75 protein-coding genes and 2 pseudogenes (2 of these 77 cut by a window edge) are annotated in these 52286 nt (G+C 56.7%); 52 read left to right on the plus strand and 25 right to left on the minus strand.

All coding sequences use genetic code 11. The annotated features are described in order from the left end of the window. Positions 1–257, plus strand: partial view of a DUF6602 domain-containing protein gene (locus IF199_RS10170; RefSeq protein WP_192560254.1) — the final stretch only. It extends 499 nt beyond the left edge of the window; only the last 257 of its 756 coding nucleotides appear in the window; its start codon lies beyond the left edge, outside the window; its stop codon occupies positions 255–257. Here the strand turns inward: IF199_RS10170 and IF199_RS10175 are convergent. From IF199_RS10175 to IF199_RS10225, 11 genes are all read right to left on the minus strand, one after another. Beyond that, positions 238–624, minus strand: a complete 387-nt coding sequence (locus IF199_RS10175) for a hypothetical protein (RefSeq protein ID WP_244142449.1) — start codon at positions 622–624, stop codon at positions 238–240. The genes IF199_RS10170 and IF199_RS10175 overlap by 20 nt on opposite strands. A gap of 95 nt (positions 625–719) precedes the next feature. Continuing rightward, positions 720–1283, minus strand: a complete 564-nt coding sequence (locus IF199_RS10180; protein WP_192560255.1) for a siphovirus Gp157 family protein — start codon at positions 1281–1283, stop codon at positions 720–722. After that, on the minus strand, positions 1280–2029 hold the full coding sequence (locus tag IF199_RS10185; protein ID WP_192560256.1) for a hypothetical protein: 750 nt from the start codon (positions 2027–2029) through the stop codon (positions 1280–1282). Before IF199_RS10185 ends, IF199_RS10180 begins: the two co-directional genes overlap by 4 nt. 279 nt (positions 2030–2308) lie before the next feature. Further along, positions 2309–2479 carry a hypothetical protein gene (locus IF199_RS10190; RefSeq protein ID WP_192560257.1) on the minus strand — a complete coding sequence of 57 codons (171 nt, stop codon included), beginning with the start codon at positions 2477–2479 and terminating at the stop codon, positions 2309–2311. Beyond that, positions 2476–2667, minus strand: a complete 192-nt coding sequence (locus IF199_RS10195; RefSeq protein WP_102687704.1) for a hypothetical protein — start codon at positions 2665–2667, stop codon at positions 2476–2478. The genes IF199_RS10190 and IF199_RS10195 overlap by 4 nt, the downstream gene beginning before the upstream one ends. Then, complete coding sequence (locus IF199_RS10200) at positions 2664–3068, minus strand: hypothetical protein (RefSeq protein WP_192560258.1); 405 nt, start codon at positions 3066–3068, stop codon at positions 2664–2666. The genes IF199_RS10195 and IF199_RS10200 overlap by 4 nt, the downstream gene beginning before the upstream one ends. 521 nt (positions 3069–3589) lie before the next feature. Next, on the minus strand, positions 3590–3790 hold the full coding sequence (locus IF199_RS10205; protein WP_192560924.1) for a hypothetical protein: 201 nt from the start codon (positions 3788–3790) through the stop codon (positions 3590–3592). Positions 3791–4522: 732 nt separating this feature from the next. Beyond that, positions 4523–4846 carry a DUF2388 domain-containing protein gene (locus IF199_RS10210; RefSeq protein WP_192560259.1) on the minus strand — a complete coding sequence of 108 codons (324 nt, stop codon included), beginning with the start codon at positions 4844–4846 and terminating at the stop codon, positions 4523–4525. Positions 4847–4942: 96 nt separating this feature from the next. Then, positions 4943–5845, minus strand: coding sequence for a hypothetical protein (locus IF199_RS10215; protein WP_192560260.1), 903 nt, complete (start codon positions 5843–5845; stop codon positions 4943–4945). Then, a complete protein-coding gene (locus tag IF199_RS10220; protein WP_244142451.1) occupies positions 5832–6407 on the minus strand; it encodes a DUF6932 family protein in 576 nt (191 codons plus the stop codon). The genes IF199_RS10215 and IF199_RS10220 overlap by 14 nt, the downstream gene beginning before the upstream one ends. A gap of 194 nt (positions 6408–6601) precedes the next feature. Then, complete coding sequence (locus IF199_RS10225; protein ID WP_192560926.1) at positions 6602–7390, minus strand: LexA family transcriptional regulator; 789 nt, start codon at positions 7388–7390, stop codon at positions 6602–6604. 116 nt (positions 7391–7506) lie between these two features. Here IF199_RS10225 and IF199_RS10230 point away from each other — a divergent pair, with 116 nt between their 5' ends. The 15 genes from IF199_RS10230 to IF199_RS10300 all read left to right on the plus strand — a co-directional run bounded on the left by IF199_RS10230 (position 7507) and on the right by IF199_RS10300 (position 15519). Continuing rightward, positions 7507–7710: a Cro/CI family transcriptional regulator gene (locus tag IF199_RS10230; RefSeq protein WP_025110113.1), complete on the plus strand. Its 204-nt coding sequence runs from the start codon at positions 7507–7509 to the stop codon at positions 7708–7710. 81 nt (positions 7711–7791) lie between these two features. Next, entirely contained in the window at positions 7792–8214 is a 423-nt protein-coding gene (locus IF199_RS10235) for a phage regulatory CII family protein (RefSeq protein ID WP_192560927.1), read from the plus strand. Between the two features lie 190 nt (positions 8215–8404). Further along, positions 8405–9202 carry a Rha family transcriptional regulator gene (locus tag IF199_RS10240; RefSeq protein ID WP_192560261.1) on the plus strand — a complete coding sequence of 266 codons (798 nt, stop codon included), beginning with the start codon at positions 8405–8407 and terminating at the stop codon, positions 9200–9202. Continuing rightward, complete coding sequence (locus tag IF199_RS10245) at positions 9202–9945, plus strand: DnaT-like ssDNA-binding domain-containing protein (RefSeq protein WP_192560262.1); 744 nt, start codon at positions 9202–9204, stop codon at positions 9943–9945. Before IF199_RS10240 ends, IF199_RS10245 begins: the two co-directional genes overlap by 1 nt. Continuing rightward, a complete protein-coding gene (locus tag IF199_RS10250; protein ID WP_192560263.1) occupies positions 9942–10655 on the plus strand; it encodes a replication protein P in 714 nt (237 codons plus the stop codon). Before IF199_RS10245 ends, IF199_RS10250 begins: the two co-directional genes overlap by 4 nt. Next, the gene (locus tag IF199_RS10255; protein ID WP_192560264.1) at positions 10652–10882 is read left to right on the plus strand and encodes a hypothetical protein; all 231 of its coding nucleotides are present in this window, start codon (positions 10652–10654) and stop codon (positions 10880–10882) included. The genes IF199_RS10250 and IF199_RS10255 overlap by 4 nt, the downstream gene beginning before the upstream one ends. Further along, a complete protein-coding gene (locus tag IF199_RS10260) occupies positions 10879–11280 on the plus strand; it encodes a recombination protein NinB (protein WP_192560265.1) in 402 nt (133 codons plus the stop codon). The genes IF199_RS10255 and IF199_RS10260 overlap by 4 nt, the downstream gene beginning before the upstream one ends. Next, positions 11280–11894, plus strand: coding sequence for a recombination protein NinG (locus tag IF199_RS10265; protein ID WP_192560266.1), 615 nt, complete (start codon positions 11280–11282; stop codon positions 11892–11894). Before IF199_RS10260 ends, IF199_RS10265 begins: the two co-directional genes overlap by 1 nt. Further along, a complete protein-coding gene (locus tag IF199_RS10270; RefSeq protein WP_192560267.1) occupies positions 11891–12562 on the plus strand; it encodes a hypothetical protein in 672 nt (223 codons plus the stop codon). Before IF199_RS10265 ends, IF199_RS10270 begins: the two co-directional genes overlap by 4 nt. A gap of 316 nt (positions 12563–12878) precedes the next feature. After that, the gene (locus tag IF199_RS10275) at positions 12879–13061 is read left to right on the plus strand and encodes a Com family DNA-binding transcriptional regulator (RefSeq protein ID WP_192560928.1); all 183 of its coding nucleotides are present in this window, start codon (positions 12879–12881) and stop codon (positions 13059–13061) included. Between the two features lie 11 nt (positions 13062–13072). Beyond that, positions 13073–13396: a hypothetical protein gene (locus tag IF199_RS10280; protein ID WP_192560268.1), complete on the plus strand. Its 324-nt coding sequence runs from the start codon at positions 13073–13075 to the stop codon at positions 13394–13396. A gap of 133 nt (positions 13397–13529) precedes the next feature. Then, positions 13530–14387, plus strand: a complete 858-nt coding sequence (locus IF199_RS10285; RefSeq protein WP_025110103.1) for a putidacin L1 family lectin-like bacteriocin — start codon at positions 13530–13532, stop codon at positions 14385–14387. 183 nt (positions 14388–14570) lie between these two features. Continuing rightward, positions 14571–14906: an MFS transporter gene (locus tag IF199_RS10290; protein WP_192560269.1), complete on the plus strand. Its 336-nt coding sequence runs from the start codon at positions 14571–14573 to the stop codon at positions 14904–14906. Continuing rightward, complete coding sequence (locus IF199_RS10295) at positions 14903–15250, plus strand: hypothetical protein (protein WP_192560270.1); 348 nt, start codon at positions 14903–14905, stop codon at positions 15248–15250. The genes IF199_RS10290 and IF199_RS10295 overlap by 4 nt, the downstream gene beginning before the upstream one ends. 53 nt (positions 15251–15303) lie before the next feature. Next, entirely contained in the window at positions 15304–15519 is a 216-nt protein-coding gene (locus IF199_RS10300; RefSeq protein ID WP_192560271.1) for a hypothetical protein, read from the plus strand. Positions 15520–15590: 71 nt separating this feature from the next. Here IF199_RS10300 and IF199_RS10305 read toward each other — a convergent pair whose 3' ends face one another. Then, on the minus strand, positions 15591–16028 hold the full coding sequence (locus IF199_RS10305; protein ID WP_192560272.1) for a hypothetical protein: 438 nt from the start codon (positions 16026–16028) through the stop codon (positions 15591–15593). A 394-nt stretch (positions 16029–16422) separates the two neighbouring features. Between IF199_RS10305 and IF199_RS10310 the strand changes: the two genes are divergently transcribed. Genes IF199_RS10310 through IF199_RS10330 form a run of 5 tightly spaced genes read left to right on the plus strand, consistent with a single transcriptional unit; the run spans position 16423 to position 21334 of the window. Continuing rightward, positions 16423–17031 carry a putative metallopeptidase gene (locus IF199_RS10310; protein ID WP_192560929.1) on the plus strand — a complete coding sequence of 203 codons (609 nt, stop codon included), beginning with the start codon at positions 16423–16425 and terminating at the stop codon, positions 17029–17031. Positions 17032–17061: 30 nt separating this feature from the next. Further along, complete coding sequence (locus IF199_RS10315; RefSeq protein ID WP_192560273.1) at positions 17062–17538, plus strand: DUF2280 domain-containing protein; 477 nt, start codon at positions 17062–17064, stop codon at positions 17536–17538. Then, positions 17510–18811, plus strand: coding sequence for a terminase large subunit domain-containing protein (locus IF199_RS10320; RefSeq protein WP_192560274.1), 1302 nt, complete (start codon positions 17510–17512; stop codon positions 18809–18811). The genes IF199_RS10315 and IF199_RS10320 overlap by 29 nt, the downstream gene beginning before the upstream one ends. Next, a complete protein-coding gene (locus IF199_RS10325) occupies positions 18808–20268 on the plus strand; it encodes a DUF4055 domain-containing protein (RefSeq protein WP_192560275.1) in 1461 nt (486 codons plus the stop codon). Before IF199_RS10320 ends, IF199_RS10325 begins: the two co-directional genes overlap by 4 nt. After that, complete coding sequence (locus IF199_RS10330) at positions 20243–21334, plus strand: minor capsid protein (protein WP_192560276.1); 1092 nt, start codon at positions 20243–20245, stop codon at positions 21332–21334. The genes IF199_RS10325 and IF199_RS10330 overlap by 26 nt, the downstream gene beginning before the upstream one ends. Here IF199_RS10330 and IF199_RS10335 read toward each other — a convergent pair. Beyond that, on the minus strand, positions 21331–21930 hold the full coding sequence (locus tag IF199_RS10335) for a hypothetical protein (RefSeq protein ID WP_192560277.1): 600 nt from the start codon (positions 21928–21930) through the stop codon (positions 21331–21333). The genes IF199_RS10330 and IF199_RS10335 overlap by 4 nt on opposite strands. Positions 21931–22046: 116 nt before the next feature. Between IF199_RS10335 and IF199_RS10340 the strand changes: the two genes are divergently transcribed. The 16 genes from IF199_RS10340 to IF199_RS10415 all read left to right on the plus strand — a co-directional run bounded on the left by IF199_RS10340 (position 22047) and on the right by IF199_RS10415 (position 33614). After that, positions 22047–22763, plus strand: a complete 717-nt coding sequence (locus IF199_RS10340; RefSeq protein WP_192560278.1) for a hypothetical protein — start codon at positions 22047–22049, stop codon at positions 22761–22763. Between the two features lie 11 nt (positions 22764–22774). After that, the gene (locus IF199_RS10345) at positions 22775–23722 is read left to right on the plus strand and encodes a major capsid protein (protein WP_192560279.1); all 948 of its coding nucleotides are present in this window, start codon (positions 22775–22777) and stop codon (positions 23720–23722) included. Positions 23723–23770: 48 nt separating this feature from the next. Continuing rightward, positions 23771–24361, plus strand: a complete 591-nt coding sequence (locus IF199_RS10350; protein ID WP_192560280.1) for a hypothetical protein — start codon at positions 23771–23773, stop codon at positions 24359–24361. 57 nt (positions 24362–24418) lie between these two features. Further along, positions 24419–24922: a DnaT-like ssDNA-binding protein gene (locus IF199_RS10355; RefSeq protein WP_192560281.1), complete on the plus strand. Its 504-nt coding sequence runs from the start codon at positions 24419–24421 to the stop codon at positions 24920–24922. Between the two features lie 34 nt (positions 24923–24956). Beyond that, a complete protein-coding gene (locus IF199_RS10360) occupies positions 24957–25139 on the plus strand; it encodes a hypothetical protein (RefSeq protein WP_192560282.1) in 183 nt (60 codons plus the stop codon). A 29-nt stretch (positions 25140–25168) separates the two neighbouring features. Then, positions 25169–25537 (plus strand): hypothetical protein, encoded by a 369-nt coding sequence (locus tag IF199_RS10365; RefSeq protein WP_192560283.1) that lies wholly within the window; start codon positions 25169–25171, stop codon positions 25535–25537. Beyond that, positions 25534–26190 (plus strand): hypothetical protein, encoded by a 657-nt coding sequence (locus IF199_RS10370; RefSeq protein ID WP_192560284.1) that lies wholly within the window; start codon positions 25534–25536, stop codon positions 26188–26190. Before IF199_RS10365 ends, IF199_RS10370 begins: the two co-directional genes overlap by 4 nt. After that, the gene (locus IF199_RS10375; RefSeq protein WP_192560285.1) at positions 26187–26603 is read left to right on the plus strand and encodes a phage tail terminator-like protein; all 417 of its coding nucleotides are present in this window, start codon (positions 26187–26189) and stop codon (positions 26601–26603) included. The genes IF199_RS10370 and IF199_RS10375 overlap by 4 nt, the downstream gene beginning before the upstream one ends. A gap of 71 nt (positions 26604–26674) precedes the next feature. Beyond that, a complete protein-coding gene (locus tag IF199_RS10380; RefSeq protein WP_192560286.1) occupies positions 26675–27322 on the plus strand; it encodes a phage tail protein in 648 nt (215 codons plus the stop codon). Positions 27323–27331: 9 nt separating this feature from the next. Next, positions 27332–27721 (plus strand): phage tail assembly chaperone, encoded by a 390-nt coding sequence (locus IF199_RS10385; RefSeq protein ID WP_192560287.1) that lies wholly within the window; start codon positions 27332–27334, stop codon positions 27719–27721. A 32-nt stretch (positions 27722–27753) separates the two neighbouring features. Then, positions 27754–28023 (plus strand): DUF1799 domain-containing protein, encoded by a 270-nt coding sequence (locus IF199_RS10390; RefSeq protein ID WP_192560930.1) that lies wholly within the window; start codon positions 27754–27756, stop codon positions 28021–28023. A gap of 10 nt (positions 28024–28033) precedes the next feature. Continuing rightward, a complete protein-coding gene (locus tag IF199_RS10395) occupies positions 28034–31489 on the plus strand; it encodes a phage tail tape measure protein (protein ID WP_192560288.1) in 3456 nt (1151 codons plus the stop codon). Then, entirely contained in the window at positions 31489–31827 is a 339-nt protein-coding gene (locus IF199_RS10400) for a phage tail protein (protein WP_192560289.1), read from the plus strand. Before IF199_RS10395 ends, IF199_RS10400 begins: the two co-directional genes overlap by 1 nt. 9 nt (positions 31828–31836) lie before the next feature. Beyond that, positions 31837–32586 (plus strand): phage minor tail protein L, encoded by a 750-nt coding sequence (locus IF199_RS10405; RefSeq protein ID WP_192560290.1) that lies wholly within the window; start codon positions 31837–31839, stop codon positions 32584–32586. A gap of 1 nt (position 32587) precedes the next feature. Next, positions 32588–33352, plus strand: a complete 765-nt coding sequence (locus IF199_RS10410; protein ID WP_192560291.1) for a C40 family peptidase — start codon at positions 32588–32590, stop codon at positions 33350–33352. 25 nt (positions 33353–33377) lie between these two features. Further along, positions 33378–33614 (plus strand): hypothetical protein, encoded by a 237-nt coding sequence (locus tag IF199_RS10415; RefSeq protein ID WP_192560292.1) that lies wholly within the window; start codon positions 33378–33380, stop codon positions 33612–33614. Positions 33615–33623: 9 nt separating this feature from the next. On the opposite strand, the gene IF199_RS10420 is transcribed toward IF199_RS10415, so the two are convergent. The 4 genes from IF199_RS10420 to IF199_RS10435 all read right to left on the minus strand — a co-directional run bounded on the left by IF199_RS10420 (position 33624) and on the right by IF199_RS10435 (position 36164). Beyond that, positions 33624–33836 (minus strand): hypothetical protein, encoded by a 213-nt coding sequence (locus tag IF199_RS10420; protein ID WP_208491904.1) that lies wholly within the window; start codon positions 33834–33836, stop codon positions 33624–33626. 196 nt (positions 33837–34032) lie between these two features. Then, positions 34033–34965: a hypothetical protein gene (locus tag IF199_RS10425; RefSeq protein ID WP_192560294.1), complete on the minus strand. Its 933-nt coding sequence runs from the start codon at positions 34963–34965 to the stop codon at positions 34033–34035. A 140-nt stretch (positions 34966–35105) separates the two neighbouring features. Beyond that, positions 35106–35810, minus strand: coding sequence for an endonuclease NucS domain-containing protein (locus IF199_RS10430; RefSeq protein ID WP_192560295.1), 705 nt, complete (start codon positions 35808–35810; stop codon positions 35106–35108). Positions 35811–35864: 54 nt separating this feature from the next. Further along, positions 35865–36164 (minus strand): hypothetical protein, encoded by a 300-nt coding sequence (locus IF199_RS10435; protein WP_192560296.1) that lies wholly within the window; start codon positions 36162–36164, stop codon positions 35865–35867. 128 nt (positions 36165–36292) lie between these two features. Between IF199_RS10435 and IF199_RS10440 the strand changes: the two genes are divergently transcribed. From IF199_RS10440 to IF199_RS10495, 12 genes are all read left to right on the plus strand, one after another. Further along, on the plus strand, positions 36293–36574 hold the full coding sequence (locus tag IF199_RS10440) for a hypothetical protein (protein WP_192560297.1): 282 nt from the start codon (positions 36293–36295) through the stop codon (positions 36572–36574). Between the two features lie 74 nt (positions 36575–36648). Further along, a complete protein-coding gene (locus IF199_RS10445) occupies positions 36649–36870 on the plus strand; it encodes a hypothetical protein (protein WP_192560298.1) in 222 nt (73 codons plus the stop codon). A 19-nt stretch (positions 36871–36889) separates the two neighbouring features. Continuing rightward, entirely contained in the window at positions 36890–37288 is a 399-nt protein-coding gene (locus tag IF199_RS10450) for a hypothetical protein (RefSeq protein ID WP_192560299.1), read from the plus strand. A 45-nt stretch (positions 37289–37333) separates the two neighbouring features. After that, entirely contained in the window at positions 37334–37924 is a 591-nt protein-coding gene (locus IF199_RS10455; protein WP_244142452.1) for a tail assembly protein, read from the plus strand. A 420-nt stretch (positions 37925–38344) separates the two neighbouring features. Continuing rightward, a complete protein-coding gene (locus IF199_RS10460; RefSeq protein ID WP_192560300.1) occupies positions 38345–41620 on the plus strand; it encodes a TipJ family phage tail tip protein in 3276 nt (1091 codons plus the stop codon). Then, on the plus strand, positions 41620–41916 hold the full coding sequence (locus tag IF199_RS10465; protein ID WP_192560301.1) for a hypothetical protein: 297 nt from the start codon (positions 41620–41622) through the stop codon (positions 41914–41916). The genes IF199_RS10460 and IF199_RS10465 overlap by 1 nt, the downstream gene beginning before the upstream one ends. 8 nt (positions 41917–41924) lie before the next feature. Next, on the plus strand, positions 41925–42650 hold the full coding sequence (locus IF199_RS10470; protein ID WP_192560302.1) for a hypothetical protein: 726 nt from the start codon (positions 41925–41927) through the stop codon (positions 42648–42650). Positions 42651–42713: 63 nt separating this feature from the next. After that, a complete protein-coding gene (locus tag IF199_RS10475) occupies positions 42714–43328 on the plus strand; it encodes a hypothetical protein (RefSeq protein ID WP_192560303.1) in 615 nt (204 codons plus the stop codon). Continuing rightward, positions 43328–43663 carry a hypothetical protein gene (locus IF199_RS10480; RefSeq protein ID WP_192560304.1) on the plus strand — a complete coding sequence of 112 codons (336 nt, stop codon included), beginning with the start codon at positions 43328–43330 and terminating at the stop codon, positions 43661–43663. Before IF199_RS10475 ends, IF199_RS10480 begins: the two co-directional genes overlap by 1 nt. Continuing rightward, positions 43660–44025, plus strand: a complete 366-nt coding sequence (locus tag IF199_RS10485; RefSeq protein WP_192560305.1) for a phage tail protein — start codon at positions 43660–43662, stop codon at positions 44023–44025. The genes IF199_RS10480 and IF199_RS10485 overlap by 4 nt, the downstream gene beginning before the upstream one ends. A gap of 60 nt (positions 44026–44085) precedes the next feature. Further along, positions 44086–44634 carry a glycoside hydrolase family 19 protein gene (locus IF199_RS10490; RefSeq protein ID WP_192560306.1) on the plus strand — a complete coding sequence of 183 codons (549 nt, stop codon included), beginning with the start codon at positions 44086–44088 and terminating at the stop codon, positions 44632–44634. Next, positions 44634–45143, plus strand: coding sequence for a lysis system i-spanin subunit Rz (locus tag IF199_RS10495; RefSeq protein WP_192560932.1), 510 nt, complete (start codon positions 44634–44636; stop codon positions 45141–45143). The genes IF199_RS10490 and IF199_RS10495 overlap by 1 nt, the downstream gene beginning before the upstream one ends. Positions 45144–45248: 105 nt before the next feature. Here the strand turns inward: IF199_RS10495 and IF199_RS10500 are convergent, their stop codons facing one another. The 7 genes and pseudogenes from IF199_RS10500 to IF199_RS10525 all read right to left on the minus strand — a co-directional run. After that, the gene (locus tag IF199_RS10500) at positions 45249–46181 is read right to left on the minus strand and encodes a hypothetical protein (RefSeq protein ID WP_192560307.1); all 933 of its coding nucleotides are present in this window, start codon (positions 46179–46181) and stop codon (positions 45249–45251) included. Positions 46182–46620: 439 nt separating this feature from the next. Beyond that, positions 46621–46842 carry a hypothetical protein gene (locus tag IF199_RS10505; RefSeq protein WP_244142453.1) on the minus strand — a complete coding sequence of 74 codons (222 nt, stop codon included), beginning with the start codon at positions 46840–46842 and terminating at the stop codon, positions 46621–46623. 16 nt (positions 46843–46858) lie between these two features. Continuing rightward, positions 46859–47191 carry a hypothetical protein gene (locus IF199_RS10510; RefSeq protein WP_192560308.1) on the minus strand — a complete coding sequence of 111 codons (333 nt, stop codon included), beginning with the start codon at positions 47189–47191 and terminating at the stop codon, positions 46859–46861. Between the two features lie 241 nt (positions 47192–47432). Next, on the minus strand, positions 47433–47816 hold the full coding sequence (locus tag IF199_RS10515) for a DUF1214 domain-containing protein (RefSeq protein WP_192560309.1): 384 nt from the start codon (positions 47814–47816) through the stop codon (positions 47433–47435). A 288-nt stretch (positions 47817–48104) separates the two neighbouring features. Further along, positions 48105–49237: pseudogene (locus tag IF199_RS10520) on the minus strand (tyrosine-type recombinase/integrase). Further along, the gene (locus tag IF199_RS30335; protein WP_244142479.1) at positions 49159–49482 is read right to left on the minus strand and encodes a hypothetical protein; all 324 of its coding nucleotides are present in this window, start codon (positions 49480–49482) and stop codon (positions 49159–49161) included. The pseudogene IF199_RS10520 and the gene IF199_RS30335 overlap by 79 nt, the downstream one beginning before the upstream one ends. Before the next feature lie 141 nt (positions 49483–49623). After that, a pseudogene (locus IF199_RS10525) lies at positions 49624–49825 on the minus strand (hypothetical protein); the annotation flags it as partial. Positions 49826–50692: 867 nt separating this feature from the next. Here IF199_RS10525 and IF199_RS10530 point away from each other — a divergent pair. Further along, complete coding sequence (locus IF199_RS10530) at positions 50693–51250, plus strand: hypothetical protein (RefSeq protein WP_192560310.1); 558 nt, start codon at positions 50693–50695, stop codon at positions 51248–51250. Here the strand turns inward: IF199_RS10530 and IF199_RS10535 are convergent. Further along, positions 51205–51537 (minus strand): hypothetical protein, encoded by a 333-nt coding sequence (locus IF199_RS10535; RefSeq protein WP_192560311.1) that lies wholly within the window; start codon positions 51535–51537, stop codon positions 51205–51207. The genes IF199_RS10530 and IF199_RS10535 overlap by 46 nt on opposite strands. Positions 51538–51618: 81 nt before the next feature. On the opposite strand from IF199_RS10535, the gene IF199_RS10540 reads away from it, so the two are divergent. Together IF199_RS10540 and IF199_RS10545 are read left to right on the plus strand one after the other, a co-directional pair. Continuing rightward, positions 51619–51807 (plus strand): hypothetical protein, encoded by a 189-nt coding sequence (locus IF199_RS10540; protein ID WP_192560312.1) that lies wholly within the window; start codon positions 51619–51621, stop codon positions 51805–51807. Between the two features lie 130 nt (positions 51808–51937). Continuing rightward, a protein-coding gene (locus IF199_RS10545; protein WP_192560313.1) for a hypothetical protein crosses the window boundary here: on the plus strand, positions 51938–52286 show its 5' portion. 167 nt of this gene lie beyond the right edge of the window; 349 of the gene's 516 nt are visible here — the first part of the coding sequence; its start codon is at positions 51938–51940; its stop codon lies beyond the right edge, outside the window.

The following is a 52286-nucleotide window of genomic DNA, read 5'->3' on the forward strand; positions in this document are numbered from 1 at the left end:
GTGGTGAAATCCCTCAAGCCAGTGTCATATGTGTTCTTGGCAAGGGCTACTGGTTCTGGAAGGATGGTTGGCATGGGGTTTTGATTAAGCCGGAAATGCCACCCATGTTCGAGTTTGCACTATTCATTACAGGTCTTATTAATACATTGGTGAGTGAAGAAATGTCCCTAAGAGCCTTTAGTCCAGGGGCATATGTAAACGTTGATAAAGTTTTAGAAGAGTTTGAATTAAAAAATTCTATGAAAGAGGATCAATAACCACGTCGTCAAGCTCGTTGGGGTACTTCGCTAAATGTTGCAAACCTGCGGCTCTCAAATGTCGCAACACCTTTTCGCTCGGCTCGTAGGGGGTCGTGACATTCCGTAGCATCCACACCTGAGTTTCGAAGTCGGCCGCGATCAGGTTCCGAAGCAGGTTCTGATACACCTCCTGCTGGTTCTTGAATCCGTGGGCGACCATGACTCGTTTGAGGTCAGGCTTGAATACCCCGGCGACCTCAACCGTAAACTTCTCGACGCCCAATGCAGCGTCCTTTGCTGCTGCCTTCTCGCGCTTCTTGCGTTGCTTGATGGCTTCCGCCGTCGGCTGGGGCTCGTCCTGCGTCAGCACCTGTTCTTCGGCCATGGCCTACCTCTTCAATTCCGCTGGCCGGCAAGTCCAGCCAGGTCTGTCGGCGGCGCGTGGCCGCTCGGTTGATGGTCCGTCTCACGCTGCTTCCTTCACTTGATCCGGATCGAGCTTTCGCCGCGCTCAAGGTGCGCCCAGGCCGGTTCCGGTAGCAGTTCATGCTCCGCGTCTTCGCCGGCTTCAATGCGCTTGCGCACAGCATCGTTGTGATCGCGGATTTCCTTGAGCCGGACGGCGATGATTTTTTTGTCAGGTGTAATCACGCTCTTCAACGAGACAAACTCATCGGGTACAGCCTGTTCGTTGTCGACGATGACCTTCTCGGGCGAAAGGGCGAGAGTGATGGTGAACAGTGGCCGCTTGATCGACTTGATGTCTGCGGCTTCCATGTTTCGGCGGAGGTAGTCACTGAGCTGGCCCACGGTGTTTTTCTTGATGCGCTTGAGCTCGTTCAGACGGTCGACCTCCTTGTCGATTGCGTCGATGTCGCCTTCGATGTTCCGGCGCAGCATGACGACGCTATCGGCCTTCACTTCGAACTCACCCTTGATGCCATCCATGGTGTCTTGGATAGCTTGGCGTAGACCTTCGTCGCCGGTGTCAGCCAGAGCCAAGAGCTCGGCCATCTGCGTATTCAGTTTGTAGAGGTCAGTCATGCTGCACCTTCCATAGCGTCTTCAAGGTCCGCTTTTCGGGCGTCCTTGGCGCGGGTGAATTTGAGTTTGTGGGCTGCGCACTCTGGATCGGTTTTGCGTAAGTCCAGCTTGCGCATCGCCGACTTGTAGAGCTGCTCCAGCTCATTGAGCGACTGCGCGGTGCCAATCAGGTGGAGTGTTTCCGAGAGCCATTCGCGGTACTCAGCAGCCAGACGCTCTTTCGCTTCGATCTTGTCCTCGGCGCGCTCGATTTCGGCTTCACCCAGGCGCTCGTTGACGTAGTGAATGTCGTCGTAAAGACCCAGGCGAACATCGGCGGAAAAGCCCAACTGGCTCAGGCACTTGCCGATCGCATCAGTAAGGGATTTTTTCGGGGCATCGAAGTCAGTGCTGATGCTTCCGAATTTGTTCTGAGTGATGAAAGGTGTGTGCCCATAGTGCGTGATCGTTTTGCGCTCGCCGTCGCCTCCCAAGTACCAAAGCGCGACTTTGAGTGTGTGCACCTGGGCATGAGCCAGAACCGATCCTTCTTTGTTCAAAAGTGGGCCGCCGATATCGAACCGCTCTTCGATAACGTCGTAGCCCCAGCCGGTACCGCACGGGCCGAACTGCTCAGTGGCGCGTTTAGCCAGGTACTGGGCATTCACTGCGGTACCCGTGAAACCGCCGAGGCCGGTGTATTCCTTTGTGAACTTGGGGTCGGTCTTTTCGACCTCTTCCCATAGGGCGAGGTTGGGTGCAGACATGACTATCTCCCGCCACGCAAGTACGCAGCTGTGAAAGAAGTGGGTTACTGAGTGATCCGGTCGGCGAGGGCGCTGAGCAGCATCAGGAAGGTGAAGACGCCGATGGCCGAGAATGAGCCGCGCCAGATCAGCGTGCGACGGGCCCACTGACGGCCAGTCATTGGAATAGCCGGGATGCTTTCACCGGCGGGAGCTGGCACGCATCAGCGTTGTTTCGTGTTGCGGTGTAATCCGCCATTACGATTAAGAGGCCGGTGGCGAGGATCCAGAACATGATCTTCATGGACGAGGCCTCACGGTGATGCGACCGGTCTTGATCGCTGCCACCAACTTTGGCGGAAGTTTTGAAACGGGCAGTTCGCGTGGAATGCCGGCGCCAATCACAGCCAAACTTCGCTCAATTTCAGCGAGCTGTTCATCAATCAGCGATTTAACCGGTGCCGTACTCATGCCGTCTCCTTGCGCTGCTGACAGACGTCGCGCAGCCGCTTGCAGTAGTGATTGAACTCGTCGATGGTGATGGCGCCGTCAGTGAAGAGTCGGGTGATCAGCTCCTGTACGAGCAAGCCTGTCTCTTCATGGGCGAAGGGAGCGGTCACACCATCAAGTGCTTTGTCGATCAGAATGTGCGGGCTCAAAAGCCGCACTCCTGCTCGACGCGATCGCTTTCGCGCTTTGCATCGCGGTAATCGTTGGCGTGCACCGCGACTAAGTCGCTAGCCAGCGCACGAACGAACTGCGGATCACCCCCGACGGCTTCAACGGCCCATGTGTGCAAGATCCCACCGTCGTTACGCTTAATCAGCTCGATCAGGATCTTCTCGATGCACCGATCCGGGTCTGGACTCGCGGCCATGTGGTCAGCCAGCGCTTCAGGCAAGTGGTCAGCATTGACCAGGACCTTGCTTCGGCCCACCGGATTCGGCGCTTCGACATGGCGCCGGCAAAGCAGATCGTCGACCGACTCGGCCAGCCATTCCTGACCAGCCTCCGTATCAAGAAAGTCGTCTTCTGGGATGAGCTTGCGTAGAGCTGACATGGTCGTCTCCAAGGTGGCGGGGTGTTGATCCAACAAAACTCGGATGCACTCATCCACTCCGCTGGTTGCCGTTGGGCGCGGAGGGGAGTGCATTCGGGTGGTGTCGGGGAGCTGAGAGAGAGCGCCGCGTCGAGCTTGAACCTCCTCAGATGGGAAGGATCAAACGGGAACAAGGTCGGGCTTCGCTTGGCCGGAGGTACTCAAATGAAACGTACAACCGTTTGGATCGTTGCGTTGTCAGCAGCATTGCTACTCGGTGGATGCTGGCCTTATTGGCATGACGGTGGTCACGGGCGTGATCATGGGCGTTACTACGGTGGTGACCGCGGAGGCCAGGAGTACCATCGGTATTGATCAGCGAATGGGGCTAGTGCTTCGCTCTTTGCCACATCGGGGTGTGATCTGCGTGACGCTTGCCTGACATTGCTCTCACGCAGCCAGACGGTACTCAGATCACACCCCGATGCGCTCTCATAGAGAGGATCAGGCAGTTAACGACAGGCTGTCGTGGCGCTGGTTGTTCAGACGGCGCGTTCCAGCTCGCAGCACTCTTCGTAATGCGCCATTGCAATCGGCATGTGGAAGCTGTCCAGCGGCCATTTGCTGACATTGCAGCCTTGTCCGGCCGGGCAATGGAAGACGAACAGCTCACCTTCGTCCTTATCCATTTCCATGCTCACCTGTGCACCGCTGGTGAAGGTGTCCTTGATGATCGTGGTCATGCTGAGTTTCTCCGGATGTTTTCCCAATGCACCCGTCACCAGGTGCATCAGTGAAAAATTCCGCGTCCCTTCGGCGCTACCGGCGCGGTACGGGCTCATTCAAATTGTTCCTCCAGCCGCGGGCCTTTCGGCTTGTTCTCCCGCTGGATAACTGCTTTCGACGTTTTACGCTGCACGCCCGGGTCAGTTGCCAACCCTTTGAACCGTTGAGGCCGGTTCATCGCTGCCTTCGAATCTGGGCCGGTGGTGATCCGGCAAGGTGAAGCGGTGGAACTAAAGAGCGGCGCGGCTTTCGCTGCTGGGCCGTTGTTGTCTGGCTTGCGAATAAAAGTAGCAGCGCTGCTATTTAAAGTAAATAGCGCTGCTAATAATAATTTCTATGGCCGTAAAAAAGCCCGCACCTGGCGGGCTTAGGAAAAATGGGGTTCAGTCGAGAATTGGTGGGTATTTCCCGCTTACGGAATCCCGGTAAATGATTTCGATGAAGAGCCTAGGCTCATTCCGCAGAAGCGCTAAGGCTTGTTTGGCTTTGTCTTTTGTTTCAAAAGGGCCGGCGCAAATTGCGACACCAATCATTGGAACAACTGGTAGTCCAAGCGCTTTGATCGCCTCGATGGTGTTTACCTGCTCTGCACCTGTGGCTGTGCGCCACCATTGTCGAGCGGAACGGGTAGTGCGCCCCGGGCTACGGAATCGGATAAGGGAAGAACTGCGCAGTCTTTGAAAACTACCTCAGAACGAGGTCGCGATCGCCTGAGCCAGTTGATTGTCAGTCATGTGTGGAGGAGGGGAGGGCGCATGGTAGTGCCGAACTGCCTGCTCAAATTGAGCACCACGTATCTCGCCATCTGAACCGATGAAGGCAAGCGCATCGGCTTTCGCAGGTTTGAAGTTTTTTGTAGCTAGCTCAGAAAGACCGGTGGTTCCTGAAAGGAGAAAGGTCGGAGCCATCGTGATCATCATCATCGAGTTCTGATACGAGCCCTTGTCCTCCGCAAGAGTTTGAGTGCTGATCGTTCCCAAGCAAATGATGACCAGGGCTTTCCACGAGTCCATTCCCAACTGCTTCCTTACTGGCTGGTTGTGATGGCGCAACGATAGCAGATGAGGGAGAGGACAGAAACAAGAAGCCCGGCGCTAGGCCGGGCTTCGTTACCAGGGAAGCGTGGTAAGAGTGTATCTAGGCCGGCCGTTGCCAACCGTTCTAGCTCTTAATTGAACAGTGAACGACTTGTTTAGATGCATATTGATAACAGCTGGATTTTCCACAGAGGCGGCAATCCTTCCATGAATAATCGAACCTTCTTGAGTTTTGAATTCAAACCGTCTTTCGGCAGGAAATGCACCCAAAAAATCGCCAGTAAACTCAACGTCTTTTTCTACAATATTCTCGATGCTTAGGCGGGATCTGCTAATTCGGACTTGATCCACGCTGGTGAATGTGAACAAGTGATCCCGCGTTGCCATAGAGCAATACGCTTCGTATGCAATCAGCTTATCGAGGTAATCCGAGATCATTGCAAGCGCACGGGTGCCTAGCCTGGACGCGGGCTCAGAAAGCTCTTCATCGCTTTTTGTCGATGCCTCAAGCAGTTCGGCCACTAGCTCAAACGCCTGCGAAACCGAGGTCGTCCCCTCAAGCGGTAATTGGGCCTCGAGGGAGGGGGCCTCTTCGAATTCAAATCCGAATGAGCCAATAGCCGTTCCAGTTATCAGGATTTGATTCTGGGCTTTGTTCGGTATAGGTCCAAAATCATTCAGCACCCCACCTATTGATGCTGCGACCGCGGCAATGGCCTCCGAAAATTTCGCAGTAGCGATTGCTCCGAATTCCGCCACGACACCGTGCACGCCCCATACAGGGGCACCTTTATAAGTTACAACTGCTTTTGCAGGAGAAAAGGCGCCTCGGCCGGGATCCTGAAGGCGAGACTCTACCTGCTCTTTTCTTGAGTTTATTGATAATTGTGCGAGTCTGCTAAGACCCGGCTTGCGCGACATGCGATCCAAGAAATTGATTTCAGCCTGCGCATGGGTGAATTCAGTTCTGTTCATTCTGGACCTCCCGCTTGCGATTCTCCAAAAGGTGCCTAGCATCGGCGTCATGGTCAGGTTCAAGCCTTACGCTTAAAAAGCCCTTCCATTGCTGCGACCTTCTGTGAGACCACATACTGTACCAGTATGCTGACATCTCGACTAAATATTCCGCAGGTTCGGAAAGCGGAAGCAGATAAAAGTCAACCTTGTAAGTCGCTTTGATCCATCGGTTGTCGGTCAATGTCTTGATATCCGCTGGCTGTAATGCTGCCTCGACACCGGGAAGAATATCCGCAAAAGTCACCACGTCCATGTCATTTGGCGCCCTTCCTTCGAGCAGCTCCACATGCTCCATGAAGCTTCCATTCAACCATTGGAAGCCCGAATTCACGCCCATACGGTGAAGCTCAGCCCTATGAGAGAGAAAACCTTCGAGTATGTCGCATCTCTCAATCGTAGTAGAAAATCGCTCAACAACCTGTTCGACAGTGACTGGATAAGGTGCGCGCTCCAAGGCTGTCGGGTCATTCTCATCGATAGGGGGGATTATTCCCTGATGGTTCCATTGCGGGATCAACACTTACCTCCTTGTGTCGCGGTCGAAAAGCCAAAGCTTCGAGCATTGCTATACGCGAGATCGCTCTGCCTTCACTCGAGCCAACAAATTTCCTCAATTATCCAATAACCATTCAACGATCAATTTATAGGTATTGTTCGCAGTGGTTGGCAAGAGGGACGACGTAATGTCAATTTATGACAAATACGTAGCTGGCGTTATCTAGAGTACATCGCCCACCAGAACACATGTCCCAGGATCGAGATCTGCTGCTCCTGGATCTGCTGGAACGTATAGTCCTCGTCTGGATGCTCGTCACGGTTGAAGCTGCGCAGGCGAATCCCGATCGGGATCCGGTAGACCTGTTTCACGCGAAGCTGACCGTTGTGATTGATGGCGTACATCTCGCCGTCGACGATATCGCTCAGTGAGTTTTTCCCCACATTCACGCCAACCGTGGCGCCGTCGCGCAGCACGGGCACCATGCTGTTTCCGCCGACTTTCACGCATTTCGCGTTGCTGAACTGAACGCCATTGTGGCGCAAGTCCTTTTTGTTGAAGCGCAGGCGTGAGTTGGTGCTTTCCTCAATCGCAAACCTGCCGGATCCGGCCGCCAACTCGACTTCGTGAAGAAAGGGGACGTAGACCTCATCGTCATCGAGCGGGGTGTCATCATCCCACGTCTCGATACTGCCTAATTTGACGCTGGGTTGGATGCGTTCTTGCTGCACGTTGGCGACGGTGGAAATCAGCCGGGGGCTGACCTCGCTCGCGTCGAAATTCAAAGCCTTTGCGAGCTTCAGCAGCGCTTCTACGTTCAGCGGCACCTTGCCGGTTGCGTATTGACTGAAAGCACTCTGGCCAGACCAGCCACAAGCCTCGGCAACATCCGCCTGCGTCAGGCTACGCCCGGCAGCTTTTGCAGCGGATTTCCGCTGTTCGTAGATGGCCTTGAGCCTGGTGCTCTCGGCGACTTCTTCGGGGGTGAGGGGGCGGCGTATTTTCATAAGGACAAGAGTATTAGCAGAGCTGATATTCAAGCAAACAGCGCTGCTAGTATTTTGTTGCTGATAAAAAGCAGCGCTGCTACTATCCATGGCAGATATCAAGCCGTGGAAATTCCATGAAAAAGATCCCTTTGAGCAAATACCTAGAAGAGCACGGCACTCAAGCCGCGCTTGCTGCTGCTCTCGGCGTGAACCAGAGCGCGATCTCGCAAATGGTTCGAGCCGGCAGAAGCATCGAAATCACCCTTTATGACGACGGGCGTATTGAGGCGAATGAGATTCGCCCGATCCCAGCGCGCCCCAAGCGCACAGCAGCCTGAGGCATTCATCGCTAGCTGCCTGAACAAATGATCGCCCAGGCAATGGCAGGGCGCCACGGAAACAAATTTGAGGTTTTACGAATGGAAGATTTTCTGCGGGCCTGCCAGAGCGCTGTGCTGGACAACGAAGCCAAGACCCTCGCTGCAAAGATGGGCGTTCCGCATGTTGGCCTGCTTCAGCGTGCCAATCCGGACAACGACGCACACCACCTGACCGTGGAGCATTTGTTCGGGATTCTGCTGCACACCAGCGACATGCGTCCTCTGGCGGCACTCGCGAGCGAATTTGGGTTCGACCTCGTTGCAAAAGCTGCGCCGGAGCCACAAGCGCTGACCAAATCACTTATCAACGTCGGCAAGGAGGTCGCCGATCTGACCATTGCGGTGCACCAAGCGCTGGATGACAACCACGTCAGCGCTTTCGAAAAAAACTTGATCCGTCAGGAAATCAACCACGTCAGGCAGAGCCTCGATGTGATGGATGCTTCAGTGAAGGCCGCCTGATGTTTTCGCATGCGAAATGTTTACCAGGCCGCCCGAGCCAAGAGATCGGGAATTTTCCAGATTTGAATCAGTGAATCGCCAGATTTGGATCACTGCTTTCCCACTATTAGAGGGAGGCTGAATAAACCTAGGCACAAAAAAGCCGACGGTCGAGGTCGGCTGATTCGTTAACACTTTCTGAGGTCTGATTATGCAGAACCAGCCAAATTCCAGCAATACTCCTTACAGTGTCGCGACACGTTTTTCGAATTCTGAAAACGTGTCGCGCACCACCATGTCGTCTCGCGAGATCGCCGATCTGGTCGCATCACGCCATGACAGCGTGAAGCGCGCCATCGAGCGCCTCCAAGAAAAAGGCGTTGTGAGCTTTTCACCGTCGGTGGAAACCTCCCACGTAGGGTCTGGCGCGCGCCCGGTTGAGGTGTATCTCGTAAACAAGCGCGACAGCTTCGTTGTCGTTGCTCAGCTCAGCCCAGAGTTCACCGCTGCACTGGTTGACCGCTGGCAGGAGCTGGAAGGGCAGATCGCCCAGCCTCGCGAACTCTCCCGCATGGATCTGATCCAGATCGCCTTCGAGGCCGAGCAGCAGCGCCTGCAACTGACCATCCAGGTCGAAGCCCAGGCCTCGAAGATCCACTCCATGGAAAACCTTTTCAAGGAGGGGATGACCCACACCCAATTCTGCAAGGGCCTCAATGGGGTCAACGTCATGCAGGTGGGCAAATACCTTGAAGGTCGCAGCTGGCTCTACAACGAGAGTAAATCCGGCCTGCGCTTCCGTGTGGCGTCCTACGCCCGCGACAAGTACATGACCGAGCACCAGAACGAAGTCACCCCACATGGAAAAGAACCGTTCATTGCCTTCACGCCGGTCCTGCTCAAGAAAGGCGCCGTGCGCCTCTACGACCTGTACCTGGCTGGCGAGCTGCCCATGAAGAAGAACTGGGACGGCCTGTTCACTCACGACAAAGCACTGAGGGCCGCGTAATGGCCGGGGACTGGATCAAATTTGAACTCAGCACCATGGATAAGCCAGAGGTTTGCCAGATCGCGGAGTGGGCCAACATCGACCCTGATGCGGTAGTCGGCAAACTGATGCGTGTATGGGGTTGGTTCGATCAGCAAACCGAAACAGGTAACGCACCAAGCGTTACCAAAAAGTTACTCGACCGTCTCGTTGGTGTTAGCGACTTCTGCGAATACATGAAGCTGGTCGACTGGATGGTTGAGGTTGACGGCCTTATCAGCCTGCCTCATTTCGAGCGCCACAACGGCAAGACCGCCAAAAACAGGGCTTTGACTGCTCGCCGAGTTGCAGAACACAAATCTGGTAACGCAAAAGGTAACGCTGCTAGCGTTAGCGGTGCGTTACCTAGAGAAGAGAAGAATAAAGAACCTCTCTCTGCGCACGAGGTTGTCGATCCTCGCATGCCCAGTGAAATGACCCTCGACTGGCATCCTGATCAAAAGCTCCTCAAGACCTATTCGGTGCACTCAGGCGTAGCACCGAACCTGTTCACCGAAGAAGCTCGATGCGCGTTCACCGCTCACTACGAACCTCGCGGTCAGGTGAATACCCAGGCCGAATGGGTGCAGATGCTGGTGAAGTGGGTGCTGAATGACCGCAATCGCGCGGCGGCCTCGAATGTGAAGCCATTCCCGACTCGACCAAGTGCTGAGCCTGACTTCGATAGCACCGAGTGGGCCCGCGACCTTGTGGTGAGCCCATGAAACCGGTCAACCAACTGATGGCGACTATGGGCAACCTGCCTCCGGCCAATCATGTCCAGCCACTGCAGGTGACTCCGCAGACGGCCGAGGTGGTGAACGACCTGTTCCGTCGCCTGCGCGGGATATTCCCAGCGTGGCGCCAGGCATGGCCCTCCACCGAAGCGCTCGACGCCGCCAAGGCCGAGTGGATCAAGGAGTTCGCCGACGCCGGCATACGCTCCCTGGAGCAGATCGAGTTCGGCATCCAGAAGTGCCGCAAGCTCAAGAAGCCTTTCGCGCCGAGCGTTGGTGAGTTCATCGCCATGTGCGTGCCCGGTCCTGAAGACTTCGGCATGCCCGCACCGGCCGATGCCTGGCTCGAAGCGTTGATGGGCACCTACAGCCATGAAGCGGTGAAGCTCGCGGCGGAAGCGACCGGACTGTTCGACCTGCGCGCGGCAAAGCAGGGAGACAAGGGGCTGCGTGCCAGGTTCGACCGTAACTACGAAGTGATCCTGCGCCGAGCCCAGGCCAACCAGCCACTGGACGGAAAGATCGCCCCCGGCATTGGCCACGACAGCCAGAAGAGCGAGTTGGAGCTGGCTGAGGAGTTTGCCAGCCAGCGCCAAGTGAGACTGCTGGCCACTCAGGGCGTACCAACCACTGGCGCCGCGGCGCGGGCGCAGCTGCTGGCCAAGTTCGGCAGGAAGAATACGGAGCAACGGACATGACCGATTTCAAAAACTTCCACCGCAGCCTCTGCGAGCGCTTCGGCTACTTCCATGACGATATCGACTGGCAGCGTGACCAGGTGTCGCTGGAAGAACACATCGCTACGCAGTTCAACCACGTCAATGCGGAGAACGCTGCGCTGCGCGGGCAGGTTGAGGCATTGCAGCGCGCTGCCGGCCAGCTCCAGGAGCAGGTCGAGGCTCTGAGCGTGAAGGTGGCGCCATGAATCCCGAATTCACGATCCGCGACCGGAGCGACATCAATCGCCTCGCTGGCGCCCTGTACGCGACCGACCTGACCAAACCCAAGGTTGTGGTGGTGCGCGACGAGAAACGCCCCGACGTCTGCAACCGCAAGATGTGGGCAATGCTCAAGGACGTTTCCAACCAGGTGATCTGGTACGGCAAGAAACTCAGCGACGAGGACTGGAAGTGCCTTTTCAGTGCCTCGCTTGAGAAGCAGCGCGCGGAGCCAGGCCTCGACGGTGGCTTCGTTGTGATGGCCGTATCGACCCGCAAGCAGTCACAGAAGTGGTTCAGCGATCTGTTCGAGCTGATGCATGCTTTCGGCGCCGAGCATGGTGTGCGCTGGACTGAGCAGGACAAATGGGGGGGAAGGTATTGATGCGAACCGCCATCAAGGAAAAGAAGGCGCCCAAGCCGAAGAAATGCCGCGTTGCTTCCTGCGGGGCCTCATTCGTCCCAGCACGCCTGGGACAGGCAGTGTGCAGTCCTGCATGCGCGCTGAAGGACGCCCCTCGGAATGAGCAGAAGGCGAAGAAGGCCATCGACCATCGCAACCGCCGCGAGATCAGGGTCCGCAAGGAGAAGCTGAAGAGCAGGGCGGATCACTTGCGCGAAGCCCAGTCAGCAGTGAACGAGTACGTCCGCCTGCGTGATGCGCACCTGCCGTGCATCAGCTGCGACTCGATGCCGAATGACAACGACCTCATGACCGGCAGCCGTTGGGACGCCGGGCATTACCGATCAGTCGGCGCCTGTCCTGAGCTTCGCTTCGAGCCGCTGAACATCCATCGCCAGTGCGTGAAATGCAACCGAAATCTGTCCGGTAACGCGGTCGAATACCGCATCCGGCTGGTGCTGCGCATCGGAGCCGAAACCGTGGCATGGCTTGAAGGGCCTCATGAGCCCCGAAAGTACACCGTCGAAGAAATCAAAATTATCAAAGCCGAATATCGGGCCAAGACCCGCGAACTGAAGAAGGGGCACGCAGCATGATCTACCACAACGTAATTTCGGCGGTCGTTCGTGCTTTGGCCGCCGAGACCATCAACAGCGCTGGTGGCTGCGACTTCGAGCCAAAGGTGCAGACCAGCAAGCTCAAGGGCGAGATCACCGGCAAGGACGCAGCGCTGCTGATCGACTGCATGGTTCACAAGGTGCTTCATGCCCAGCTCTCGCCGCGACACTGGAACGCACTGACAGCGAAGTACAGCACTCACAAAGGGCGCAAGGTCGAGTCGATCGGCCGGCTGATCGCCGTGCTGGTCAGCCCTGCGCCGATGCTGTTCACGCAGAAGGCTGTCACCGCGTGGGCGATTCCGCAGGTGAAGGGTGTTCGGCGAGAGGCGGTGAAAGCTCCTTTGCCTGATCGCCGAGACGACGAGGAGAAGTGGGGCTGGCGCAACGACGCTGCGCAGTTGGCTGTGGCCCGGGCAAACCAGCACTCACAGCAGAAAGCCGAGACGCGATCGAGCGACATGATCGTCCTGGCCGACTCGAACTACGACATGAACACCTGGGACAATCAGGGACTGACCGAGCGGACTTACCGCCGCTGGAATCAGGCGATCAAGGGGGCGCTGGAGAAGCTGGTGGATGAGGCTCTGGTAGAGGCTCAGTCACTTCTGGAAGAGGCTGAGGTGCTGGCCAGCGAAGCGGCCTGAAAAGATTTCCTCAAAAAGGCTTGCAATTGATGTCCGCATGTCCGATTATTTCCCCATCCTGTCATTCCTGCGTGTGTAGGAGTGAAACAAAAAGCCCGGCCAATGAGTCGGGCTTTTTTGTGCCCGCCAGAATGCAAAAAGCCCCGACATGATCGGGGCTTTTTCGTTAGCGCGGAGAAAAGAGAGGGCGACTCTAGAGGGTGCGCTAACACCCAATAGAGACGCCAGATCGCAGATAGTGCCTGCAAGCCAGCCAAGGCCCTCACTGCTCGCGCGAGCGGGGCGGAGCCTAGCAGAAAACCAAATGGACTTGCAGATGTTAAAAGAATGCAGATGCGGAAAATGCAACAGACTTCTCGCCCGGGTGGGTGAGTTTACCGAGCTCCAGATCAAATGTTCCCGATGCGGGACGTTGAATCATGAGAAGGCCACGAGCCTCGAGCGATCGCCTTTGAGCGACATGAAAGCGGAATCCTCCGCGACAAATCATTCGACTTAAAAGGTAAAAAAATGGAAGCAGTAACTGTTGGTGCAAAATTCTTCAGCTCGGACACCTATGGTGTTGAAGCGATCATCAAGCCGGCTGACAACGTGGCGGGCGCCGTGATTCGTACGGCATCGGTTAGTGGCACTGGTCTTTCCGGCCTGATCACTGGGACCGTGGCTCCGAAGCATGGCTCTGACTATGCCGGCAAACCTATCCTGATGACTCTGGGTAGCGGCTCTCAGAACCTCTCGTACCCGATCCAACTGCCGCCTGGCTATGGCCTGTGGATCACTGCAAACAGCTCTGCCCCGAGTCGCGCTTGCGTGACTTACGATCTGCTGTCGTAAGGAATAAGGGAGGCTGTTCGTAGCCCCTTTTCAGGATCAAAAATCAAGAAGGCCAAGAGCCTCTCCCAATCGCCTGTGAGCGACATGAACGCGGATCTCCGCAATTAATCATTCGACTCAATAGGTGAACATTATGGCTGGACGTACACGTACTCCGTTTCAACGAAGCGGTACTTCGATTCTCCCTGCTTATCAAACAATGTCTCCGGGACAGTTCCTGCTTTCGCCAAACGGCCGGTTCAAGTTGCTGCTGCAACCCGACGGCAACCTCGCGTTGCAGGACAATGGCGCAGTGGTTTGGATCGCCAACGAAACTACCCCTTACACTTCCACCGTTCCATTGCGATATCAGGTGCCGGTGCAGCTGTATGTCCAATTTGGCGCGTTCCTCGATGATCCGCTCCGCGGGCGTACCTGGCTGACCAACAACTCTGGCTTCACTAGTGAAGATCAGTGGAACCGCACTCATATGGCGTTGCAGAACGACGGCAACATCGTTCTGGTCGACTCTCTGCCGATCTGGAATGGCACTCCATCCCTTCCGCTTGATCCAGGTGGTGGTGCGTATCTGTTCGGCGGTACAACCGAACTGGCGATGGGTGTTCCGTACTTTGCCGGTGACGGCGCCTTGATCTTCCAAGGGGACGGCAACGTCGTGAACTACGGCCCTAACTGGAGCGTTCGCTGGGCCAGCTACACCCAGAACAAGGGTGCGGTTCGAGCTGTATTTCAGAATGACGGTAACTTCGTTATTTACGCAGCGAATAACGTACCGATCTGGCAGTCGGGCACCGGCGGGCATCCTGGCGCCACCATGCGACTGCAGCCGAATGGCAGCCTGGCGATTGTCCAGGAAACCCCGGTTTGGGCTCGTTTTGGCTTCACGCCAACAGCGCGTCGACGGAAGGTTTACTACCCCGACAACACCAGCGCCGAGCATAACGGTACAGACCCATACCCGACCTATGGTCACATCGGTTGGGAGTTCTGATCGCTCTCCACACGAGCTGGCGGCGTAACGCCTAAGCTCGCCCCGCGTAGATAAGGCGGGAGTAGCAAAAGGGTCGTGCCTGTCTGGGCGACCCACTTACATGCGAGAAGTCTTGCACCTGTTACAAGGCCTCGACATTGATCGAGGCCTTTCTATTTCCATCATGCACACGGAGTCGAGCGCATGGATTCTCTACATCGCCTGCTCGAGCTCATCGACAGGTTCGGATTGCTGATCGCAGGATTGGTCGGCGCCGTTGTCGCCAGTTGGTGGCACAAGGACGATCTGACGGATTGGCGTGCCTGGATTGTTTTTCTGATTACGGGAGTCGCCTGCTCGATTTATTTGACGAGCATGGTCAGCGCCTACTTGGGTGTAACCGAGCCGAAGATCGTCGCAGGTATCGGCTTCCTGCTTGGGGCGTTCGGTGGTTCGCTGCTTGCAGCTATCAACCGCGCCATCAAATCCGCTGACCTCTGGGCGCTTATTCGCCAGCGGTTCGGGGGAGGCAACCCATGAACATTGAACTGATCAACACCATCGCATGCGGCTTGATTGCCTTTTGGGCGACCTGGTGTGTTCTGAGCGGTCGAGTGCGGGACGGCGTCATCGGAAAGCTGGTCTATTCGGCGATTGCCATCAGCGGCTTCGTTGTGATGAGCCGGGAGCAGACCATCTTCATGATTGGCCCGACTACCGCCGGCATCACGTTACACGTATCACTGGCACTTGCCGGTATGCGCCACATCTTCATGGTCATCTGGTGGCAGCGGGTGAAAGCCTGGCTCTGCCGGACGCTGAACTGTGAACACTGCCTACGCTGCGAGAAGGCGCCAGGCGGAATCGACCGGCGGGCCAAGTAAGGCTCGCCACTTAACTAACGCGCCGAACGATGGCGCACAGAAAGGGAATTCCCATGAACATCAACAAAACCCAGATCCACTACAACGACATCAAGCTGAACCTGTCTATCGATGACCTTAAGGATGCGCTGGTTGCCAAGTACGGCGATGCGGCTTCGCAGATTCAGGGGCAGGAAGTTGCCCTTATGAGCACCGGCTACAACCAGTTCTATCCGGAGGCGGGTTTGACCCTCAACTTTGCCCAGCCGCTGGAAGGCCATAACGGCTGATTGGCGGAAAACCGAAAGGCTATTCAGGTCGCGACACGTTTGTCGAATCGGCGAATTGTGTCGCGACACTCTCATACCGTTCCTAGAATTGTCTTTGTGGTGCAGTTGGTGAAGTCGTACTCATCCAGCGCGGTTTGCTTTTTGCCCCAAAGGTGTACTAGACCATTTGCAATTGTTTTGCTGGTTAGGACTGGAACTGTCTTCAACCCCATGTCGACTAGAGCGGTTGTTCTATGTCTGCCATCGCAGAATCGAACATGCGGATGCACGTTGTAATAGATGATGGGAAGCTCTAGCGGTTCTGCGGGAGATTTCTTCAAGAATCTCAGGCAAGCGTTGAGCTTGAACAGGTCTGGGCCATCCCAAAAATCGTCTTTGTAGTGATCCTCTGCAACCTGATTTGCCTTGCTGGCTTCAAGGATGAGGATAACTTCTTCATCAGCACTTGTAATTCCAGGTGAGATGGTATGAAGGGGTAGTCGATTTTGGTCTGTGACAGCAATCAGCATTGGTAAGTCCTTAAATAGTAAGCGTCGACATAATGAGCCGGCGTTACCAGCAGTAGTGAAGGCGTTTTTGTTGTTTTTCAAGCATTCCAAGCAATGAACTGGTTCTAACGGATACGGTTAGCGGGAATCTTCGCTAGCTAATGTCCTCTGGGGTGAGATCTACCAAGTCAAGCTGCGCTAGGGGAGAGATGCTCAGGGTTTGGCTGCTAGGCAAGCTATTACCCCTCTACCGTCGTAACATTCCGGATCGACCAAATATCCAAGTGCGGCTATTACCAAGGCAATGACGATGATGCGCTTCATAGGATTACTCGAAGTGGTGAGCTTCGAGTGAACCACGTCCAAAGATTCTTTTTTGACTCAATCTGCCCCTTTCAAGGGGGAGGGATAAATGATCCGACGACCGATCCCGCCTCCGGACCTGCTTCAGTCAGCGGCTATATCGCTGAGCCCAGCTCCTGAAGTGTGGGATTGGCTCCAGTCCGAAATCCTCGCCGATACCGGCAGCATCCACAACGAAGAGCATGCCCATCTGATTGATGCGGACATTCGTGTGATGTGGGCGTCTTCTGCGTTTACGAAGAAGGGGCGCACGGTGGTGGGCCAGGCCGAGCAGGTCGCATTCCGTGCTGGAGGTTGGCAGAAGGCCCGAATGGAACAGCAGATGATGGATTGGTTCGGCGACGTGCCGGCCTACATCATTACGCTCGCTGCCGACTACTGCGCCCAGTGTTCCGACGCTGACTTCTGTGCCCTGGTCGAACACGAGCTGTATCACATAGCCCAAGCGACCGATAAGTACGGTCAACCAGCGTTCACTCAGGAAGGCTTGCCCAAACTTGAGATGCGCGGACACGACGTGGAAGAGTTCGTCGGAGTTGTCCGACGCTACGGTGCAAGCCCGGCAGTTCAAGAGCTGGTGGACGCTGCAAACAATCCTGCCGAGGTAGGGAAAATGAACATTGCGAGGGCCTGCGGAACCTGTCTGCTCAAGTCGGCCTGACTTTGACAGCACTTTGACGGATGCCCATCTATGGCCGCACTCAGAGACGAGGTGAAAGCCTTTGTTGTACAGGCGCTGGCCTGCTTTGACACGCCATCTCAAGTGGTGGCCTCGGTCAAAGAAACCTTCGGGATCGATGTCACCCGCCAGCAGTGCGAGGCATACGACCCCACCAAATACGTCGGGCGGAGCCTGAACCAGAAGTGGAAAACGCTGTTTGAAGACACACGCGCCCGCTTCCGAGAGGAGACCGCCGAGATTCCGATCGCGAACCGCGCCTACCGCCTCCGCGCCATGAACCGGTTCGTGGAGAAGGCCGAGACGATGAAGAACATCGGCTTGGCCATGCAGATCCTGGAGCAGGCCGCGAAGGAAGTCGGCGACGTCTACGTGAACCGGCAGAAGAAGGCTGACGCCGAGGACGAACCCACGGTGCCGACTGCTGTAACTGTTCAAGTGATCAATGCGAGGAAGCCGGATGCCGAGCCTGAATGTTCCGCAGGCTGATTTCCTCCAGCTTCCGCACAAATTCCGTGGCTTCGTCGCTGGGTTCGGCTCGGGCAAGACTTGGGTTGGCTGCGCGGCGCTGTGCAAGCACGTGTGGGAATGGCCGGGAATCAACTCCGGATACTTCGCACCGACCTACCCGCAGATCCGCGACATCTTCTTCCCGACCATTGAGGAAGTGGCCTACGACTGGGGCCTGAAGGTCAAGACGAAGGAGAGCGACAAAGAGGTCGACTTCTACAGCGGCAAGCAGTACCGAAGCACCACGATCTGCCGGTCGATGGAAAAGCCGCAGACAATCGTCGGTTTCAAGATCGGCCACGCGCTGGTCGACGAGCTCGATGTGTTGCCCTCGCTGAAGGCACAGCACGCCTGGCGCAAGATCATTGCGCGGATGCGCTACAACGTCGACGGGCTGAAGAACGGCGTAGACGTGACCACGACCCCGGAAGGGTTCAAGTTCGTCTTCCAGCAGTTCGTGAAGCAAATCCGCGAGAAGCCGGCGCTGGCTGAGATGTACGGGCTGGTCCAGGCCAGCACCTTCGACAACGAGTTGAACCTACCGGACGACTACATTCCTTCGCTGATGGAGTCGTACCCCGAGCAGTTGATCCGCGCGTACCTGAATGGCCAGTTCGTCAACCTGACGTCTGGATCGATCTATCACGCCTACGACCGCAAGCTGAACCAATGCTTCGATACCGTCCAGCCCGGCGAACCACTGTTCATCGGCATGGACTTCAACGTCGGCAAGATGGCGGCGATCACCCACGTCAAACGTGACCAGGGTATGCCGCGTGCAGTGGATGAGTTGATGGATGGCTACGACACGCCGGACATGATCCGTCGCATCAAAGAGCGGTACTGGGAACACACCGGCAACGACTTCAGAAAAACCTGCGAGATCCGGATCTACCCGGACGCCTCCGGCGATTCGCGCAAGTCGGTCAATGCCAGTCTCACCGATATCGCCATGCTCAAGCAGGCAGGCTTCACGGTCATCGCGCCGGCGGCCAACCCGCCAGTGAAGGACCGCATCAACGCCATGAACGCGATGTTCTGCAACGCTCAGGGCGAGCGTCGTTACCTGGTCAACCCGTTCACCTGTCCGACATACGCCGACGGCCTGGAACAGCAGATCTGGGCGCCCAACGGCGAGCCGGACAAGAGCCAAGGCAACGACCACGCCAACGACGGCGGCGGTTACTTCATTCACCGCGAGTACCCGATCGTTAAACCGGTCACCTCAATGAAAATGGGAGTCGCCCGATGACGGACGTCACTTTTACCCGTCCCGAGTACACGGCGGCGCAGTACCGCTGGCGCTTGGTGCGCGACGTCCGCAAAGGGTCGGAAACCATCAAGGCTGCTGGCGACCGTTATCTGCCGAGGCCCAACGCTGCCGACACCAGTGAAGACAACAAGGCGCGCTATGAGGCGTACAAGAAGCGGGCAGTGTTCTACAACGCCACCGGACGTACGAAGCACAGCCTTGTCGGCGCAGTGTTCCGCACCTGGCCAACGTTGACGGTGCCTGGCGCACTTGATTACGTGGCCAGAGATGTCGACGGGCAGGGCGTGAGCGTCTACCAGCAGTCCCAGTCGGTGATCGGGCATCTGCTCGAAGTGGGCCGTCACGGGCTGCTGGTGGATTACGCAGCAGTCGTGGCCGGAACGGTCAGCAGGGCGGACGAACTCTCCGGCCGAGCCAGGGCAAACATCGCCAGCTACACCGCAGAGTCAATCATCAACTGGAAGACGCGGCAGGTCGGCGGCCAGCACTTGCTGAGCCTTGTCGTACTGCGCGAGACGGTGGATGTCGATACGAATGACGGTTTCGGCAGTGAGCAGGTTGTTCAGTACCGCGTATTGCGTCTGGATTCGACCGGGATGTACACGCAGGAGGTGTGGGAGGAGGGTTCGAGCAAGACCTCGCAGGTTGTCGCCCCGTTTACGCCGCTGAATGGGGCTGGCCGACCATGGGAGGTGATCCCGTTCCAGTTTGTTGGCAGCGAAAACAACGACACCACCATCGACGACGCTCCGCTGTACGACATGGCCGAAGTGAATATTGGTCATTACCGGAACAGCGCGGACTACGAGGAAGCTGCCTATCTGGTGGGTCAGCCTCAGCCGTGGATGGCGGGTCTCGATGAGCAGTGGCGCGATCACATGGAAAAGAATGGGATATTTCTTGGCTCCCGGGCCCCATGGATTCTTCCGGTCAACGGCACCTGTGGTGTCTGGCAGGCCCTGCCAAACACAGTCGCCAAGGAAGCCATGGACGCGAAGAAACAGGACATGGTTTCGCTCGGCGCCCGGTTGATTGAGCGAGGCAGCGCGGTGAAGACCGCCACCCAGGCCGACAACGACAGCGCCGCAGAACACAGTGTCCTGTCGCTGGTGGTCAGCAACGTCAGCGAGGCATACAGCCAGTGTCTGGAGTGGATGGCCGAGTTTGTTAATGCCCCCGGCGAGGTGGTCTACAAGCTCAACCAAGACTTTAGCCAGATCACTCTGGACGCGACGATCCTGGTCGCACTGTTCAATGCAGTTCAGGGCGGTAAGTTGCCGGAAGGTGACTTCTGGCAGTACCTGCGCGATCGCGGCGTGATCAACCCGGAGAAGACAGACGACGAAATCCGGGACGAGCTGGAGGCGCAAAGCACCGGGCCGGCCCTGGACGACACAGAGGTGATCCCGAATGGTGGCAAACCAAGCAATCCTTGATGCCACGATCCGGCACGCCGTATTTCTCGAGCAATTGAAGTCGGGGGAGGTGGCGAAGTTCGCGCCATTCCTCAAGGAGATCGACCGCTCGATCCGTGAGCGGCTGACCCGGGCCGACCTGACGGATTACACCGTCGCTCGGCTTGAGCGGCTGCTGAGCGAGGTCGACAGCCTGCTGCTGGGTATCTTCGACCGGTACAGCGAGAAGCTGAACCTCGACCTGGTGGATATCGCCAACTACGAGGCCGAGTTTGAGGCGACCAGCCTGACCCGGGCGGCGCCGGTTGGCGTTTCGTTCGACGCGGCGGTGCCTGGTGCTGCTGCGATCCGCGCTGCAATCCTCACCAACCCGCTCAGCGTGCGCGGCGCGGATGGCGGCAAGCTGCTCAAGTCGTTCATTGAAGGCTTCACCAGCACCGAGCGGCAACGCCTCACTGGCGCGATCCGGCAGGGCTTCTTCGAAGGCCAGACCAACTTCCAGATCATCAAGAACATTCGCGGCACCAAGGCGCTGAAGTACAACGACGGCATCCTGGCCACGACCAACCGCAACGCCGGTTCGATCGTTCGGACTGCGGTGCAGCACGTCGCCACCCAGGCGCGCATGGAAACGCTGAAAGCGAATTCCGATGTCGTGCCGTCGGTGGAATGGGTCAGCACGCTGGATACGAAGACGACCAGTCAGTGCCGGACGCTCGACAAACGCAGGTTCAAGCTCACCGAAGGGCCGAGGCCACCGATCCACATCAACTGCCGCTCGACAGTGGTGGCGGTGACGCGCTTCAGCGATCTGTTCGCCGAGGGCGCTACGCGATCATCCATTGGCGATGCTGGCGCGCAACAAGTGCGTGCCGACCTCAGCTATTACGACTGGCTCAAACAACAGCCGGCGGCGTTTCAGGACAAGGCCATTGGCCCGGTTCGGGCGAAGCTCTTCCGCGAAGGTGGTCTAAGCGTCGAGCGATTCGCCGAGCTGCAGCTTGATCGCAATTTTGCACCGATGACACTTACTCAGATGAAGGCAATTGAGCCCCTTGCGTTTGAACGCGCGGGGCTAACCCTTTAGCGGTAGGTTTCTTGGCTGTACCAGAAATACGTCGGGATCGGATTCTGAACCGCAGGCTTGCCGTCAAGGTAAGCGCGGCCCGCGTCCACGTTGAAGTCGAGAGCATTCACTGGGCGGTAGAAATCAAATTTCCGCTTTGTTTTTGTGAAAATGCCAGTTTTCACGAGGGCCTCAACTACAGCCGTCGTAGCCTGCATCGTGTTGCGATAGGGCGAATCCTTCGGCAGGAAGAAGCGACGGATAAGCGGATCCAGTCCGCCGGAGAACTGGCTATCAAAGCGTTCCAGGGCCTGGGTGCGAGCATTCACGGGCAAGCTATCACGATAAAGCTCAAAATTTTCCGCTCTGTCGTCGTCGGCTCCGAACGACACTGTCGCTTGGCGCAGGCAGTAATCGACTAAACGCACCAAGTCGATGTGTTCGCCATCGGCTTCGGGTAGTTCGATGTAGCGGTCGTCTTTCAGAAGGGGGGTTGGCAGTGTTTCTGCCATCGGATGGTTGGTCATAAGAACCTCGTAAAAGTGGTAAGGAAGAACGGCGAATTGAGGCCGGCCTTTCTCGTCATTGATGAACTGCACATTTTGTTTCAGGGTCATGGTTTTTCCTCTTTTTCATTTCCCAAATGAAATATATGAAATAATTGATACGCCCGCAACCTTTGTTTTTCCTATCTGCAGGCAGGGCCTGCACCGACGTCTCTGGGAGACAACCAATGCTGAAATTCCAACTGGATACCCTGGAAGGGGTAGATGAAGCCGTGCGCGCTCTTTACACCGAGAAGGACGGCAAGTTCGTACTCGGCATTGAAGGTCTACCGCAGCAAGAAGATGTATCCGGCCTGAAGGCCAAGGTTGATGAACTGCTCGGCGAGAAGAAAGCCGCCGAGAAGAAGGCGCGCGAAGCTGAAGAGTCTGCGCGGCTGGAGCGGGAAGAGCTCGCTCGCAAGTCCGGCAACGTCGAAGAGCTCGAACGTTCCTGGACTGAGAAATTCACCCGCCGTGAAGCTGAGCTGACCGGCACGCTGGAACAGGAGCGCGCAACGCTGAGCGGGCAGATCCGGGATCTGACTGTCGGCCGTACCGCTACTGATATCGCGTCTGCCCTGGCAATCCCGGGCAGCGCGGAAGCATTGCTACCTCACATTGAGCGACGTCTGAGCGTTGAACAGCGCGATGGGAAACCGGTAGTTGTGGTCCTCGATAAACAAGGAAAGCTCTCTGCATCAACGCTAGACGAACTGAAAGCCGAGTTCGCAAACAACACGGCGTTTGCACCGCTGATCGCGGGTAGCAAGGCATCGGGTGGCGGGGCCGTCGGTGCAGGAAATGGCGGCGGGGCCGCATTGAAACGTTCTGAAATGACACCAGTGGCCAAGCGTGAATACATCACCGCTCATGGCCAAGACGCGTACCTGAAATTGCCCAAATAATGGAGTAACCCATGGCGACTACCGTCAACTCGGACATGATCGTTTACAACGACCTTGCCCAAACCGCCTACCTGGAGCGCATCCAGGATGTAATGGATATTTTTAATGGTTCGTCGAATGGCGCCATCATCCTCGACAACGAACTGATCGAAGGTGACCTCCGTAAGCGCTCCTTTTACAAACTCGGTGGCTCGATTGCACACCGCGATGTGAACTCGGTCGCTGCTGTCGCTGGCCAGAAAATCGGCTCCGGCGAAATGGTCGGCGTGAAGGTGCCGTTCAAATACGGTCCTTACGAAACCACCGAGGAGGCATTCAAGCGCCGCGCTCGCTCGCCGGAAGAGTTTTCTGAGCTGGTGGGCCAGGATTATGCCGATGCGGTACTCGAGGGTTACATCCAATACGCCATGGCTGCGCTGAAGGCTTCCATCGGTGCCAATGCCAACATGGTTGCCAAGGCTAGTTTCGCCACCGACGGCAAGAAGGCGCTGACCAAGGGGATGCGCAAATTCGGTGACCGTTTCGGTCGCATCGCTCTTTGGACCATGGATTCGGCAACTTACTTCGACATGGTTGATCAGGCGATCACCGAAAAGGTGTACGAAGAGGCAGGAGTGGTCATCTACGGTGGTCAGCCAGGCACCATGGGCAAACCGGTTTTGGTGTCCGATACCATTCCAACTGAAACCATCTTCGGGTTGCAGGCGGGGGCGGTGAAAATCACCGAGTCCCAGGCGCCAGGCTTCCGCTCCTACAACATCGACAATCAGGAAAACTTGGCGATGGGGTTTCGGGCTGAAGGCACGTTCAACATGGATCTTCTCGGCTACAGCTGGAAAGACTCTACTGGTGGCGTCAACCCGAACTTGGCAGCAATCGGAGCTGGTGCCAACTGGTCCAAGTACGCGAACAGTGACAAGGCAACCGCTGGCGTTTTGATCGACCTTTCCGCGCCGTAATCGGCTCATCCACTGCGGGCACCCTGTACTGGGTGCCCTGGAGGTTTCATGGAACTCATTTATTCCGCGCAAACGGCAGGCTTCGATCCGGAAAAACGGTACCGAAATCCAACACACTTTGACCGGCCCGAGGCGGGTGTGACCCATGCGGTTGTGATCGGCGACTGGCCGAAGGTGGTCGATGCCTATGAGACCCTGGGCGTCGAGGTTTCGGTGACGATGCCTTTGATCAGCCAGCGTGTTGATTCGGGCTGCGCCGACGCCATTGCCAGCCTGGAACAGGACAACGACACCCTCCGCGCTGAGCTTGACGGCATCCTTCGACTGATCGAAGCCGCCGAGGGGCAATCGGACTTGGAACATCCGGGCGCGGGCGAACTGCCGATCCGCCTGTTTGGTGCGCTGAAAGCCATCCATGAGGGTTTCGAAACCCTTGCGGGTGAACGTGACAACTTGGCGGGCGAGGTTGAATCTCTCCGCGCTGAAGTCGAACGCCTGAAGGAGGCAGCGGAACCGGTCGATAATGCCGAGAAGATCGCAAACCTCAAAGCCCAACTCGACGCCGCCAACGTGACGTATCGGGCGAATGCTTCGGTAGAATCGCTGGAAAAGGCAGTTGCTGATCTGCAGCAGGCGTAACAATCCGGGTGCCCGGTAACGTGGCATCCGACCCAGAACACCACAGCGAGCTGATTCATGACTCTCATCATTGAGGACGGTACCGGCAGGCCTGACGCCGAAAGCTATGCATCCGCCGAAGACTTGGCCATGTACGCCGTGAAGTTCGGCGTGGTCATTCCGGCGGAAGTACCTGCACAGGAAGCGCTGCTGCGTCGTGCCGCACTGGCGATGGATGGCATGACGTGGAAAGGGCGGAAGACCAACAGCGAGCAGGCTCTGTCCTGGCCGCGCCGGGGCGTGGAGTTGGATCGCGAAATCAAGCCTGACAACTACCTCCCAGCGCGGATCCAGTACGGCCAGATGGCGCTGGCTGCGGAGATCCATCAGGACGATATTGATCCGCCGGAAAAGCGCAGAGGCGCGGTAACGCTGGAACGAGTCGAAGGCGCAGTGACACGCGAGTACGCGACGATCCCGAACACCAGTGGACGATTGTTGCCGGCGGCGCCTGACCGGCCGAGCGCAACTCAGTTTGCTGACTATCTGCAGAGACGTGGTTTGTTCGCTGTCCGTGCTTGAACTACTTTTAATCCTCCATTGATAGGAGGTGAGTATGCAGCAGGAAGAAAAAGCCGCGTGGGATCAATACTACGCGGCAGCGGTTATCGCGGTCGCATCAATTCCTCAGGAAAAGACGGGATCGCCACTGGATAGCTTGAATAGCACTCCAATGTCTATCGCGAACAGAGCTGCGACGCTCGCGGACCTGATGTTTGAGCAGCGCAAAAAGCGATAGCAGTAACCACTAACCCTCTCGGAGCCACCATGGCCTTCTACGACGAAATGGCCGTGATGGCTCTGGAGATGATTACAGAGTTCGGCCAGCCGGTGACCATCCGCGCGACAACTGTCGGCGAGTACGACCCGGAAACCGGTTCGGCACCGCCCGACACCACCAAAGAGCAGACCGCCCAAGGCATCCTGCTCGACTTCACCGGTCAGGAGTTCCAGAACAACAGCCTCATCAAGCAGGGCGACAAGAAACTCAAAATCGCCGCGAAGGGGATGGAGTGGGTGCCGGACTTGCTGAACAAGGTGATCATTCAGGGGCGCACCTGGTCCATCGTGCCGCCTTTGAAAGAAGTGAATCCGGCCGGTACACCGATCCTGTATGAATTGCAGGTGCGGTCATGAGTCGCGCGGGCGCCGGCCAGTCCGGTAGCTTTGCACTGAGCCTCGCCGAATTCGCTGCCCACGCCACGGAAGCCATAGACGCCAGTCTTCGAGAGATCGTCATTGAACTCGGCAACAGCGTCATCCGTATGTCGCCGGTGGGCAACCCTGAAATCTGGGCGGCGAATGTCGCTCACCGCCAAGCGAATAGCAGGGCGGCTGATGATTACGACTTCAAGGTCAGCGTTCGCAACACACTCATTAATCTCGACGAATCGAACTTCACGAAGGCTGGCAAACTCCGGCGCGGCGTGAAGTACGCCAAGCCGCTGACCAAGGCTGAGCGTGACCAGAACTTCAACGTGAACGGCCTTGTTTCTGGCAAGGGCTACGTCGGAGGCCGGTTCCGTGGCAACTGGATGTTCAGCATCGGATCACCGGACAGCACCACGACTGACGAAGTCGACCCGAGCGGTGCCAAATCAACGGCACGGATCGTTGCCGGCGCGATCGAGTTCAAGGCGGGCGATACCTGTTACATCACCAACAGTCTCGGATATGCGATCCCGCTGGAGTTTGGGCATTCGACCCAGGCACCGGGCGGCATGGTCCGCATCACTGTGGCCCGCTTTCAGCAGATCGTGCTGGAAGCCATCAGGAACAACCGAGTATGAGCCACAACATCATTGCCTCGATCTACGAGGCAAGGCTGATCACATGGGCGAACGTGTTGCCGGTACCGCTGAAGGTTGTCGTCGAGAACGAGGCTTACACGCCTGTTGCCGACGCTACGTACCTGAGGGCTTACACGCTACCCGCAGATACCGCGAGCAACACGCTGGCGGGTGACCACAAGCTGTACACCGGCGTGTTTCAAGTCAGCATCGTGACGCCATCGGGCAAGTTTCGTGGCGCGGCCGGGGCGCTGGCTGACCAGATCGCGGCCCTGTTCCCGCTGTACGAGCGAAACACGAAGAGCGCGCTGACCGTGGTGACCATGACGCCGGTTGATCAGGGACCAGGTATTCCGGACGACACAACTTTCACCGTGCCGGTTTCGTTCCAGTACCGGGCCGATACCATTTAAAACCGCCCATTGGGCAACCCCGAAACCCGCCATTGAGCGGGTTTTGTCATTTCTGAAAAGAGGAAACACCAATGGCCGTTTTTCTGCCCAATGGATCGAACGCCGCTATCGCTGGCTCGTATGACGCACCGATCATTTTTACTGCAATCACCAATGCGACCGAAGCTGTTGCATCGTCGGCAGGCCATGACCTTGAGGTAGGCGACTTCGTTGAAGTCACTTCCGGCTGGGCGCGCCTGAACAATCGTATTGCTCGAGTTAAGACGGTGACCACCGACTCGTTCGTGCTGGAGAAGATCAATACGCTAAATGCGGCACGCTTCATCGCTGGCGCAGGCGGCGGTTCGGTTCGCAAAATTCTGACTTGGGTACCGATCAGCCAAGTCACGGATTCGAGCAAGTCCGGCGGCGAGCAGCAAAACGTCACTTACTCGTTCCTCGAGGAAGACGATGATCACCAGATCCCGACGTCCAAGTCTGCACTGTCGTTCACGCTGACCATGGCCGATGACCCGGCGCTGCCGCACAACGATGTGCTGCTGGAAGCCGACGACGACAAGAAACCGCGCGCGGTTCGCGTGAATCTCGCTTCGGGTGGCGTCATTGCCTACAACGCTTATGCATCGTTCGACAATGTGCCCTCGATGACCAAGAACAACATCATGGCGGTCACTGCGGTGTTTGCTGTGGTTGCCAAATTCATCCGCTACGGCGTTTAAGGGGAACTCATGGCTAAGTTCAAAATTGCCCAGAATCCCACCTTCAACGCCGAGGTTGATATTCCGCGCGTTGGCGGCACCACGATCAAAGTGCCGTTTGAGTTCAAATACCGCGATCGCAAGGAGCTGGCGGTGCTGTTCGCCGGCTGGCAGGAAAGCGCGAAGGAAGATCAAGCGCGCTTCAAGGCCAAAGGTGACGAGCTCACGCTGATCGAAATCACTGACTCGCACGTCGAGCGGCAGATCGAACAGGTGACCCAGCTGGTTACTGGTTGGGGGTTCGACGATAAATTCAACGCCGAATCGATCCGCGCCCTGGTGGAAACCTCGGCCGGTGCTGGTGACGCGATCGTCGACGCTTACCAGAAGGCGTTCTCCGTTGCCCGCCTGGGAAACTGATCAGCGCCGCGCGCTCCCTCTATCAGCCGAGTATTCAGGGCCAAGACGCCTTTGGATTTTCGGCTGAAGACTACGGCGACGAATGCGAAGTGTGGGCCGATAACTGGCCCGCGTTCTGCCTCTTCAATGCTCTGTCAACGCAATGGCGTACAGGCGCGTGCGGCGCTACCGGGCTGGACTACGCGTCCATTCGCGATGTGTCCGGGTTCCTCGGCATCAAGAAAAAGCAAATCGGTGAGATTTTTCCCGACCTTCAAGTCATGGAGGCCGAAGCACTGCTCGTCATGAGCGAATCGAAGTAATGGAGCACTCATGTCGGGCACAATTGCGCAGTTAGGTCTTGCGGTAGATTCAGGCGAGGCGGTCCAAGCCGCTACGGATCTGGAGCGCCTCGCGCAGGCAGGCGCCAAGGCCGAGAAAGCCGCTGATGGTGTCGCCGCGGGATTCGACAAAGCGGCAACCGCGTCCACCGGTCTGGCCTCGGCCGAAGGCAAACTTTCCGAGTCCACCGAAGACGCAATGAAGCGGCTGACGGCGATGGCCAAGGCCTCGCTGGAGTCGAGCGATTATTACCAGCGCCTGACCACCAGTGTCAGCACGAACGCGTCAGCAATGGATGCGTCAGGATCCTCGGTCAGCAGCCTGGCGGCACTGAAACGCCGCTTGCAGGCAGAATCGGATGCACTGGTTGGTTCGACGGATAAAGAGGCCGAGGCGGCGAAGAAGGCAGCCGCTGCAACTGGCGTTCAGGCCGAAGGTCTGCAAGCACTGCTCGGTAAGATCAATCCCGCGATTGCTGCGCTCGACAAGCTTGACCAGCAGCAGGCCCAGCTGCAGAAGTACAAAGCGGCTGGTCTGATCGATGCTGACACCTTTCGCGAGTACTCGACCCGAATCGACGCTTCCCGGCAGAAGCTGGGCGACTTCGACGAGGGGCTGAGAAAGACTGGTGCCAGCTCGAAGCAGACCGAAGCGGCGCTGCGGCAGCTTCCTTCACAATTTACGGACATTTTCACCAGCCTGGCCGGCGGGCAAAACCCGTTGTTGGTGCTTATCCAGCAGGGTGGGCAGATCAAGGATTCGTTCGGCGGTGTAGGCGCCACTCTTGAAGCGCTGAAGGAAAAGTTCCGGTCGCTCTTCACAGGCGGTGCGGGTGCGGCGGTGCTGGGTGAGTCGCTCGCTGGTATTGCGACAAATGCCAAAGACGTAGCAGACAACGCGGGTGAGGCAGGGGAAAGCCTGTCTGATCTGGCCGAGAGTTCAAATACAGCGGCAGAAGCTGCTGAGAACGCGCAGCGCGCGGTAGGCGCTCTTCAGCCCGCAATAAGCGGCGTATCGCTCGGGGTTGCGGGATTGGCGCTTGCCATTGTTGCCGCTGCAGCTGCCGTCGGGACCCTGATATACGGCTACAGCCAGGGCAGCAAAGAAACAGATGAATACAACAAGGCGCTGATTCTGACCGGCAATGCTGCTGGCACGACTGCCGGACAGTTGTCCGACCTTGCCCAGCAGGTGAGCGCCACCAACGGCACCACCGGTGAGGCTGCCGCTTCGCTGGCGCTGCTGGCTTCGTCTGGCGTGATCGCCGGTGGAAGCTTCAAGGATATCGCTGATGCGGCGGCAGCCATGGAAGACGCCACCGGAAGATCCGTGGATGCGACCATTGCCGAGTTCGTCAAAATCGCAAAGGACCCGGTCGCAGCAGCGAAGGAGCTGAATGATCAATACCACTTCCTGACTGCTTCCGTTTACTCGCAGATCGTCGCGCTGAAAGAGCAGGGCGACACCATTGGCGCAGCCAAGCTACTCACCGACACCTACGCCGATACGGTCAAGCACCGCTCGACCGAGATCACCGACAACCTCGGCACCATCGAAAAGGCCTGGAAGGGCATCACTGATGAAGCCAAAAAGTCGCTGGATGCGCTGAAGAATATCGGCCGAGAGGCAGGGCCTGCAAAGCGAATTGCTGAGCTCACCCAAAGTGTGGCTTACGCGCAGAGCGCTGTGAATGCTGATCCCTATGACACCGATGCGGCGAAGAAACTCGCAGATTCAAAACAAGAGCTGTATCAGCTTCAGCTCATGGTTTTCGCCGGTGAACAGCGAGTCAAAGTTCAAGAGGACGAAGTCCGAACTCAGAAGGAGGGGATCGAAGCTGAGCAGCGACTCAAGCAGATCAGCGACTCGAATCTGACCAACGCCGAAAAGCGCGACAAACTGACGAAAGCCTACCTCCGTGACGTAGAAGTTCTGAGAAAGGCCAACCCCAATGACCCGAAGGTTCAGGCCGATTTCGTCGCCAAAACGCTGCAGAACATCAAGGACAAGAACAAGGATCAGAAGGGGCCGTCAGCCGGCGCCGTCGACCTCACCGGTTATAACGCAGCGCAGAATGCCCTTAAGGAAATCCAGGCTGAATACGCGAACACCCAGAAACAACTGGATGCCGCGCAAAAGGCCGGGCTGATCTCACAGCAGGAGTACCTGCTGAAGCGCGAGGCGTTGATCGGCAACGAGCGGGATGAGGTCACGGCGGCTTACGAGGCCGAGATCGCGGCGCTTGAGTCGGCGAAGAGCAAGTCCAGCACCACCGCCGAGCAGCGCATTCAACTCGACCAAAAGATCGCCGACGCGCGCACCGACATGGTCAAGGCGCAGAAGGCGGCGGATAGCGAGCTGGATGTGCTGGCGAAGAATGAACAGGGCAGGCTGAGGAAGCAGGAGCTGGCCGTTCAGACCTACACCAGCGCGCTGCAACAGCAAGTCGACACGTTGCGTCAGCAGGGCCAACGGGCTGCGGCAGGACTTGGCCAGGGTGATCGGGAGCGTGGGCTGACGGATCAGCAGAACGCCATCGACGACCGCTTCAACCAGCAAAAGCTGGATCTGGCCAACCAGTACGGCGACGGCTCGCGCGGCATGAGCCTCGACGAGTACACCCAGAAACTGGCGGCGCTGAAAGCCACTCAGCAGGATCTGCATGACACGGTTCAAGCCAACTACGACGAGATGACCGCGGCCCAGGGTAACTGGAGCGCCGGCGCATCGTCGGCGTGGCAGAACTACCTGGAATCAGCCCGAGATGTCGCCGGGCAAACCAAAAGCCTTTTCACCAACGCCTTCAGTTCGATGGAAGACGCGATCGTCAATTTCGCCATGACCGGGAAGTTGTCGTTTGCCGATTTCACCAAATCGGTTCTGGCGGACATGGCGCGGATTGCGACTCGGCAGGCGACGTCTCAAGGGCTTAGTGCTTTGTTCGGCATCGCAGCATCAGCTGCCGGTTCGTACTTCGGCGGTGGCGGGAATGGATTGGCCGCTGGATCTGCCGGTGCCGTCTCGTCAGATCTTGGAGCGTCACAGGCTGGCTACACCGGTATCGATTTTTCTGGGTATCGAGCCGCCGGCGGCCCGGTTGCGCCGAACTCCTTGTACGAGGTGAACGAACTGGGGCCGGAGCTCTATAACGAGGGCGGCCGATCGTTCCTGATGACCGGTGCCAACGGCGGTAGCGTTACGCCGCTGACTACCGGCGGCGGGCCAGCGCTGGCCGCAATGTCCGGCGGTGGCGGCAACACGTACAACTTTCCGGTGGCGGTCTCGGTGCAGACATCTGGAAGTGACGGGGCGGGAGTTTCACAAGAGGCATCCAACCAGCTTGGGAAAGGCATCCAGCAGGCTGCAAAAACCGAAGCGGAAACTGCAATTGCCAGAGCGTTGCAGCCGAGCGGATCAATCTGGCGCCTGATAAATGGGAGGGGCTGATGGCCATCGAGAGATTCACCTGGCCAACCGAGCGCGGGGAAACACCCAATATCGCTTATCGGGTGCGCACTTCGAAGTTCGGCGGCGGTTACGCGCAGAACGTCGGAGACGGTCCGAACAACAAAGAAGACTCGTATCCGATTACCTTCACCGGTCAAGAGGCCAAGGTGTTGCAGATCATCGACTTCCTCGATCGGCATGCCGGGGCAAGGGCATTCCTCTGGACCACACCACTCGGCCAGCTCGGTTTGTTCACCTGCAAAAATCCCGCCCCCACACCAATGGGTGGCGGCGTCTTTAAACTTACCGCCACGTTCGAGCGGGCATTCCAACCATAAGGGGCAATCATGCCGCTGATCAGTGACATCCAGGTGCTTGAGCCTGGCAGCGAAGTGCTGCTCTTTGAATTGGACGGCACGGAATACGGCGCGGACGTTTTGCGCTTCCACGGGCACGCGATTCCGCACACGGCGGCCGAGTTGATCGCCGCCGGCGACAATGCCGACCAATTGCCGGCGAAGGCCATCTATTGGCAGGGCAACGAGTACAGCGCCTGGCCGGTGCAGATTGACGGCATCGAGGCGAATGGTGACGGCACTGCGGTGCGTCCAACGTTTTCGGTAGGCAACGTCAACGGGCGCATCACCGCGCTGTGTCTGGCGTTCGAGGATCTGCTCGAGTTCAAGCTGACCATGCGTCACACGTTGGGCACCTACCTGGACGCGGCGAACTTCCCGGCCGGCAATCCTACGGCTGATCCAACCCAAGAGACGATCGAGGTCTGGTACATCGACCAGAAAACGAACGAGGACGGGGAAAGCGTCAGTTGGGAGTTGGCCAGCCCGGGTGACGTCGGTTATGAGTCCATCGGTAGGCAGGCGACGACGCTTTGTCACTGGTGTCTCACTGGCGGCTACCGTGGGCCGAACTGTGGCTACACCGGACCGCACGTGACCAAGGACGGCATCGTCACCGATAACCCGGAACTGGACGAGTGCGATGCCACCCTGGGCAAGGGCTGCATCCCGCGTTTCGGTGAGGGAAATCCGCTGCCGTTCGGTGGCTTCCCGGCCGTTTCGCTGATCGCACGGAGCTGACATGCGCAAACACATTTTGAACGCGATCCAGGCGCATGCTGCGGCCGAGTACCCGAAAGAGTGCTGCGGGCTGCTGCTCACCGTGGGCCGCAAACAGCAATACTTCCCCTGCATCAACATCTCGACCGAGCCGAACGAGGAGTTCCGTATCGATCCGGAGGAGTATGCAGCGGCCGAAGACGTAGGCGAGGTGATCGGCGTGGTGCACTCGCATCCGGACGCCACCTGCAGGCCGTCACCGCGTGACGTCGCCATGTGCGAGGCCACCGCGCTGCCATGGCACATCCTGAGCTGGCCTGAGGGCGATCTGCGCACGGTCACGCCTTCCGGCGAGGTGCCGCTTCTGAAGCGGCCATTTGTGCACGGCGCCTGGGACTGCTGGCAGGTATGTGCCGACTGGTACAAGCGGGAGTGGGGGTTGGAGTTCGAAGCATTCAAGCGAGCCGATGGTTGGTGGGAGAGCAGGGACAACACCAGCTTGTACGAAGCGAACTATGAGGCCGCCGGGTTTTACCGGGTGGACCAGCCGCAGCGCGGTGACATGATCGTGATGGAGGTGGGGCGGACGGTTTACCCGAACCACGCCGGGATCTTTCTGGGAGCCGATCCGGCGTTGCCTGGAGAGGACGCAGCGACGTTCGGCCCTGGGCCTTTCCTGCTGCATCACCTGTACGGCAGGCCGTCGGAAGTCATCGTTTTCGGCGGGCCGTGGCTTGACCGCGCGCGGTTAATTCTACGGCACAGAGACGCACAGCCAACTAAATGACGCGGCGTAGCCGCAGGAGACTGGTATGCAGCAGACATATGCGTTGACGATACAAAACCTTTTTACGATCAACGACGGAGCCATGGCAGGTGGAATTGCCGAAATCGCGATCCTTGATGGAGAGTTCGAGATCGATCGAGTCAGGCTCTCTGGCAAAGTTGGTCCTGGAGGAAGCGTTTATCGCCGGGAGTATGAGGGCAAGCCTGGGCTGAATGCCGAGTTGTTGACAGGGATTGGTCAGATCACATTCAACGCGATCTGACCTCAAGAGTCAGCCGCGTGGTTCTTCCTCCCTGATGAACTCATCAGTGCCGGGTAAGTGGAAGATGTAGCTGACCTTGTAATCTTCGCCCAATGTCTTCGCGCGGGCCTCCGCAGCAGCTTTGGTCGGGAAGGCTCCGACCATTATGTTCGGCTCGTCACGCACGACACCCCAAGTATAAATCCAGTCTTTTTTGCTTTCTGCATATCCATCAATGCTCACATTGACCTCCAGGTCATAAACGCGCCGAAGTTGGCGCAATCCCAGTCCTTGGGCTTGCAGACAAAGGACTGGGGAATCCGTTGTGTGAGGGCAAGATGTCTCTATCGGCGCTATGGAGAACGTTAAGATTCGCTCCGGGGAAAAAACGCTAACGGTAGCCTGTCAGAGTTGAGTAGGAACATGCGTTGACCTAAAGTCAAATATCTTCGTCTTCAGCTTTGTCCGTCTGACCGTAGACTATCGTTTTTTCAGGTCCTCTCCCACCTATCGGCTTAACGATGATAGGGAAGTCAATTTCGAAGCTTCCCTCCGCTTGAACCTCACGGATCGCGCTCTTCATGAACTCGATTAGCTTAGGTCTGGCGCTTATATTTTCTAAGCGACAGCCGAGGTATACATTTTTTGCCCGCTCATAGAATGCGTTACTCATCCCAATTGTTCCAACGTCATCGTTGGGTATTCTAGAGTTTATAATATCTATTCCGTTAGGTCCGCCATAAGATATCTTGTATTTATATATGGAATATTCCTTCGTTGAGGGGCATTGGCAAGATAGGAGGAATTCGGTATCAATTTTTCTTATGTCACCTAAGCGATCTTTTGCTACTGAGCGTATTATGTGATCTACAGAAAACAGAACCGTTTTATTTATTAGGTCGCTTGTTAGAAGGTTGTCTAAGTCATTTCGCGAAAACATGTTCTCGTCCCACTCAGTATATCCTTGGGATAGCATTGGGTTTGCTTCGCATGCGCGGACTATTTCGTACCTTCTTTTTTCAGTATTGAATACGTATCGAAGATTTTTCAAGTGTGTGGAAATTAGGTTTAATGCGTGCTGGGCTATAAGAGTGCTTCCAGCAATTGAAATAAGACATTTGTGCGTGGTCTCTATTTCGTGGAAACCATCGAGTACGCCGTAAGGTCTAAAGTAGGGGCGATAGACATTTATGTCGATTTCGTAGGTTTTGCGAAATGATGTAGCGAGCTTTGTTCCCTTCGAGTCTGGGTGGGTTATGACACTGTCAGAGATAGTGAAAACTCCACACGGTGAATCCTTTTTTTGATCTCTATTGAGTCTGCTAAAGCTTGGTTCGTTGTTGTAGTCATAGGCTGCAATTATTAATGTCATGGCTTTCCCTATTGTCACTATTGGTTATCGATTTTGCTCAGTGTTTGCATCATGTCGATGCATACATGCGTCTTGTCAGAAAGCGCTGAAATCAACAGCAAAAAATAATCGAGTGAGCAAGCCCGGTAGTCTGAGCTTGGTTAATCCTCGATGGCTACTGCTTTAAAATCGAATTGCACCCTGTATTGAATGAGCGACAAGTGTGGAACGGCCTCTGCGGCATAGCGCACTGCCTCGGGAAACTCGCTGGCGATAAGCATACCTCTTGGGCGGTCAATATCTTGCCTGCCGTACCAACCCATGTATCGGGCGATTTGCCCTACGGCAGCATCCTTAGCATGGCCAACTTTCAGTTCGATAATGACACGACGCCCGCTTGTGTCCTCGGCCAGAATGTCCACTCGGCCTACGTCTGTGCTGACTTGACGGTCGACGAAGCGCAGACCTTTTTCGAGGATATGGAGGTTGCGAACCAAATATGTTTCGACGTCGCGCTCTAGTGTGATAGACGTCTCGACGAGTTCTTCGATATTAGGTTCATCGCTAATCTCGAAGTCCTCGGTTTGTATGTCTGCGGACGGCGCCCATGTATTCACTCCATGGGCTTGGGGATCGTATAGTTGGAAGTGCCCATCCTCGGATCGGTAGAGAAATCGATCTGCCCACTTGTGATGAATGTAGGCTTTTGGATTGTTGATAGTACATGCATAGAGGTGTGCAGTCAGCGTGCCAGGTGACCATTTTTCAGGAAAGCTGCTTTCGATATGGTCTTTTATTTGTTTTCTTGTTACTCCGCCCGAAGTTTTTTCAATAAAACGACGAAGTGCTCCTGCCATGGTAGTCATTCTTGGTTCGTCCCTGATTCTGATCTTCGTCTATGTAAAGTCCCTATGGGACGGCTATTTGAAGTTGCGCTCATAAAGCAACTCGCTGCACCGCTTTGCGACAGTCAAAAAGAACCAACTGCTTAACGCCAGTCCACCCAAAAAAAACAAGGCGAAAATGGCGCTTAGTGGAAGGCCATGGTCTCGGGACAGAATCAACAAATCTGGAGTTGTTGTAGTGACGACCCACAGGTAGAAACTACCCACCAAGAAGCTTGGAACACCGATGAACGCGAGCGCCAAGTCGTTCAGGTCTGCCCAGGCCTTTTTTTTCGGGCTGCGAAGCAAGGCCACTGTTTTTTTCAATACGTTCATGAGGGTCTCACTATCCTTTTGCGCTTGAGTGCAAAAGGCTACTATTGGTGACCGGCGGGGCGTTACTGGGAATTCGTACAGCCCTCATGGGTGATAAATTTGCTAAAAAACCATAAGGAAGTGTTTCAGTGATCAAGAGCATTATATTTGCGGCATTGGGTTTTCTGGGCGTAGCACAGGCTTTTGCAGCTGCTGAATCAACCTCCGTAAGCATGAGTTTCGAAAAGTGCCAGTCAGTTCAAGCCAATACCATCGCTGAGCTGAATGTTTCACCAGGGGATATTGCACACGTTGTAAACACGTCCATGCTCACCATCACTAAGATCTACACGGCGGATGGGAGCATTCTGATTAGCTGCAGCAACCCCGATCAGAAGATGGTGATTACAAAGTCGACCGATGGCCGATAATCTCCCTCCTATTTGCTTTTTGCCAAGCCCGCCTTGAGTGCTAAATTGCCCGCATTTCCACAGGAGTGATCTGCATGAAATTGATTGTAGGAGCATTGGTGGTGGCGCTGTTAGCGGGATGCTCCCACCCACGACAACCACTTGATAATCGTGATCCTTGCTTAGATTTCGGTGCCCCTCAGAGCCCAGGCTTTAATGCTTGCTTGGAGCGACGGGCTAAGGCTCTAAAAGCGGTACTTGAAGGTAGCAGTGAAAATCAGCGTGAAATAGTTTCCGATGAGAAGGTTGATCCCTGAATCGAAAGGACAAAACAACTTGAAATTGATATTAGGAGTGTTGGCGGTAGCGCTGCTGGCGGGGTGTGCGACATCTCCAGTTCCATCAAGCAAAGCGGACCCTGTACCAAGCTCGCGGCTGTTTGTGTATCAGAAGCCTGTTTCCGGTGACTCTGTTTTGATCATCACTCGCGATACCGGTTTTGTCGGGGGTGGCTGCAATACTTCGGTGAGTATCGACGGGCAAAAAGCGGCCGAGATCGGCGCTGGCGAGACGGCAAAATTTTTCGTTCCAGCCGGTGAACACATCGTTGGTGCTTCGTCGTGTGGCAGCGGCTTGAAAGAGCAAGAGACAAATGTGAAGACTGGCAGCACCAAGAAATTTAGGATATCCATAGACTCAGCGATGAGCATGGACTTATCACCCACCATGCAATGACAGAAACCGCCTCCGGGCGGTTTTTTTACGTCCGGAGAAACAGCCTTGGCAGCCACGCTCAGCGACAACCCAGCCATGACCACCATTTTTCTTTCTGGCCCGCTTATCAAGCTCTTTGGCCGAGTTCACTATCGTGAGCTTGGCAGCAGATCCGTGGGCGAGGCCTTCAAGGCTCTCAAGTGCACCCTGGAAGGATTTGAGGCGGCGATCAAGGACCTTGAAGGAAAGGGGATGCGTTTCGCGATTTTCAGAAATCGGAAAAACGTAGCTGAAAAAGATTTCGGCCTCGGCGGAACCCAGGAAATTCGCATAGTCCCCGTCATTTGTGGCAGCAAGCGGACAGGCCTTCTTCAAACAATTATTGGTGCGGTTCTGGTCGTGGCCGGCTCGTACTTTGGGCAGCCCTGGGCCGTGCAATTAGGTGCTGGTCTGGTAGCTGGTGGCGTCATTCAGATGCTCAGCCCTCAAGCGAAGGGTTTGAAGCAGAGCGCATCCCCTGAGAATGCACCGTCCTACGCCTTCGGTAGCGCCAAGAACACCACGGCCAGCGGCAACCCGGTGCCGATCTGCATCGGCGAACGCCGGTGGGGCGGGATGATCATCTCTGCCTCGATCCTGGCTGAAGACAAAGTGTAAAAGGCCTATGGCTGGTGCAAGGCGGAAGGCCGCGGTTGCTTCTTGAAGTTTGACGTCCGAATGTACCGGGCAAGCATCCACAGGCCGCTACCAACTGCGGCATACACAAGAGAAAAGAACAACTCGACCACCCCTGCAACAAGCTGTGAGGGCGTCAGATATTTGGAGAGCACTGTTATTGAAGAGGTGATGATTGTGTATGCGGTGTAAATCCACAACACAGCAGATATTGCGTACACCGGTAGCGAAAGGACAGTTCGTAGCCAATTCGAAACTTTATTCATAAGCAGTTACTTCCTTGATGACTGAATCGAGCGCCGCATCGTAGTAGGGCGCTGCGAACGAATTCTATCATCACGACTTTTACAGAAATGCCATTAGGCCGCCCAAGAGGCGGTTTTTTTATGCCTGGAGGAAAGCATGGGCGCAGCGGAACAGATCGAGATCTACGGCGAGAAGGGCGGCAGTAGCAAGCCGAAGTCGCCGGTCGAAGCCAGCGACAGCCTGCGCTCGACCAACCTGGCAAAGTTGCTGATCGCCGTGGGTGAGGGCGAGTTCGACGGCATCCCGACTGATTACGACATCTACCTGGACAATACGCCGATCCGCGATGCCAGTGGAAACTACAACTTCCCGAACGTGAAGTGGGACTGGCGGCCGGGTTCCGTGGATCAGACCTACATCCCGGGCATTCCGTCGGTGGAAAACGAGACGTCGCTGAACATCGAACTGCGCAGCGATGCACCGTGGGTGCGCTCGATCACCAACATCCAGTTGTCGGCGGTGCGCATGCGTTTGGCGTGGCCCGCGCTCCAACGTTCGGATGATCAGGGCAATGTCGGCGGCTACCGCATTGAGTACGCCATCGACGTGGCCACTGACGGCGGCGCCTATCAGCAGGTGCTGGTGGACGCCGTCGACGGCAAGACCACGACCCGTTACGAGCGCTCGCGCCGCATCGATCTGCCGGACGCCACCACGGGCTGGCAGATCCGTGTGCGCCGTCTGACGCCGAACCAGAACAGCAACAAGATCGCCGACACCATGTTGGTGGCCGGCTATACCGAGGTGATTGACGCCAAGCTGCGCTACCCGAACACCGCGCTGCTCTACATCGAATTTGATGCCGAGCAGTTCACCAACATCCCGGCCGTGACCGTGAAGTGCAAGGCTCGGCGCTGGATGGTGCCGAGCAACTACGACCCGATCCTGCGCACTTACACCGGGACGTGGGATGGCTCGATGAAGTCGGCTTGGACGAATAACCCGGCGTGGATCACCTACGGCACCTGCACCGAAGACCGTTTCGGCTTGGGCAAGCGTATCAAGCCGTGGATGGTCGACAAGTGGGAGTTGTACCGGATCGCCCAGTACTCTGACCAGATGGTGCCGAATGGGCTGGGCGGTCAGGAGCCGCGATTCCTCTGCGACATGAACCTGCAGGGCAAGGCCGACGCCTGGTCACTGCTGCGCGACATCTCCGCGATTTACCGGGGCATGACGTACTGGGCTCAGGGCCAGCTGGTGATGCAGGCCGACATGCCGCGCGCACAGGACTTCGACTACGTGTTCACGCGGGCCAACGTCATCGACGGCAAGTTCTCCTACGGCAGCGCTTCGGCGAAGACCCGGTTCACCCGGGCGCTGGTCAGCTACGACAACCCCGCGAACAATTACGACACTGACGTCATTCCGTTCGCCGACCTGGATCTTCAACGCCGTTATGGCGACCGGCCGACGGAACTGAGCGCCATTGGCTGCACCCGGGCGTCCGAGGCCCAGCGCCGAGGCAAGTGGGCGATTCTCAGCAACAACCAGGATCGTACCGTGTCGTTCAAGACCGGCATGGAAGGCGTGATCCCACTGCCGGGTCACATCATTCCGGTGGCGGACTCGTTGCTGGCCGGCCGAGAGGTTGGCGGGCGGATATCGTCGGCATCCGGCCGTGTGGTGACACTCGACCGTGATACCCAGGCCAAGGCCGGTGATCGGCTGATCATCAACCTGCCGGACGGCCGCGCCGAAGGGCGTACTGTGCAAAGCGTCAACGGTCGCGCTGTGACGGTCACCGTCGCCTACAGCGAGCCGCCGATCGCGCAGTTGCAATGGGCAATCGACGCTGACGACCTCGCCATCCCGCTGTATCGCGTTCTGCGTACCAGGCGAACCACCGAGGGCGACTTCGAAATCAGCGCGTTGCAGTACGACCCGAGCAAGTTCGCGCACATCGACACCGGAGCGCGCCTGGAAGAGCGGCCAATCAGCGTGATTCCAATCACCGTGGTTCCTCCGCCTACCAGTGTTGCGGTGGCCTCAACGTCTTCGGTGGTGCAGGGGCTGGCCGTGGCCACCATGACCATCAGTTGGCCTGCTGTGGACGGCGCGGTCGGATATGACGTGGAATGGCGCAAGGACAGCGGCAACTGGATCAAGCTGCAGCGCACTGGCATGACCAACGTGGACGTGGTCGGCATTTACGCTGGCGCCTACGTGGCCCGCGTCCGCGCGGTGAGCGCTTTCGATATTTCGTCGATCTGGCGCAACTCTATCCTGACCAACCTTAGCGGAAAGCAGGGCCTGCCACCGGCGGTGTCATTTCTGACCCCGACCAGTCTTGTTTATGGCATCAGAATGGCGTGGGGCTTCCCGCCAGGCGCTGAGGATACTCAGCGCACTGAGATCTGGTACAGCAAGACGACCTCACGGGATGACGCAATCAAGCTTGGTGATTTTGCCTATCCGCAGGCATCGCACGAAATGCAGGGCATTCTCGCGGGGGCGAGTTTCTTCTTCTGGGCCCGCCTGGTGGATCGAACCGGCAACGTCGGGCCATGGTATCCGCAGGGTGTCGGCGTCAATGGCCAAGCCAGCTCGGATCAGAGCGAGTATGAGAAATACTTCTCTGGCCAGATCGGCGAGTCTGCGCTGGGCAAACACCTGAATGACCGTATCGAGCTGATCGATGGCCCGGCGGATCTGCCTGGCTCGGTGAATAACCGTATCCAGGTTGTCACGGGTGAAGTGGATGCGATCTCGGAAAAGGTCGACGGCGTATTCGCACAGGTCAATCCACCTTTGGCGGGTGAAACCGCAGGGTTTGCGGGTTCAACTGAGGCGTTTGTCGGCGTGTGGTCGTTGCAGTCTGCGGTGATCGAGGGCGACGTGGCCACCGGCAAGCGTGTCGACAACGTTCAGGTTGAGGTGGGTAAGAACAGCGCCGTCGTTCAGCAGGTTAGCCAGGCGCAAGTTGCGTTAGATGGAAAGGCCTCGGCTATGTGGTCGGTGAAGATGCAGGTCGATTCCAACGGTCGATACGTCGCAGCGGGCATTGGTCTGGGCATCGAGAACGGGCCGGCGGGTTTGCAGAGCCAGTTCCTGGTCAGCGCCGATCGCTTCGCGGTCGTGAACGGGTCGGGCGGAAGCCCCACGGCGCCGTTTGTGGTGCAAGACGGGCAAGTATTCATCAACCAAGCGTTCATCAACACGGCGTTCATCAAGGAGTTGATTCTGGGTATGACGCTCAAGTCGGCCGCTCTGAACAACCAAGGATTGCCGCTACTGGAAATCAACATTCCGGCAGGCACTTTCACGCTGCGCGGGCAATCCAGCACGGGCTACACGCTGCTCAACAACAACGGGATCTACGTGTATGACCTGAACTACATCGAGCGTGCAGCTCTCGGGAAGATGACGTAATGGACTACTACGGCGCCAGAACGAAAAATGCCGCGGGGGTAGTGACCCTTGAATCTTCGATCATGACGGTTCGGTCGATCATCACGAGACAGGTCACCGTCCCGCCCATCACCAGCGACTTCACCAGTTACCTCAACATGCCCGAAATCACCGCGCAGTCGTTTGTGTGCGTGACACTGCCAGACCCAACCAATGAAAACGCTGCTCTGCCTTCCGTGTTCTGGTCGGCAGGGCAGCTTCGGGTTCGGCGCGGTGCGGGTCTGGTGCTCAACGTTTTTATCCTGACCTACCAATAGGAGCAGGCATGGACTATGGATTCAGATCGCGCAATGGTCAGAACTTCTTCCAGATCGACAGCGATAACAAGGTTCTGAATGTGGCCGGGTCCGGCACTTACACGATCGGAAAACCGCCGACGGCACCCGTCACAATCACCCAAGCAGTTATCACTTATCCGGCGCCAATCACCACGACCGATGCACCTCATGTTTTTCTCAACCCGAACGACCAAGGGATGTATCACTCACTGGTCCAGATGGGTGGGCCGGGGAACTGGACAGGCTTCTATTTCAAGCTGCACCTGATGGCGCCGTTCAACAGTTCCGATTGCAGCGGGCGGTGGTTGGTGGCGACATTCCGCTCAACCTCACCACCCAATGAATACGACTTGCGACTGCGTAATGCGGCCGGTGAGCAGATCTTCGTGGGGGCGGACAACCTGCTGGTGATGACCGGCTTGCCCGTTAACGAGGGATGGTCGCTGGATAATCGAGGTGGTTCAGTTTCGGGTGTCTATTGGAGTGGTTTCCAAATGCCCTGGACCGGCTCCTATGACGACTATTTTCTCGCTTCCACCTTACTGGGTGGGAAAAACTACAACGGCAACACTGCCCGGGAAACGCCTTGTGGGTTTCATGCGGGAGTGCGCAACACACTGAATGGGTATATGGGCGCGTTGCTGGGAACTGAAGCGGGCTCCGACAAGAATGGTCGGACAACTTTTGCCGCACGACCTATGCGTGCACTGTAGAAGATCGACAGTACAACGACCCGCCGAGGCGGGTTTTTTATTGACCAAAATTTGAGTAATCGCATGAGTAAACAGACGATTCAGCTCGGGACGGCTCCCACGGGAGCGGGTGGCGATACACCTCGAAGCGCGTTCACAAAAACGCAGAGCAACTTCGACGAGCTTTATGCCGCACTTGGTGCAAGCGGTAACCCCATGGCACTTCCCGCAACGCTACCTCTGGCGCAAGGCGGCACTGGCGGAACAACTCAAGCCACTGCGCGCGCCGGGCTTGGCCTTGGATCGGCCGCCGTTGCGGCAATTGTGGGAACCGTGTCGCAGTCAGGCGGTATTCCCACTGGCGCCATTATTGAGTCCGGATCGACTGCGAACGGGCAATACACAAAGCTTGCGGACGGCACGATGTTTTGCTGGCTGCTCATCACTGGGCTCTCTATCGCGATGAACTCAGGGTATGGCGGCGGCATCGTTGGTACGCAGAACTGGGCTTACCCCGTAGGTTTTGCGTCGACGCCCGTGGTGTTTATGGGGGCAAGGGCTGCGGGTAAGTTCACGACCACCTCACCGGCTGACGCAACGTCTGCCACGCTTGGTTCGTTTTTGGTGTTCGACCCTGCGGGCGGCGTCTATACCGGATCCTTCAACTGTTTCTTTTTTGCCTCAGGGCGGTGGAAATAATGAAAATCAACCTTTCCCCCCAGCGTCGTGATGACACCTTGTCGATGTCGCGCGCTGGTGCGGTGCTCACGATAAACGGCGAGGCTTTCGACTTCTCGGCAATGTCGCCCGGGGACACGCTTCCTCTCGGTGCCGTGAAGTCAGAGTGGTTTGTAGGCCCGGTGGAAAACGTCGCGGGTGAGCTTGAGCTGACACTGCTTCTTCCATTGCCGGTCAATTTCAGCCAGGAGCAGGCGTTCCCCGAGCCGCTGCTGAATGTTCAGGATGGGCCAGTGGCCTTGCCGCAGCCGTTGCCTGCACCCGATACAGTGCAGGTCGGAGGGTTTGAAGCATGAACATCGACTGGTCCCAGCTCATCACCAAATCAATGAAGGACGCCGCCGAGCAGGCCGCTCAGCTGTCGGCAGCCAAAGTCGAGCTGTCCTCTCGAAACACCCGAGCGCTGGCGCAGATCTCCCGCATTCAGGAGCGCATCGACACCATCGGTTACGGCATCGACGCAGGCGAGGCGACACCCGAGGATGAAGCCGAGCAGTCCGCGTTACTGGTCAACGTGAAGGCGTGGAAAAACTACAAGTTTGCCTTGGGCAAAGTCACGGTTCAGCCGGGCTGGTATGCGGCGCCGGTATGGCCCACCGAGCCGAAAGCTCCCGTAATTGTGGCCGACCCACAGACAGTGGCTGCCGATCTCGCCTGAATTCAATAGCCGCACGACGCACCCGCCATTGAGCGGGTATTTTTTTGCCTGGAGAAACCTATGCCGATCACTCAGCAGCAGTTGCTGCAGATCCTCCCGAACGCCGGCCAACGAGCCGGCGTTTTTGCACCTGCCCTCAATACGGCGATGCAGCGTTACCAAATTGTTGGCACCAAGCGCGTTGCCGCGTTCATCGCCCAAACCGGTCATGAATCCGGCCAATTGCGCTGGGTGCGCGAGATCTGGGGGCCGACGGATGCCCAGCGCGGATACGAAGGTCGCAAAGACCTGGGTAATACCGCGGCGGGTGACGGCCGGAAGTACTGTGGTCGTGGTCTGATCCAGATCACCGGTCGGACGAACTACGCCGCGTGCGGCGAGGCGCTGGGCCTGGACCTGATCAACCAGCCTGAGCTGCTGGAGCTGCCGCAACATGCGGCGATGTCGGCAGCCTGGTGGTGGGCCGCGCACGGCCTGAACACGTTGGCCGATGCCGGTGACAACGCGAATATCGGTAGCATCATCAACACCGGCCGGCGCGGACGCACACCGAACGGTGCTGGCGAGCGCCAAGCTTTCTATGAGAAAGCACTGAGGGTGCTGGCGTGATCGCCGTTCCGTGGAAAACGATCGGCGCGCTGGTGCTGGTGTTCGCCGGCGCCGGCGGCGCCTGGCAGCTTCAGGACTGGCGCTACGGGAAACAGTTGGCGGAGCAGGCGCGGCAGCACACCGAAACCCTCAATCAGCTGACCCTGGCCGCCGCCACAGCCCGGCAGGCCGAGCAGGACAAGCGGCTGGCGCTGGAGCAGCGCCTGTCAGCCAGCGAGCAAACCCACTACAAGGAACTGAGCGATGCTCAAAAGAACCAGGATCGCCTGCGCGATCGCCTTGCCACTTCTGATTTGCGGCTGTCAGTCCTCCTCGATGCGGGTTCAGCCGGCGGCTGTTCAGTGCCTGCCACCACCAGCGCCGGCAGCGTGGTTCATGGCCCCGTACGAGCCGAACTTGACCCGGCGCATGCTCAACGAATTATCGGCGTCACCAATGACGGCGACCGGGGGCTGATTGCCCTCGCGGCCTGTCAGGAATACGCCAAAGAAGTCTCAACACCGAAGTGAAAAAGAGCGGCCGGTCCGGATGCGTCAGCATCCGGATCGACCGCCGTCCCTATCAGCTTGGGAAGCTGCGAGACTGACTTCTTTTCAAGTCGGATGTGGAGCGTTTCAGTCAAACAAATTCCCGAGCGATCCCCCGCCAACTCCTTCTTCGTCATCATTAGTTTCCTCAAGGGGGTACGTGTAACCATGATTTTTAAGGTTGTATAAAGCGGGACGGGGGGACTTGAATGAGCTCTCTTTTTCCAGTCCTCTTTTTACGATGTCCAACTGATGCTTATATGCAAGGGTCTTGACTGAGTGTTCGTTGTAATACCAATGCAGGAAATAAAAAGTGCACCCATCCATAAACGAATTTCCATGCCAGCTTCGCGATATTCTGGCCGCCGCCAGCACATCGTCGGGAGCGACATTCATTGTGGCAACCTCGTGGGCGTATATCAATGATTGCGCTTGCGAGGGGTTACGACCCACGCTGTTGCGACTGAACCCGATATCAGCTTGCAGACTGTGAGTATCATAATAGTTGGAACATGCAACGAGATATACGTAGGTTACGCTCTCGGGAGTCGGCTGGCCCGGTACTTTTGCGGGTAATAAGGCTGCCACTGTAAGGTCCCGTGTCAAACACACGGTAGAGGGTGGATGGATATCAGCTTGTTCTGTTCGATATATAGGGCGAGGGTGGTCATTGTGAGGATTGCGCGGACTAAAGCCCGTCTCGAAAACACACGCTGGTACTCGAGTGTCACTTCGAAACAATAACAACTCTTCCCCTGTCAGCAATGCCGTAGGTGGTATCACCACGTAATTGTACGCCAACGTTTCGTTCATAAATGCTATGTTGGTAGGTGGGTGTCGAATATTTTCATAAGCTGCCCGCTCAGCGTCATCAGGTGCATAAGGAGGCTTTGCTTGGGACTCTTGATACTTCCTTGACTCGTATTTTCGACGAAGACGATCACGAGCCGCATTAGCATCTGTAATTTGCTTCTGGCGATTCAATCGTTGCAGCATCTGATAATGCAATTCTTTTCCCATGATACGCCCTTTATGTCTAGTCAGCCTGGCTGGCCCGATAATGCTAAGTGTTATATTTTTTTTTGAGCGACGGTCAGGTAAGGCAAAAACAGGCGAGGAGTCGAAGCTCACGAGTTGTAATTTAGTATTCCCAGTCTGTCTTCAAAACAGCATCCCCGAGCGCTGATACATTTCGTATAAAGCCTAGCATCGGTACTGGTGCAATGTAGAAAATAAAAAATCAGCGCCATTCTATCTACATAGCTTCGCTTCAACGGCGCGCAGTTCTTCGCGGGCATCTGATCCAGGTTGGAAGAGGAGGTCATGGGCTAAAGCGGCCCCGAAGGAGTTAGGAAGGGGTTCGAATCCCTATCCAAGCAGTCAGTGGCGACACCCGATTAATAGGGGCGGGCTAGATCACTGAGTCCGTACCGGATGTGGCTGATAGCTGGCACCGAAGTCACAGTTCCACACTAAATCCCCGTAGCCCCACGTTGTCGGCAAAGCGTCCGACCGCCGTGAGGCTGGCCCAGGTGCGCAACGTCTCACGTCGCGAGCGCACCGGCATCCAGCTGGCGCCACTACTGCCCAGTCGAATCGACAAGCCCCAATCGAGACCACCGTCGACCTTTGCTTCCAGGCATTCGCGCACCGCGTGCTGTTCGACCAGGGCGCGCAACACCTCTTACTGAATACCTTCACCGGTCACTGTGCATCCTCCTGCCGACGCGCGTCCGCGGCTCATTCGGCAGCTCGTGAGGCTCGACATTGATCAGCAGCCAGCCGCCGGCTGGTTCATTGCTGCCATCAATAATCGGGCCCTGCAACAGCATTCCATCCGGCAACATCACCTGGAGGGTGTTGGCTTCCTGGGGGCCTTGCAGGTAGTGAGCGAACTCAACGCGAAAACGTTTTGGGGCGACCTTGATAACTCGAACAGCCAGCTCAAATGTGGTCTGTTTGTTTGTGGGGCGGCCGCGATACAGGGCCAGCACGGCAACGCTCGCCAAACCGTCATAGGTGTAAGACATGCGCAACGTTCCTAATGCTAAAGGCGATCAATGTGTCCAACCAGACGGCAGGACAATGGCAGATCAATCCAGGCGGTGGTGGTTTCCGTGGCCCAATAGAAAGGCCCTCGTACCAGGTCAAGGTTTGGGGGCCTTTTGAACATAAACGGCGATACTCGTAACGCCGTCGGCTCACGCGTTCGCGAGCGGCAGCTACGTTAATTAGCCGACCATTCCATACGGTATTGCCCGCTGGCGACGACTACTTCACTTGCTCGATCAGGGGTGAGTGCCATTTCCCGGACAACAATTCCGGTTTCGGCCAGTAGTAGCGCATCGTCACCATAAATGATCCATCGGGTGCCGGCAGCCAGTTCGCCTCTTTGTCTTTGCCCGGCGACTCATGCTGTATGTAGAGAGTGAGTCCGCCATCCGCATCCTTAGTCAGATTCGGTAGCATCGGCGAGTTGATCAAGTAGCGGTTGATCGCATTATCCACAAGCAATTGCTTTGGCAGGTCGTACATCGTCAACGACCAGAAGGCTTGCACCGGCGGTTGCTGACCCTTTGCGAACTTCAGTGTGTACTTGTGCTGGCTGCCATCGAGGGGTTGACCCGACGCGTCCTTATCGTAAATGGGGTACATGCTCTGAAACTCGTCACGTCCTCACAAGACAAAACTTGCGCAAAACCTTCTCTGGAGGCCGCGCGTTTCCGTTTGCATAAGCACAAAAAAGCGGATTTTTTGTCATGCATGTATCGGGCTATTGTCCTTTTAAATCATCTAGTTAGGTCACTTCAGTCCCCAGCATGGGGTGCTAGGGGTCGAGTGTTCGAATCACTCCGTCCCGACCATATAATTCAATGACTTAGGCCAATGTTTACAGCGTTGGCCTTTTTCATGTGCGTGACATTTGCGTGACTTCTCCATTTCTCACGCCTGCTTCCTCTTCAAGATTGTCAGAACCGGCCCACGTGAATCGGTTGCTGATACCATGTTTGCAGCCTCAATCAGATGTCCGAGCTCAGCGCCCGAATAGTGACTGGTGATGCTGCCGTTCTTGTGACCAAGAAGGGCCTTTCGGTCTTCTTCGGTTACGCCCGCCGCTCGAAGGCGACGGCCAAACGTGTGTTTCAAGTCGTGAATCCTGATCGACAGATAGCCAGGGTGAGCGGGGCGAAGGTTTTCCTCCTGCCAGAGTTTCGCCGCTCTCACTCGCGCCTTCTTCCAAGCCGAGTCGTTCATCCGATGCATTGCATTGCGTTGCCGTTGTAAGGAAAAACCCATTCCTTGCTCAGGCCGCGCTGCTGATCAATGATCGACTTGGCAACACTGTTCAGCACCACCAGGCGCTCGTCGCCATTCTTTACGCCAGACCGTTCGTGTCTGCCGCCAAAGTCAGCCGGGATTAGGAACACACTGGCACCGAGCTCCGGCACCGAAATCTCCCAGTCCCACCTCAGCTTGCAAACTTCCTGCTCTCGACAGCCGGTGTTCACCTTGAAAAGCGCCATCGTCTGCAAGTGGGCCGGCAATTCCCCGAAAAGAATCGACTGCTCCTCCCACGACATCGGATAGGGCTTGCGGCTCGATTTCTTCTCTTCCAGCTTCGTTAGCATTGGCACGCTATCCAGCCATGGCCGCCGCTCTTCATCGCGCCACTTCCTTGCACACAACGACAAAACCCGAACCACACGCTCGATCGAGATGTTCACCGTCCTGTTACTCACACCTTTCTTCACCTTGCCATCCGGCAGCGTCTTGGTCGCCAGCCTGTCTTTAATGAAAGGCCCGAGGGCCTGGTCATCAATATGGGTTAGCGGCATGTCGCCGATGAATTCGTCCAGCTGTGAAAGGTGGTGAGCCGAAAGCTTGATCGAAGGCTGATCCTTAAATTCGACCAAGAAGCGCATCGCCGCGTCCCGCCACGTTCTGACCTGCCGAACGCCGTAGACCTTCTCCTGCCTAATCTGCTCCAGTCGGTGTATCAGGTAACGCTCCGCTTCTTGTCGGTCACTTGTTCCAGTAGATTCGTAAAGTCTTTCGCCGTTGATTTTCTTGTCGATATGCCAGAGACCGTTCCTTTGGGAGAGGCCTGTGACCGTTTTTCGCGCCATTGTGTTTCTCCTTTCTGGCGCTCGCTGCGGAGCAATTGTTGCTCCGTCGCGCCCTTTTTATCAATTGCCTTGGCCGCCACGTAAGACGATGCCCACGCATCAAGCTCCTGACGATCGAAGCCGACACCACGTTCCCCGATCGGGAACTCATTTACGAACGGCCTGACGATTTCGTTAAACAAAGGCAAATTCATGCTCAAGTAGGCAGGCGCCTCGCCGGCCCGGATAAAGCGTGGCTGCAATTTTTGTGCGCCCATACGGCATCCTTTTCCCCTGATGGGGCAGTTTAATGGTGATGCTCCATGCCGCGCGTGGCGGCAGAAGGTGGTGATGGGTTATGCGCCGGCCTTGGCTAAGACTGCGTCGGCGACCGACATTGCAGCTTGAGCGTCGTTCACGTAGGCGGGATCGAGCCCGCCGGCGAGATGGATAGTTGCTTGGCAGGCGCGCAGGTTCTCGCGGGTGAGCTTCAGTGCGGCGACGAGCTCTATGGAGTCCGCGCTCCTCGCGGCCGATATCCCAGAAGCGCTGGCCCCAGCGCTTGTTCCAGCCGGTGACGGTGTGGTCATCGCACTTGGCGAGATATTCCCACTGGTCGTCCTCGTCCAGATCCATGAAGCCGTAAGCCCGCTCCCACATCAGATCCTGGTCGATTTCTGCGCGCTCCTCGTCGTCGAGGTCGTTCCAGTATTCTTTCGGACTGAACCACCGCTGATCTTCCAGGCAGACAACTCGACCTTCCGCGTAGTCGATCTCGTAGCCGTAATCGATTCGCTTGGTCTGCACCGTGAAAATCGCGGCCGCAGTGTGGTGCCATTTAACGCCGGCACCGTTGCAGTGATAACGGAGGCGTTCGACGAAGTCGGTCCATGTCGAAGCGTCAAGCGCGGAGCCGGTCGCCAATGTCGGCAGCGGATCGGCCGGTTTGTTTTCTGTGGGCATGGGGCGTCCTATGCCGGGGCGGTGGAGGGTGGAGAGGGATCAGCTACAGTTCAGCGATCAGTCAACGGAGATGCGTTATGAATTGTTTTGTCTGCAACGAACCGGCGACCGATGTGCCAATCGCAAATGGCGGTAAGTTGGTGGACTGTGAGGGGTGCGGCTGGTATCGCATCTCGGGAACAGCTCTTCACTTTTTTTACCGAGATCTTTGGGTTTTCAACGTAGTCCGTACCAGGGATTGGATGCGACTGAAGCGTGAGCAAGGTGATCCTCAACCGCTTATTGAGTCCGACACCAATCTCAAGGATTGATCTGTTTGAGGATGCGCCGGCCGATCCAGCGAACGCAGGGCACTGCCTTGCTGTTCCCGATCGCCTTGTAGCGCGGGTCGTCCGGGCATTCGCTGGCTGGCGTGATCCGTAGAAGTGGGGTATTTGTGTTCGGCCCGGCATGGAGCCGGAAATGGAGATGTCTGTGGCAGAATTACTTCTTGATGACGCGCGAGGCTACTGGCGGGATTTGTCCGCTCAAGCATACGAAGAGTTCTGGACTGAATATCAGAAGGATCTTCAGCCGGAGGTGAGGCATCTGCTTTGCGTATACCGAAGGCTTCTATGCGTTGCGCTTTTACTTAACCATCAGGCGGATAAGGTCGCTCCGCTTCATGGGCTGGATGGCGGCAACAAATTCATGGATTTGATAGTGAATTTTGATAAAGACGTCGGGCTCAAGCTCCATGCCTGCCGGCATTTCGCCAACGACGCCAAGCACGAAATGAAGCGTATCCAAGAGGCGAGAACCAGACCGAGAGATCCAGAATACGACCAAGAAGGGCAATTTGAGGTCTTTCAAATCCACATGCTTGCGCTTGATGGCGAACTCTATGACATGTGCCGTGTTGCCGGTGATGTTTGGCGCTTCTGGATCAGCTACTTCGATGGCTCGGCTACAGTTAACTATCGGCAGGCGCTTAGTCAGCTCAAACTCGGCGATAGCACTTCATCTCCAGGGTCTTGCTGAATCATCAACATGCTTTTGTGGTGAAAAATCCGCGACACGTTTTCGGGTATCACGTATCTGTGTCGCGGCGGGGTGAGCAGGGGAAGGGCGCCGCCAGGGCCAAGGCCGTGCAGGTGGTGAATCATCAGCGTGATCGCCTCGCCCTGTTCCTCGATGCCGCTCCAAGCTATCAGCTCAGCAAGGGCTTGGCGCGTACCGGGCAGGCAGTGAAGCCTGATCTCTTCTTCGCCGCGGCTCTTCCTCTTCGCCGCGGCTTTCTCTGAGCGTTCCGCGTTGCTCTTGGCCATGGCCTACCTCTTCGATTCCGCTGGGCGGTACGTCACCAGGTGGTGTATCTATGCCTCAACTCACATTGGCAGGAGGCTGACATGAGGTTGCAGAGCGATGTAGATGCGCTAGCGGCGATCGAAGAGGACGCTAAAACGATGCTAAAACGGATAGGGCTGCCGGACGACGCAGTGAAGCTGGAGATGGTCATCTGCCTGCGTCAGATCATCGATCTCGCAACCTATTTGGATTGGGTAGACCTGTTCACTAATCTGCCCGGCGTTGTCTGAAGCTTACGGTCGCGTGTTAGGAGCAACAGTTAGAAAAAAAGCTCTCGCCGAGGCGATTCAGTCAGGTTGATCTATAGTAGTGATGGCCTAGTAGTATTCTTAGGCCATCATCCTTGTAGGAGTGAAGAAGATGAGATATGGAATGTTTGTTTTCGCGACAATCTGCTCACTGATTTTTCTATCTGGTTGCTCATATATCTTGCCGAGACAAGTAGCTGTGCTCGGCGAAGACTCTAATACCCATAAGTGTAATGCAGGGTACAGCGTCTATTATTATAGAGATGCTGATGTCGGTATATGTTTGCCCGAGATTATGGCTGTATATACGCACTGTGTTACAGAGTTAACTGTTGCTAATTCGTCTTTCAAATTTGACGAGTCAGGTACTCTGAAATCTGCAGAGGTTCTTGATAAAGTAAAAGGCTTGGAGCTGACTGCTCAGCAAAAAAGAGATTTAGTCAAGGTTTTTGCTGATAGCG

It is taken from the genome of Pseudomonas allokribbensis (genome assembly GCF_014863605.1).
Taxonomy (GTDB): Bacteria; Pseudomonadota; Gammaproteobacteria; order Pseudomonadales; family Pseudomonadaceae; genus Aquipseudomonas; species Aquipseudomonas allokribbensis.

Coding starts and splice junctions, on each gene's coding strand:
- IF199_RS10245 (WP_192560262.1), top strand. CDS start 9,202: ATGGCCGGGGACTGGATCAAATTTGAACTCAGCACCATGGATAAGCCA.
- IF199_RS10270 (WP_192560267.1), top strand. CDS start 11,891: ATGATCTACCACAACGTAATTTCGGCGGTCGTTCGTGCTTTGGCCGCC.
- IF199_RS10230 (WP_025110113.1), top strand. CDS start 7,507: ATGAAAAAGATCCCTTTGAGCAAATACCTAGAAGAGCACGGCACTCAA.
- IF199_RS10460 (WP_192560300.1), top strand. CDS start 38,345: ATGGGCGCAGCGGAACAGATCGAGATCTACGGCGAGAAGGGCGGCAGT.
- IF199_RS10210 (WP_192560259.1), bottom strand. CDS start 4,846: ATGGACTCGTGGAAAGCCCTGGTCATCATTTGCTTGGGAACGATCAGC.
- IF199_RS10510 (WP_192560308.1), bottom strand. CDS start 47,191: ATGTCTTACACCTATGACGGTTTGGCGAGCGTTGCCGTGCTGGCCCTG.
- IF199_RS10300 (WP_192560271.1), top strand. CDS start 15,304: ATGAACATCAACAAAACCCAGATCCACTACAACGACATCAAGCTGAAC.
- IF199_RS10360 (WP_192560282.1), top strand. CDS start 24,957: ATGCAGCAGGAAGAAAAAGCCGCGTGGGATCAATACTACGCGGCAGCG.
- IF199_RS10275 (WP_192560928.1), top strand. CDS start 12,879: ATGTTAAAAGAATGCAGATGCGGAAAATGCAACAGACTTCTCGCCCGG.
- IF199_RS10315 (WP_192560273.1), top strand. CDS start 17,062: ATGGCCGCACTCAGAGACGAGGTGAAAGCCTTTGTTGTACAGGCGCTG.
- IF199_RS10325 (WP_192560275.1), top strand. CDS start 18,808: ATGACGGACGTCACTTTTACCCGTCCCGAGTACACGGCGGCGCAGTAC.
- IF199_RS10540 (WP_192560312.1), top strand. CDS start 51,619: ATGAGGTTGCAGAGCGATGTAGATGCGCTAGCGGCGATCGAAGAGGAC.
- IF199_RS10190 (WP_192560257.1), bottom strand. CDS start 2,479: ATGAGTACGGCACCGGTTAAATCGCTGATTGATGAACAGCTCGCTGAA.
- IF199_RS10515 (WP_192560309.1), bottom strand. CDS start 47,816: ATGTACCCCATTTACGATAAGGACGCGTCGGGTCAACCCCTCGATGGC.
- IF199_RS10355 (WP_192560281.1), top strand. CDS start 24,419: ATGACTCTCATCATTGAGGACGGTACCGGCAGGCCTGACGCCGAAAGC.
- IF199_RS10265 (WP_192560266.1), top strand. CDS start 11,280: ATGCGAACCGCCATCAAGGAAAAGAAGGCGCCCAAGCCGAAGAAATGC.
- IF199_RS10385 (WP_192560287.1), top strand. CDS start 27,332: ATGGCTAAGTTCAAAATTGCCCAGAATCCCACCTTCAACGCCGAGGTT.
- IF199_RS10410 (WP_192560291.1), top strand. CDS start 32,588: ATGCGCAAACACATTTTGAACGCGATCCAGGCGCATGCTGCGGCCGAG.
- IF199_RS10330 (WP_192560276.1), top strand. CDS start 20,243: ATGGTGGCAAACCAAGCAATCCTTGATGCCACGATCCGGCACGCCGTA.
- IF199_RS10225 (WP_192560926.1), bottom strand. CDS start 7,390: ATGAAAATACGCCGCCCCCTCACCCCCGAAGAAGTCGCCGAGAGCACC.
- IF199_RS10415 (WP_192560292.1), top strand. CDS start 33,378: ATGCAGCAGACATATGCGTTGACGATACAAAACCTTTTTACGATCAAC.
- IF199_RS10335 (WP_192560277.1), bottom strand. CDS start 21,930: ATGACCCTGAAACAAAATGTGCAGTTCATCAATGACGAGAAAGGCCGG.
- IF199_RS10365 (WP_192560283.1), top strand. CDS start 25,169: ATGGCCTTCTACGACGAAATGGCCGTGATGGCTCTGGAGATGATTACA.
- IF199_RS10305 (WP_192560272.1), bottom strand. CDS start 16,028: ATGCTGATTGCTGTCACAGACCAAAATCGACTACCCCTTCATACCATC.
- IF199_RS10200 (WP_192560258.1), bottom strand. CDS start 3,068: ATGTCAGCTCTACGCAAGCTCATCCCAGAAGACGACTTTCTTGATACG.
- IF199_RS10490 (WP_192560306.1), top strand. CDS start 44,086: ATGCCGATCACTCAGCAGCAGTTGCTGCAGATCCTCCCGAACGCCGGC.
- IF199_RS10320 (WP_192560274.1), top strand. CDS start 17,510: ATGCCGAGCCTGAATGTTCCGCAGGCTGATTTCCTCCAGCTTCCGCAC.
- IF199_RS10475 (WP_192560303.1), top strand. CDS start 42,714: ATGAGTAAACAGACGATTCAGCTCGGGACGGCTCCCACGGGAGCGGGT.
- IF199_RS10430 (WP_192560295.1), bottom strand. CDS start 35,810: ATGACTACCATGGCAGGAGCACTTCGTCGTTTTATTGAAAAAACTTCG.
- IF199_RS10175 (WP_244142449.1), bottom strand. CDS start 624: ATGGCCGAAGAACAGGTGCTGACGCAGGACGAGCCCCAGCCGACGGCG.
- IF199_RS10185 (WP_192560256.1), bottom strand. CDS start 2,029: ATGTCTGCACCCAACCTCGCCCTATGGGAAGAGGTCGAAAAGACCGAC.
- IF199_RS10255 (WP_192560264.1), top strand. CDS start 10,652: ATGACCGATTTCAAAAACTTCCACCGCAGCCTCTGCGAGCGCTTCGGC.
- IF199_RS10280 (WP_192560268.1), top strand. CDS start 13,073: ATGGAAGCAGTAACTGTTGGTGCAAAATTCTTCAGCTCGGACACCTAT.
- IF199_RS10370 (WP_192560284.1), top strand. CDS start 25,534: ATGAGTCGCGCGGGCGCCGGCCAGTCCGGTAGCTTTGCACTGAGCCTC.
- IF199_RS10405 (WP_192560290.1), top strand. CDS start 31,837: ATGCCGCTGATCAGTGACATCCAGGTGCTTGAGCCTGGCAGCGAAGTG.
- IF199_RS10295 (WP_192560270.1), top strand. CDS start 14,903: ATGAACATTGAACTGATCAACACCATCGCATGCGGCTTGATTGCCTTT.
- IF199_RS10435 (WP_192560296.1), bottom strand. CDS start 36,164: ATGAACGTATTGAAAAAAACAGTGGCCTTGCTTCGCAGCCCGAAAAAA.
- IF199_RS10345 (WP_192560279.1), top strand. CDS start 22,775: ATGGCGACTACCGTCAACTCGGACATGATCGTTTACAACGACCTTGCC.
- IF199_RS10340 (WP_192560278.1), top strand. CDS start 22,047: ATGCTGAAATTCCAACTGGATACCCTGGAAGGGGTAGATGAAGCCGTG.
- IF199_RS10425 (WP_192560294.1), bottom strand. CDS start 34,965: ATGACATTAATAATTGCAGCCTATGACTACAACAACGAACCAAGCTTT.
- IF199_RS10205 (WP_192560924.1), bottom strand. CDS start 3,790: ATGACCACGATCATCAAGGACACCTTCACCAGCGGTGCACAGGTGAGC.
- IF199_RS10500 (WP_192560307.1), bottom strand. CDS start 46,181: ATGGGAAAAGAATTGCATTATCAGATGCTGCAACGATTGAATCGCCAG.
- IF199_RS10395 (WP_192560288.1), top strand. CDS start 28,034: ATGTCGGGCACAATTGCGCAGTTAGGTCTTGCGGTAGATTCAGGCGAG.
- IF199_RS10380 (WP_192560286.1), top strand. CDS start 26,675: ATGGCCGTTTTTCTGCCCAATGGATCGAACGCCGCTATCGCTGGCTCG.
- IF199_RS10290 (WP_192560269.1), top strand. CDS start 14,571: ATGGATTCTCTACATCGCCTGCTCGAGCTCATCGACAGGTTCGGATTG.
- IF199_RS10530 (WP_192560310.1), top strand. CDS start 50,693: ATGGAGATGTCTGTGGCAGAATTACTTCTTGATGACGCGCGAGGCTAC.
- IF199_RS10470 (WP_192560302.1), top strand. CDS start 41,925: ATGGACTATGGATTCAGATCGCGCAATGGTCAGAACTTCTTCCAGATC.
- IF199_RS30335 (WP_244142479.1), bottom strand. CDS start 49,482: ATGAATTTGCCTTTGTTTAACGAAATCGTCAGGCCGTTCGTAAATGAG.
- IF199_RS10375 (WP_192560285.1), top strand. CDS start 26,187: ATGAGCCACAACATCATTGCCTCGATCTACGAGGCAAGGCTGATCACA.
- IF199_RS10480 (WP_192560304.1), top strand. CDS start 43,328: ATGAAAATCAACCTTTCCCCCCAGCGTCGTGATGACACCTTGTCGATG.
- IF199_RS10400 (WP_192560289.1), top strand. CDS start 31,489: ATGGCCATCGAGAGATTCACCTGGCCAACCGAGCGCGGGGAAACACCC.
- IF199_RS10465 (WP_192560301.1), top strand. CDS start 41,620: ATGGACTACTACGGCGCCAGAACGAAAAATGCCGCGGGGGTAGTGACC.
- IF199_RS10535 (WP_192560311.1), bottom strand. CDS start 51,537: ATGGCCAAGAGCAACGCGGAACGCTCAGAGAAAGCCGCGGCGAAGAGG.
- IF199_RS10240 (WP_192560261.1), top strand. CDS start 8,405: ATGCAGAACCAGCCAAATTCCAGCAATACTCCTTACAGTGTCGCGACA.
- IF199_RS10260 (WP_192560265.1), top strand. CDS start 10,879: ATGAATCCCGAATTCACGATCCGCGACCGGAGCGACATCAATCGCCTC.
- IF199_RS10285 (WP_025110103.1), top strand. CDS start 13,530: ATGGCTGGACGTACACGTACTCCGTTTCAACGAAGCGGTACTTCGATT.
- IF199_RS10350 (WP_192560280.1), top strand. CDS start 23,771: ATGGAACTCATTTATTCCGCGCAAACGGCAGGCTTCGATCCGGAAAAA.
- IF199_RS10250 (WP_192560263.1), top strand. CDS start 9,942: ATGAAACCGGTCAACCAACTGATGGCGACTATGGGCAACCTGCCTCCG.
- IF199_RS10235 (WP_192560927.1), top strand. CDS start 7,792: ATGGAAGATTTTCTGCGGGCCTGCCAGAGCGCTGTGCTGGACAACGAA.
- IF199_RS10445 (WP_192560298.1), top strand. CDS start 36,649: ATGAAATTGATTGTAGGAGCATTGGTGGTGGCGCTGTTAGCGGGATGC.
- IF199_RS10180 (WP_192560255.1), bottom strand. CDS start 1,283: ATGACTGACCTCTACAAACTGAATACGCAGATGGCCGAGCTCTTGGCT.
- IF199_RS10485 (WP_192560305.1), top strand. CDS start 43,660: ATGAACATCGACTGGTCCCAGCTCATCACCAAATCAATGAAGGACGCC.
- IF199_RS10215 (WP_192560260.1), bottom strand. CDS start 5,845: ATGAACAGAACTGAATTCACCCATGCGCAGGCTGAAATCAATTTCTTG.